Annotated in this window: 48 protein-coding genes and 5 tRNA genes (1 of these 53 running past the window's edge); 14 read left to right on the top strand and 39 right to left on the bottom strand. The window is 37.4% G+C overall.

Translation table 11 applies throughout. The features are described from left to right. The 9 genes from M23134_RS18975 to M23134_RS18935 all read right to left on the bottom strand — a co-directional run. A protein-coding gene (locus M23134_RS18975; protein WP_002698812.1) for an OmpH family outer membrane protein crosses the window boundary here: on the bottom strand, positions 1–68 show its beginning. The gene continues 457 nt to the left of window position 1, outside the view; 68 of the gene's 525 nt are visible here — the first part of the coding sequence; the start codon lies at positions 66–68; the stop codon falls past the left edge of the window. A gap of 28 nt (positions 69–96) precedes the next feature. Further along, entirely contained in the window at positions 97–2,604 is a 2,508-nt protein-coding gene (bamA, locus tag M23134_RS18970) for an outer membrane protein assembly factor BamA (protein WP_002698811.1), read from the bottom strand. Between the two features lie 3 nt (positions 2,605–2,607). Further along, positions 2,608–3,354 carry an isoprenyl transferase gene (locus M23134_RS18965; RefSeq protein ID WP_002698809.1) on the bottom strand — a complete coding sequence of 249 codons (747 nt, stop codon included), beginning with the start codon at positions 3,352–3,354 and terminating at the stop codon, positions 2,608–2,610. 154 nt (positions 3,355–3,508) lie between these two features. After that, positions 3,509–4,243: a type IX secretion system protein PorG gene (gene porG / locus M23134_RS18960; RefSeq protein WP_002698808.1), complete on the bottom strand. Its 735-nt coding sequence runs from the start codon at positions 4,241–4,243 to the stop codon at positions 3,509–3,511. A 38-nt stretch (positions 4,244–4,281) separates the two neighbouring features. Next, positions 4,282–5,286, bottom strand: coding sequence for a DUF6089 family protein (locus M23134_RS18955; protein ID WP_002698806.1), 1,005 nt, complete (start codon positions 5,284–5,286; stop codon positions 4,282–4,284). A 53-nt stretch (positions 5,287–5,339) separates the two neighbouring features. After that, positions 5,340–6,215, bottom strand: a complete 876-nt coding sequence (locus M23134_RS18950; protein WP_045113881.1) for an NAD kinase — start codon at positions 6,213–6,215, stop codon at positions 5,340–5,342. 343 nt (positions 6,216–6,558) lie between these two features. Further along, complete coding sequence (locus M23134_RS18945) at positions 6,559–7,224, bottom strand: CBS domain-containing protein (RefSeq protein WP_002698803.1); 666 nt, start codon at positions 7,222–7,224, stop codon at positions 6,559–6,561. A 633-nt stretch (positions 7,225–7,857) separates the two neighbouring features. Further along, positions 7,858–8,373 (bottom strand): CvpA family protein, encoded by a 516-nt coding sequence (locus M23134_RS18940; RefSeq protein WP_002698801.1) that lies wholly within the window; start codon positions 8,371–8,373, stop codon positions 7,858–7,860. 3 nt (positions 8,374–8,376) lie between these two features. Then, positions 8,377–8,829 carry a GatB/YqeY domain-containing protein gene (locus M23134_RS18935; protein ID WP_002698799.1) on the bottom strand — a complete coding sequence of 151 codons (453 nt, stop codon included), beginning with the start codon at positions 8,827–8,829 and terminating at the stop codon, positions 8,377–8,379. A gap of 105 nt (positions 8,830–8,934) precedes the next feature. On the opposite strand from M23134_RS18935, the gene M23134_RS18930 reads away from it, so the two are divergent. After that, positions 8,935–9,648 carry a pyridoxine 5'-phosphate synthase gene (locus tag M23134_RS18930; protein ID WP_002698796.1) on the top strand — a complete coding sequence of 238 codons (714 nt, stop codon included), beginning with the start codon at positions 8,935–8,937 and terminating at the stop codon, positions 9,646–9,648. A 167-nt stretch (positions 9,649–9,815) separates the two neighbouring features. Here the strand turns inward: M23134_RS18930 and M23134_RS18925 are convergent, their stop codons facing one another. The 5 genes from M23134_RS18925 to M23134_RS38485 form a co-directional block, all read right to left on the bottom strand. Continuing rightward, positions 9,816–10,229: a hypothetical protein gene (locus M23134_RS18925; RefSeq protein WP_002698794.1), complete on the bottom strand. Its 414-nt coding sequence runs from the start codon at positions 10,227–10,229 to the stop codon at positions 9,816–9,818. 185 nt (positions 10,230–10,414) lie between these two features. Beyond that, a complete protein-coding gene (locus tag M23134_RS18920; protein ID WP_002698792.1) occupies positions 10,415–11,641 on the bottom strand; it encodes a vWA domain-containing protein in 1,227 nt (408 codons plus the stop codon). 234 nt (positions 11,642–11,875) lie between these two features. Beyond that, on the bottom strand, positions 11,876–13,867 hold the full coding sequence (locus tag M23134_RS18915) for an FG-GAP-like repeat-containing protein (RefSeq protein ID WP_002698789.1): 1,992 nt from the start codon (positions 13,865–13,867) through the stop codon (positions 11,876–11,878). 160 nt (positions 13,868–14,027) lie between these two features. Beyond that, positions 14,028–14,819, bottom strand: a complete 792-nt coding sequence (locus M23134_RS18910) for a LytR/AlgR family response regulator transcription factor (RefSeq protein WP_002698787.1) — start codon at positions 14,817–14,819, stop codon at positions 14,028–14,030. Next, positions 14,791–15,948 (bottom strand): sensor histidine kinase, encoded by a 1,158-nt coding sequence (locus M23134_RS38485; protein WP_002698785.1) that lies wholly within the window; start codon positions 15,946–15,948, stop codon positions 14,791–14,793. Before M23134_RS38485 ends, M23134_RS18910 begins: the two co-directional genes overlap by 29 nt. A gap of 199 nt (positions 15,949–16,147) precedes the next feature. Between M23134_RS38485 and M23134_RS18900 the strand changes: the two genes are divergently transcribed. Both M23134_RS18900 and M23134_RS18895 read left to right on the top strand, forming a co-directional pair. Beyond that, complete coding sequence (locus M23134_RS18900) at positions 16,148–16,570, top strand: hypothetical protein (protein ID WP_157558545.1); 423 nt, start codon at positions 16,148–16,150, stop codon at positions 16,568–16,570. Between the two features lie 214 nt (positions 16,571–16,784). After that, a complete protein-coding gene (locus tag M23134_RS18895; RefSeq protein WP_002698779.1) occupies positions 16,785–17,225 on the top strand; it encodes a hypothetical protein in 441 nt (146 codons plus the stop codon). 12 nt (positions 17,226–17,237) lie between these two features. Here M23134_RS18895 and M23134_RS18890 read toward each other — a convergent pair whose 3' ends face one another. Next, positions 17,238–19,199 carry a pentapeptide repeat-containing protein gene (locus M23134_RS18890; protein ID WP_002698777.1) on the bottom strand — a complete coding sequence of 654 codons (1,962 nt, stop codon included), beginning with the start codon at positions 19,197–19,199 and terminating at the stop codon, positions 17,238–17,240. A gap of 72 nt (positions 19,200–19,271) precedes the next feature. Here M23134_RS18890 and M23134_RS18885 point away from each other — a divergent pair, with 72 nt between their 5' ends. The 6 genes from M23134_RS18885 to M23134_RS18855 all read left to right on the top strand — a co-directional run bounded on the left by M23134_RS18885 (position 19,272) and on the right by M23134_RS18855 (position 26,842). Beyond that, positions 19,272–19,949: an START domain-containing protein gene (locus tag M23134_RS18885; protein ID WP_002698775.1), complete on the top strand. Its 678-nt coding sequence runs from the start codon at positions 19,272–19,274 to the stop codon at positions 19,947–19,949. A 413-nt stretch (positions 19,950–20,362) separates the two neighbouring features. Beyond that, positions 20,363–20,644 (top strand): hypothetical protein, encoded by a 282-nt coding sequence (locus M23134_RS18880; RefSeq protein ID WP_002698773.1) that lies wholly within the window; start codon positions 20,363–20,365, stop codon positions 20,642–20,644. A 69-nt stretch (positions 20,645–20,713) separates the two neighbouring features. Continuing rightward, positions 20,714–21,217, top strand: coding sequence for a hypothetical protein (locus M23134_RS18875; protein WP_002698770.1), 504 nt, complete (start codon positions 20,714–20,716; stop codon positions 21,215–21,217). Positions 21,218–21,748: 531 nt separating this feature from the next. Next, complete coding sequence (locus tag M23134_RS18865; protein ID WP_002698766.1) at positions 21,749–22,069, top strand: hypothetical protein; 321 nt, start codon at positions 21,749–21,751, stop codon at positions 22,067–22,069. Positions 22,070–22,955: 886 nt separating this feature from the next. After that, a complete protein-coding gene (locus tag M23134_RS18860) occupies positions 22,956–26,381 on the top strand; it encodes a two-component regulator propeller domain-containing protein (RefSeq protein ID WP_002698764.1) in 3,426 nt (1,141 codons plus the stop codon). Between the two features lie 8 nt (positions 26,382–26,389). Continuing rightward, positions 26,390–26,842: a hypothetical protein gene (locus M23134_RS18855; protein WP_002698762.1), complete on the top strand. Its 453-nt coding sequence runs from the start codon at positions 26,390–26,392 to the stop codon at positions 26,840–26,842. A 56-nt stretch (positions 26,843–26,898) separates the two neighbouring features. Here M23134_RS18855 and M23134_RS18850 read toward each other — a convergent pair whose 3' ends face one another. From M23134_RS18850 to M23134_RS18820, 7 genes are all read right to left on the bottom strand, one after another. Further along, positions 26,899–27,864: a M23 family metallopeptidase gene (locus M23134_RS18850; RefSeq protein WP_198145054.1), complete on the bottom strand. Its 966-nt coding sequence runs from the start codon at positions 27,862–27,864 to the stop codon at positions 26,899–26,901. Positions 27,865–27,986: 122 nt separating this feature from the next. Then, positions 27,987–28,943: a thioredoxin-disulfide reductase gene (trxB, locus tag M23134_RS18845; protein WP_002698758.1), complete on the bottom strand. Its 957-nt coding sequence runs from the start codon at positions 28,941–28,943 to the stop codon at positions 27,987–27,989. Between the two features lie 164 nt (positions 28,944–29,107). Beyond that, positions 29,108–29,971: a sigma-70 family RNA polymerase sigma factor gene (locus M23134_RS18840; protein WP_002698756.1), complete on the bottom strand. Its 864-nt coding sequence runs from the start codon at positions 29,969–29,971 to the stop codon at positions 29,108–29,110. 403 nt (positions 29,972–30,374) lie between these two features. After that, positions 30,375–32,513, bottom strand: coding sequence for a polyribonucleotide nucleotidyltransferase (gene pnp, locus M23134_RS18835; protein ID WP_002698754.1), 2,139 nt, complete (start codon positions 32,511–32,513; stop codon positions 30,375–30,377). Between the two features lie 89 nt (positions 32,514–32,602). Continuing rightward, complete coding sequence (gene rpsO / locus M23134_RS18830) at positions 32,603–32,878, bottom strand: 30S ribosomal protein S15 (RefSeq protein ID WP_002698752.1); 276 nt, start codon at positions 32,876–32,878, stop codon at positions 32,603–32,605. A 244-nt stretch (positions 32,879–33,122) separates the two neighbouring features. Further along, the gene (locus M23134_RS18825; protein ID WP_002698750.1) at positions 33,123–34,598 is read right to left on the bottom strand and encodes an LptF/LptG family permease; all 1,476 of its coding nucleotides are present in this window, start codon (positions 34,596–34,598) and stop codon (positions 33,123–33,125) included. A gap of 17 nt (positions 34,599–34,615) precedes the next feature. Beyond that, complete coding sequence (locus M23134_RS18820) at positions 34,616–35,005, bottom strand: START-like domain-containing protein (protein ID WP_002698749.1); 390 nt, start codon at positions 35,003–35,005, stop codon at positions 34,616–34,618. A 429-nt stretch (positions 35,006–35,434) separates the two neighbouring features. Here M23134_RS18820 and M23134_RS18815 point away from each other — a divergent pair. Continuing rightward, positions 35,435–35,508 (top strand) — tRNA-Met (locus M23134_RS18815). A 452-nt stretch (positions 35,509–35,960) separates the two neighbouring features. On the opposite strand, the gene M23134_RS18810 is transcribed toward M23134_RS18815, so the two are convergent. The 8 genes from M23134_RS18810 to M23134_RS18770 all read right to left on the bottom strand — a co-directional run bounded on the left by M23134_RS18810 (position 35,961) and on the right by M23134_RS18770 (position 46,880). Then, positions 35,961–36,530, bottom strand: coding sequence for a hypothetical protein (locus M23134_RS18810; protein ID WP_157558544.1), 570 nt, complete (start codon positions 36,528–36,530; stop codon positions 35,961–35,963). A gap of 1,556 nt (positions 36,531–38,086) precedes the next feature. Continuing rightward, entirely contained in the window at positions 38,087–39,361 is a 1,275-nt protein-coding gene (locus tag M23134_RS18800) for a murein hydrolase activator EnvC family protein (RefSeq protein ID WP_002698746.1), read from the bottom strand. 154 nt (positions 39,362–39,515) lie between these two features. Then, a complete protein-coding gene (locus M23134_RS18795; RefSeq protein WP_002698744.1) occupies positions 39,516–40,295 on the bottom strand; it encodes a DUF4292 domain-containing protein in 780 nt (259 codons plus the stop codon). 86 nt (positions 40,296–40,381) lie between these two features. Next, positions 40,382–42,100 (bottom strand): tetratricopeptide repeat protein, encoded by a 1,719-nt coding sequence (locus M23134_RS18790; protein ID WP_002698743.1) that lies wholly within the window; start codon positions 42,098–42,100, stop codon positions 40,382–40,384. A gap of 16 nt (positions 42,101–42,116) precedes the next feature. Continuing rightward, positions 42,117–43,124: a sugar phosphate nucleotidyltransferase gene (locus M23134_RS18785; protein WP_002698741.1), complete on the bottom strand. Its 1,008-nt coding sequence runs from the start codon at positions 43,122–43,124 to the stop codon at positions 42,117–42,119. Between the two features lie 55 nt (positions 43,125–43,179). Further along, positions 43,180–44,232 (bottom strand): dUTP diphosphatase, encoded by a 1,053-nt coding sequence (locus M23134_RS18780; RefSeq protein WP_002698739.1) that lies wholly within the window; start codon positions 44,230–44,232, stop codon positions 43,180–43,182. 420 nt (positions 44,233–44,652) lie between these two features. Further along, entirely contained in the window at positions 44,653–45,855 is a 1,203-nt protein-coding gene (gene chrA / locus M23134_RS18775; RefSeq protein WP_002698737.1) for a chromate efflux transporter, read from the bottom strand. A 53-nt stretch (positions 45,856–45,908) separates the two neighbouring features. Continuing rightward, positions 45,909–46,880, bottom strand: a complete 972-nt coding sequence (locus M23134_RS18770) for an isopenicillin N synthase family dioxygenase (RefSeq protein WP_002698734.1) — start codon at positions 46,878–46,880, stop codon at positions 45,909–45,911. A gap of 213 nt (positions 46,881–47,093) precedes the next feature. Here M23134_RS18770 and M23134_RS18765 point away from each other — a divergent pair, with 213 nt between their 5' ends. Both M23134_RS18765 and M23134_RS18755 read left to right on the top strand, forming a co-directional pair. Continuing rightward, entirely contained in the window at positions 47,094–47,591 is a 498-nt protein-coding gene (locus M23134_RS18765) for a DinB family protein (protein ID WP_045113877.1), read from the top strand. A gap of 733 nt (positions 47,592–48,324) precedes the next feature. Further along, positions 48,325–49,752, top strand: a complete 1,428-nt coding sequence (locus M23134_RS18755; RefSeq protein WP_002698731.1) for a GAF domain-containing SpoIIE family protein phosphatase — start codon at positions 48,325–48,327, stop codon at positions 49,750–49,752. Positions 49,753–49,758: 6 nt separating this feature from the next. On the opposite strand, the gene M23134_RS18750 is transcribed toward M23134_RS18755, so the two are convergent. Then, entirely contained in the window at positions 49,759–51,534 is a 1,776-nt protein-coding gene (locus tag M23134_RS18750; protein ID WP_045113875.1) for an SUMF1/EgtB/PvdO family nonheme iron enzyme, read from the bottom strand. 274 nt (positions 51,535–51,808) lie between these two features. On the opposite strand from M23134_RS18750, the gene M23134_RS18745 reads away from it, so the two are divergent. Both M23134_RS18745 and M23134_RS18740 read left to right on the top strand, forming a co-directional pair. Next, complete coding sequence (locus M23134_RS18745) at positions 51,809–53,005, top strand: sensor histidine kinase (RefSeq protein WP_002698727.1); 1,197 nt, start codon at positions 51,809–51,811, stop codon at positions 53,003–53,005. 67 nt (positions 53,006–53,072) lie between these two features. Continuing rightward, positions 53,073–53,822, top strand: a complete 750-nt coding sequence (locus M23134_RS18740; protein ID WP_002698726.1) for a LytR/AlgR family response regulator transcription factor — start codon at positions 53,073–53,075, stop codon at positions 53,820–53,822. A gap of 291 nt (positions 53,823–54,113) precedes the next feature. Here the strand turns inward: M23134_RS18740 and M23134_RS39935 are convergent, their stop codons facing one another. The 8 genes from M23134_RS39935 to M23134_RS18705 form a co-directional block, all read right to left on the bottom strand. Beyond that, the gene (locus M23134_RS39935) at positions 54,114–54,365 is read right to left on the bottom strand and encodes a GIY-YIG nuclease family protein (protein WP_075164042.1); all 252 of its coding nucleotides are present in this window, start codon (positions 54,363–54,365) and stop codon (positions 54,114–54,116) included. A 60-nt stretch (positions 54,366–54,425) separates the two neighbouring features. After that, a tRNA-Val gene (locus M23134_RS18735) sits at positions 54,426–54,500 on the bottom strand. A gap of 72 nt (positions 54,501–54,572) precedes the next feature. Beyond that, a tRNA-Val gene (locus M23134_RS18730) sits at positions 54,573–54,647 on the bottom strand. A 40-nt stretch (positions 54,648–54,687) separates the two neighbouring features. After that, a tRNA-Val gene (locus M23134_RS18725) sits at positions 54,688–54,762 on the bottom strand. Positions 54,763–54,802: 40 nt separating this feature from the next. After that, positions 54,803–54,880, bottom strand: a tRNA-Val gene (locus tag M23134_RS18720). Between the two features lie 187 nt (positions 54,881–55,067). After that, positions 55,068–56,570 carry a glycine--tRNA ligase gene (locus M23134_RS18715; protein WP_002698724.1) on the bottom strand — a complete coding sequence of 501 codons (1,503 nt, stop codon included), beginning with the start codon at positions 56,568–56,570 and terminating at the stop codon, positions 55,068–55,070. Between the two features lie 213 nt (positions 56,571–56,783). Beyond that, positions 56,784–56,990: a hypothetical protein gene (locus M23134_RS18710; protein ID WP_002698721.1), complete on the bottom strand. Its 207-nt coding sequence runs from the start codon at positions 56,988–56,990 to the stop codon at positions 56,784–56,786. A gap of 173 nt (positions 56,991–57,163) precedes the next feature. Continuing rightward, positions 57,164–57,475, bottom strand: a complete 312-nt coding sequence (locus M23134_RS18705; protein WP_198145053.1) for a hypothetical protein — start codon at positions 57,473–57,475, stop codon at positions 57,164–57,166. Positions 57,476–57,671: the final 196 nt, after the last annotated feature.

The raw sequence follows: 57,671 nt of genomic DNA, 5'->3' as shown, positions 1-57,671 counted from the left end.
TTCTGAGCACTTGCATAGGTAGCGCTCACAAGTATACACGCAAGAGAAAAAAATACACTTTTTAACATAGTTTCCGATTTTTATGTGACAAAATTTCTATCGTAAGATTTGTCCAATCGTAAAGTGAAACTGTCCTTTGTTTGCTCCAGGAGCCCCCCTAACCTCATCAAATCCATATCCCCAGTCTAAGCCAAGCATACCGAAAGCAGGCATAAAGATACGTGCTCCAATACCAGCAGACCTGTAAATATCGAAAGGATTAAAGTTAGCATAGCTACCCCAGTTATTTCCACCTTCAAGAAAACCTAAGATAAAGATGGTTGCTGAAGGATTCAGTGAAATAGGATAACGTAGCTCCATCACAAATTTATTAAAAGCAATACCTGCTTCCTGCCTTCCGTCTGTCAGGCGCACTGGCTGTATACTGTTATTATTATATCCTCGTAAACCAATAATATCGTTGCCTAAAAGAAAGTTTTGCCCTGATAAACCATCACCTCCTAATATAAATCTTTCGAAAGGTCCATACCCAACATCAGCATTATACAAACCTAAGAAACCAAAGTGTGCACGAGTATGGAAAACCAAATCGCCCACTATTGGAGTAAAGAATGATGCATCGAACATCCATTTATGGTATTCTATCAATGCAAACTTTTCCTGGTCAGATAATGTTGTGTAATCCTTGTTGTTAAACAAAGAGTAGGGAGGGGTTAAATTGATACTCAGAGACAAGCTAGACCCGTTACGTGAATAAGTAGGGTTATCAATGCTATTTCGTGAGATTACAGTATTAAATGTAAAACTTTGAGAAATGCCCGCAGATGTAAAAGCACTAAAATTATCATTGTTGTACACCTGATAACCAAGAGAGTTGATCACTGTAAAATAGTTATCTGGCCATTTCAACCTTCTACCTAAACTCAAGGTCACACTTGAAACTTGTAAAGAACCAAGCACCTGATCAAACTGAATATTACGCTGAATAGAATGACTAAGAGATACGGTAAATGAATTGGGTTTACGTCCACCTAACCACGGCTCAGTAAAGGTCAAAGAATAAGTCTGAAACCTTGTACCATTCGCCTGCATTCTCAAGGCAAGGCGTTGTCCATCGCCAGAAGGCAAAGGTCGCCAGTTGCTTAAGCGCCCCATTTTACGCACTGAAAAGTTGTTAAAAACAAGCCCTAGGGTACCAATGAAACCAAAGCCTCCACCCCAACCACCAGATAACTCTATTTGGTCACTGGGCTTTTCTTCTACTGTGTACTCAATGTCTACATTTCCATTTTCAGGATGTGGAACAGGCTTAATGTCTAGGTTTTCGGGGTTAAAATACTGTAAACCAATGATCTCTCGTTGGGTACGAATGATGTTACGTCGGCTAAACTTTTGACCGGGGGTAGTTCTCACTTCGCGTATTACTACGTGGTCACTTGTTTTGGTATTTCCTTTAAGTATTACCTTATTAATAGTGGCTTGAGGTCCTTCATAAATTTGCATTGCTACATCAATAGAGTCTCCTTCTATAGATACCTCCACAGGGGTTACTCTAAAAAACAAGTAGCCATCATCCATATATAGAGAGGTAATGTCTAAACTGGTTTGGCTAAAATTCAAGCGTTTATTTAAGTCTTCCAGGTTATAGACATCTCCTTTATTAATGCCTAAAACTTTTCCAAGTTGTTCATCACTATACAAGTAGTTACCTTGCCAGGTAATACTTCTAAAATAGTAACGACGTCCTTCTTCTATTTTTATATCAATGTATACTAGGCCATCTTTGCCTCTACTTACTTTATCTTCTATAATTCGGGCATCTCTAAACCCCTGTCTATTATAATAAGCAATCAGCTTGGCTTTATCTTCTTCAAAGTTGCTTTGTACATACTTTGATCTTTTGAATATTCTATACCACTTTTTTTGCTTAGTAGCTTTTAACTTTCGCCTTAGTTTTTTATCTGAAAAAACCTTGTTTCCTGTAAAGTTAATACGACGAACCTTGACCTTGCTTTTCTTTACAACTTTGATTTTCAGAATTACACCGTTTGCTACCAATTTATCAGGAATTTCTTCTAAAAAGACTTCAGCATCCAAAAATCCTTTACCTATAAAGTATTCTTTTGTTCTTTGTTTGATATTCTTTTTCTTGGAACTTGTCAAAATTCGCCCAAGCTTAATATTTTCTCCTACTTTATCTCTTTGCCCTCGGGTAAAATTCTCATACTGCACCCTTGTCAGTCGGGGTCTTTCTTTTACCTGAATATTGAAAAAGACTTTATCTCCTTCAACTTTCGCAATTGACAACTTTACATCTCCCAAAATCCCTTGCTTCCATAAGCGTTTTATAGCGCTACTTACTTTAGGTCCAGGAATCAAAATCTTGTCACCTGTTTTTAAACCAGAAATGGAGATTAACACATTGGGGGATAAGTATTTGGCTCCTGTAACGGTAACACCACCTATGATATATTGTTTTGGAGTTCTGTAGTCTATATCTACTACTTGTGCCTGGGTTTGTGTAATAGAAATTACTAATGAGCATAGTATTAGTCCTAAAACTGAAAATCCCCGAAAACGGGGCAATTTAACTTGCTTTTTCATCAATTAATCATTTAATAAATTCACTTGTTCACTAGTCTTACCAAATCGTCTTTCTCGTTTTTGGTAATCTATAATTGCTTCATACAAGTGTTCGCGCCTGAAATCCGGCCATAGAATAGGTGATATGTAAATTTCGGAGTAAGCCAATTGCCAGAGCAAAAAATTACTTACCCTCATTTCGCCACTTGTCCTGATCATTAGCTCAGGGTCAGGCATTTTATCGGTGCTGAGGTATTTAGAAAAGAGGTTTGTGTTAATATCATGAGGATCAACTTTACCATTTTTCACATCATGTGCGATGTCCTTCACTGCATTCACAATGTCCCAGCGTCCGCTATAACTCAAAGCCAATGTCAATGTAAGTCCTGTATGATCTTTGGTAAGCTCTATAGCTTCTGCCAACTCACGCTGACAACCCTTAGGTAGATCATCTCTATTGCCAATAGATTGCAGTTTTACATTGTTTTTGACAAGCGTCTTGACCTCCTTACGTATAGTAGAGACCAAAAGCTTCATCAAGGCTTCAACTTCGGCTTTAGGGCGAGACCAGTTTTCTGTCGAAAAAGCATATAATGTCAGGTATTTGATGCCTAACTCTGCTGATGCCTCTGTAACATCTCTTACAGCTTTTACAGCGTTTTTGTGTCCAAAAACACGACGAGCACCTTTTTTCTTTGCCCATCTACCGTTGCCGTCCATAATAACAGCAATGTGCTGTGGTAAATTTTCAGAATTTATATTATCTTTCATTCAAAGCGGAAAGCTTTAAAATAGTGTCAATTTATAGCAAATTGACACCATTTATTAATCGAGACGCAAGTTATAAAAATGGATTGGTTATTTAAATTCTTATAAAGAATAATTATAGTCTTATTCTTTATTTGTGTTTTTAAGGAGGGAGATATTAAAAAGTTTTAATTTTTATAGGGCAAAGTCTTTTGGGAATTGGCATTACATAGCTAAGCGTAAAACCAGTAAAGAAGTACATATCATTATCGGCAGTATTGCCAGTAAAGTAAAGGGGGTTGCGTGGAGTACCAGCTTGATCTACATTTACTCCAATATCATCAATAAAATCAGTAAAAGTTTTACGGGCGCCAAACTCCATCCCCAGGTTGAGTTTATCATTCAACATAAACTTCATGCCTATACCTATTGGGATAGTGATAGAGTATAAGTCATAAGTAGGTAGAAGATTATATCGGGGAGACATTTTCATACCACCCACACCAACAAAAAGATAAGGAGTCCAGGTTTCAGGAAACTTGAGGTTGCGTCTAAAATCTCTAAAGTTATATTCTATCTGTGCAGATAGCTCCAGCAAGTCGGTCTGAAAGAAATGTCCCCGCTGTTGAGATATAAAATCAGTACCATTAGCATCGGTACCATCAACTTTTCCGTAAGTAAAGTTTCCCCTGATACTAATAGATCGGCTAAAGTTTCCACGATAAAAAGCGCCAACCGCTATACGATTTGCAATATTATCTATCTGATGTAAGTTAGGAAAATATTGGGACATTTCACCTTTGTAGCTGGCAAGTCCAGCCATTATCCCTACCTCATGTATTTGTGCTTTTGCAGGAGAGTAAACCAATACAGAGGCTAAAATAGCTATGAATATATATTTGAGAGATTTCATTCTACACAATTTTCTAAAATGTATAAGTATTTGATTGATTATCTAATTTGAGGACACTTCAAACCCACATTAATGATATAGGATAGTCTGATACCAGCTACAAGATAAATATCATTGTTTCCAGCTTCCCCTCTTTTATCGCCTTTGCTTCCAAAGCCAGCAATCGTATTGTAAGGGTTGCCATCACTACCTACGTAAGTAACTCGAGGGCTTACTTGCTCTAGAATACGACTCAAGTCTGGCTCACGGCTTCTGCCTGTTACAGCATTGTTTGTTTCTAGTGTACGATTAGATAATGAACGAACCAAATCACTCTGTAAGTCACCCATATCGGGGTAAGTGCCACTTACATCATCTATCTGATCAAAGAATAAATAACGAAATGCCAATTCAAACGAAAGGTTAGTACGGTCGTTGAGTTTCCACTTTACCCCTGCACCAAAAATAAGTGCCGGTTGAATACGGGCATAAGGCTTGGCGTAACCTTCTACACCTGACTGTTGCCCTTCGGTACCTAGTGGCTGAAGAGCTACCCATTTGCCCCCAAACTCATCAGAAGTTTTGGCCTTGGGATTATGATGAAATACAGCAATTCCCCCTAGGATGTAAGGAGTAAAGTTAGCCCGACGGTAATATTTTCCGCTGCTTCCTATAATATTATACTCACCCACGAGCGATAATTCCTTAATATCGTTTCGAAAGTGAGTATTACGCATATAGCGATAACGGTGTCGTGCATTGTTTGGACTTGCAGAGATAAAATCGTCGCCACGTAAACGACCATAAGTAAATTCTAGGCGTACATGAAAATTACTACTAAGTTTTCGTTGTACATTGATGGCAATACTTGGACGCAAAAAACGCCATTCGGGAGCCACATATTGGGTCAAAGGGTTCATATCTCCAAAATAGTTGATCGTACCCACTTGTGCCCCAACTGTAATAAAACCTTCGGTAACTCTTCTGTTAAACCTTTGTGCTTCTACGTTGTAACCAGCTAATGATAATAAAGTGATAATTAGCAGTATCCTATATTTATTCATACCACATTTTTTTTACAAAAATACCTATTTAACATTATCATACATACAAAGTCTTAGTTACGAATATCTAACCCCCAACTAAGTTTTCTTCGCAATGTATTTAAAAAATTATCTTCATTCATTTTTAGCAGCTGTGTTCTAAATCGCTCTTTTTTCACTGCTATCTGTACTGATGCATCTATTACTTTAGAACGAGAATCTAACGAAACCAAGAAATTTTTACTTCTGCCTTCTATCTCGAATGATATAATGCTGTCATCTGAAATAATCAAAGGCCTTACGTTTAAGTTATGTGGGCTAATTGGCGCAATGATAAAGTTGTTTGATTCGGGTAGTACTACTGGTCCACCACAACTTAAAGAATAACCTGTAGAACCAGTGGGTGTTGAAACGATCAAACCATCTGCCCAGTAAGAGTTCAAGTATTCACCATTGATATATGTGTGTACCACAATCATTGACGAAGTGTCTCTTTTTGTAATTGCCAACTCATTCAAGCCAAAATTCAAGCCGTCAAAAATATCAGTGTCAGACTCTAGGCTTACCAAACTTCGCGAGTCTATACGGTAATACCCCTTGCATATACTACTGATGGCTGCCCCTATTTCTTCTGGCGCAGTAGTTGCCAAAAAACCTAAACGCCCTGTATTGATGCCCAAAATTGGTATTTCTTTATCTGCTACTTGGGTCACAGACTCAAGCAGAGTGCCGTCTCCCCCAAGACTAAATAAGAAATCTGCACCTTTAAGATCATCCTTATTGGTGTAAATAGAAGTACTCAAAGGATCAACACCTACCTCTTTCAGAAACTCATAAAATATTGATGACACTTGTACATCAATCCCTCTTTGTTTTAATTCTTTAAACATTCCTTGTACATAAGGCGTAGTTTCTGTGCGAAATGTTCTTCCATGTATGGCAATATTCATTCGTTCAAACTATTTGACTAACGAAGAAAAATGTATCATATTGAATAATTACCCTCATTGATAATATAAGAATAAATTATTGCTACATAACATACACTTTCCAGACTATGAATCAAGCAAATTCCAGATTTATAACTTGCTGGTATATTGTGTTTTATTGTTAATATTTTGAGCGCAAAGAACCGTCACCATCTGTATGGATAGTGAATGGTGATATATTAAAGAATGGTGATAATAGAATGATCTGTGTTATTTATATTATAACAAATACGACTCAGGTCTTGTTTAGTTGTACACTCAAACCTAACTTTTACAACTTTTTGAAAGAATACTAGTTTAACCGTTACAAATCTAAATATCTGAATAAAATATCCAGACGTTCTTTATCTATTTCCTGGTTTTCAGCGGCTTGAAATTTAGCTATAATTCTGTAGCTAAACCGTTCAAAAGTAGAAATGATACGAGCCAGGTCTGTTTTATCTACTTTTATAGTTACATTGATTTTTGATGGATCTTGATTGTCTGTGGCAATATAAGTACTTAAAATCTTGGCATTGTTAGATTCGACCAAACGGCTGATCTCTGTAAGTGAGTAGTCTCTCTGATCCATCCATAAAACAAAGATACTGCCGGGCTCTTTCATTGCAGTAGATTTTGCAAATGCGCTTAAGGTATCATTCATTGTAACAACTCCTAAAAAGTTATTTTCTTCCCCTAACACAGGTATTACATCTACCCCATAAGTATCAGCTACCTTCAATACGTCGTAAAAGTGCTGGTAATAAGATACAAATATGTCTTGACCAAATAACTGAAGGTCTTTGATCAAAGCATTTTGATTGTTGTATTTGTATATAATATCTTCACCGATTAAACCTATATATTCACCATTATCAACTACAGGAAGCTGATTAACACGTAATTCTTCCATCCAGGTCAACCCCTTGTTTATAGAGTCTGTCGGTTTTAATGGTGGAATCATGTGATTAATTAGCTCTTCGGCGATCATAATTTTCTTATTTAAGTTTATTTTAACAAGCTATGCCAAATAAGTATTTGGCATGACTGAATTATCTTTATTTGTCTTTTATGATAATTTTATTGTACTATTCGGCACTCAAAGTAACAACGCTAAAGTCAGAACTTTAGGTATCTGCTTAAATTTATTTATATAAGTTGCATCAACCCAATACATGCATTTTTTTGAACAATACTAACACTATTACTAAGCAATATTTATAACCAGTACTGAAGTAGGTGTTAATATAGAGCATTTTTTTCATCTATTATAACATCATTTTTACCCACTTATTTGTAAGGTTTGATAAGCGAAAGAAAACAGGCTATTATATTAATATTTCTTTTTAATAATGTTTCAATGGCTTGCTTCCAAAACACATCTACTAGCTAAGACGTAAAATAAACATAAACCCCTGATAATTCAAAACAAGTGCTTTTGGCAAAGCGTAAGTTTTAAGTAAAAAACAGAGAGAATTCTTTAGAGGTTCATCTAATGAAAAGAAAATGTTTGAATGGTACAGTGAAAATATAGGCAGTTCTCACGTTAAAACCTTGAAAATTATAGAATGATTTATTTGATTTCAAGGCTTTTCTGTATTGAATCTACACTTGGTAAAACAGATTATATAGAGTTTCGAATCATATCTGAGATATTGTTTTTGTTTTTCTTCCCTGCTAATTCTTTCCCTATCTTTTTGATAGTGCTATACAAAATAGATTTTTTCTCCATTTTGGCCTTAAAACTTCCAGTTCCTTCTAGAGTCCAAATTAAAAATGTCATGATAATGGCATATTTGAACAAACCAATGACTGCTCCAATAATATTATCCCAGCTTCCAGGAAAGTCGTAGTCTATTTCTGTTTTAAAGTGATCGCCAATCTTATCTAAAAGGACTATGGCTAATAGCGCACCTAAAACAAATACAAGTCTGGGGTATGCTTCTACACTGAACTTAAAAGCGTGTTCGCGCAAAAGGCTTAATAATAAACCTACTACTTTGAAGCATATAATGAAGGCAATAGAATAGTGCAAGATGCTTACCACTTCTGACAGTAGCCCTTTTCTGAAGCCAATATAAGCTCCCCATGCCATAGGGAGCAATACCATTGCATCTAGTATTAATGCTGCTATTTGCATATTTTAGTTTGCCAATAAAGTTTTTACCATACTGGCAATTGCTTTGCCATCTGCCTGGCCAGCCAAAGCTTTAGAGGCAGATCCCATCACCTTGCCCATATCTTTAGGGCTTGATGCTCCTACTTGTTGAATAATTTCTTTGAGTTTTGCAGATAGTTCATCCTCTGATAATTGTTTGGGCAGGTACTTTTCAATGATGGCAATCTCATCTTCTTCGTTTTTTGCCAACTCAGCTCTACCTTGTTCATGGTATATCCGGGCAGATTCACGTCTTTGTTTAGCTGCTTTGCTTAAAAGCTGTATTTCATCCTCCTCGCTTAGCTCACCAGTTTTGCCCTCTTTGGTTTCTTCTAATAAAATTAATGATTTAATTGCACGCAACGCACGTAAAGACTCTTTGTCTTTTGCCCTCATAGCATCTTTAATATCAGCATCTATTTGGGTTTTTAAACTCATATCTTTTTAGTTTTAGGTTTTTTCTTGGATTATTTGTTTTATATACTGATTTATAGAGTGTTTTGATTTTGAATAATAAAGTAAATTTACATAAAAACTACTAAAATGACCAAACTTAGTGTAAATATCAACAAAGTCGCTACTTTAAGAAATGCCAGAGGTGGCAACAACCCTGATGTAATAAAGGTAGCACAAGATTGTGAACGATTTGGCGCACAGGGCATCACAGTTCACCCACGCCCTGACGAACGGCATATCCGCTATCAGGATGTAATGGATTTGCAAAAAGTGGTAACCACGGAGTTTAACATTGAGGGTAATCCAAATGGGCGTTTTCTGGAGTTGGTTAAGAAAATAAAACCAACCCAAGTAACACTGGTACCTGATGCAGAAGATGTATTAACCTCAGATACGGGCTGGGACACCATTAAGTATGAAGTTTTTTTGACTGAAACAATTGCAGAGTTAAAATCTTATGGTATGCGTACTTCTATTTTTATCAATCCAGCAAAGGATTTAATAACAGGAGCGGCTAAGGTAGGAGCTGACCGCATTGAGTTTTATACAGGCCCTTACGCCGAACAATACAGCAAAGACTGTGAACAAGCCATAGAAGCTTATGTCGAGTGTGCTAAACTTGCCAATAGTCTGGGGTTGGGAATCAATGCAGGGCACGATTTGGACTTAACAAACCTGCAATATCTTAAACACCAAATCCCTGCGTTGAAAGAGGTGTCTATTGGGCATGCATTGATTTGTGATGCCTTGTATTATGGTTTAGAAAATACTATCCAAATGTATTTGAGGGAGTTACAATAAAGGCATAATAAAACCCTCTTGTTGTTACTTTGGTCTAAGGTTAGACCTAACATCAAGAGGGCAGTTTTGTTTTTACAATGCCTGATATTCCAACATAAAGTTACATTGAAAGTTTTTATGGGTAAATAACAGCTATTATTTATGTCAAAGAATGTATAAAGTAAATTTTAAACACTGCTTAACCATCTTATAGCAGCCCCTTCATCTTCAAAGTTTTTATAAGTAATTCCGCCGTCAAAAGCCATCTCAGTTTGTTCTGCTGAAAGCGAAGCAAAAATGTTGCTCGATACAATAGTAGCGGCGTGCTTTAGTCCTAAACTAGCCGCTTTAGGCAACCACTCTTCAGCTATCCATTTGTCTATACCTACCGGGTAAGGACCTTTGATTGCGGTGTTATAGTTTAAAACTTTAGTTCTACCAGTAGCTTTAATTACTTCTAACTCTTTGAGCATTCCTGCTTTTGACCTTTCAATCTTCTGAAAGCCCTGCCAATGTACAGTAATCCAATCATTATCAGCTGCAGCTTCTATTTCAAAGTATACTTTGACATCTTTTAAACATTCTTTTGGGTAATGAGTCATATTGGTTAAAAATTACAAGTTAAGACATTACTTAAAAGCAAGAACAATTGATTAACATATAGCCATACAAGTTACTTACTTTTAAAGGATGGAATTATAATTAATTATTCTAAATTTATATAAAAACATTTTAGGGAGAACAAGTTCAGTAATTATGTTACCCATATCCATTTTATCAATGGTAATTATATCATTTTGACTTTTCTTCCAGGGAAGTCGCGTAAATATTCAAGGTCAGATCCTTCTTTACTGATGAGCCACAACAAAGGACAAACAGCCCTTACTGTAGGGTTTGAAGCATAACCATCTGTAAAGTAAATTAATGCATCGGGGCGGTATACATCATTGGCATACTGCAATGGTGGTTCAAAGGCAGTTCCTCCTCCTCCACTTACTGTTTTAGGGGTTTTACCACTATAATAATACTCTGAGTGAATAGCAGTGTCACACTCTATTACAAACACTTCTGTTCCTTGTTTCCATATATGGTATACTTCATTAAAAAAATCTTTAAGTTCTTCCATATTGATACTTCCAGAGGTATCTATAGCAATTAAGAGTTTTTGTTTCTTTTTTACTTTAATGCCAGGGTTTGTGCCATACCTTTTAGACGGTCGTCGCAGTGTATTTCTGATTTCGGTGCGACTACTGCTATTGGCAAAAAGCTTTAATACCCTTTTCCAATTTACTATTGGCACCATAGACTTTTCAAATTCTTCGAGGTATTGCTGTAAACCTGCTGGTAATTTGCCAAAATCTTTAGACTTTACCCTCTTCAACGTATTTTCTAATGCTTGGTTAACCGCAGCTTCGGCAATATCTTTTTCAGCACTTGATAGTTTATCTATTTCTTTCCAAAAAGAGTGGCGTTTTTGGTTTTCAGCATCCTGATCCAAAAAATTCTTCAGGTTTTTCCAAGCCTCATTGCCTTCTGCTTCCTCCTCATTTTTGCCGTCAGCAAATTTATTGTACAAATCAAGCAGTGCATTATAATAATGGTTGACGTGTTGATGGGGCTCTAGGTTTAGCTCAGGAAAATTACTTAGCAGTACAGCTCCTTCAATCAGTTGGTTAGCAGCCACATACTGATTTACAACTATATCAGCAGCTACATTAAAGATGGTTTTTTGGCTAAAGCTTTTGTAACGGAATATATGTTTGAAAACGATGTGTAAGATTTCGTGTTTGATTCCTCCATACTTAAAATCTTCGTTGGTAAGCGAATCTGTCCAAAACTTAGAGTTAATATACAAAGTAATCAAGCTATTGTGATACCCCACAGCCAGTGTATCAATTTCTTTACTTACTTTTTTTATCAAACCTGTAAAAAAGTGTCCATAAAAAGGCTCTTGTAAAAGTAATTGAATACTTACTTTTGACACGTCCTCTAATATTTGTTCGTCGTTTTGCATTCTTTTCTCCTAGTATAAACAATAACTCCAATTTAATACGGTAAAAAGTTTGTGTTAGCTATTGTTCGTGGTTGTTTTTATCAAAAAAATAAAAATTGCTCTCTTCACAAATATACAAAATTTAAAAGAATGCCTATTACTGCCTGACTATAGTACTTAAACAAAAAAAACTGACCCTGAACGTATTGTACAAACACGCTCAGAGTCAGCTAAATAAATAATTTACTTACAATATTACATTTTCAATACCCTAAAGCTTTTAGACGCTCCATTACTTAACAGTAAAGTTATAGAGTAGGTGCCTTTGGGCAAGTGTTGGCTTTGCCATATTGTATTTGATTGCCCCTCTTTAAACTCCTGACACCCTATTTGCCGCCCTTTCACATCATATAAAATCAGTTTTTTTAATTGAGATTTATCAGTGTAAACTCTAAGATAATCAACAAATGGGTTAGGATAAATGGCTACTTCGGGTAAAAAACCTCTATCTACCCCGTTAGGGTCAAGTACTTGAATGTAATTTGGGCGGATAATTGAATGACTACCTAACGCATTGATAATGGTCAATTTTACGGCATACGTTCCTGCCTGATCATATATGTGGTTTGGGTTTTCATCCATTGCATCTTCTGTTCCATCACCGTCAAAATCCCAGCTATAAGCAACACTTTCGCTGGTGTCAGTTAGGCTTGTATTTACAAAACTTACTGTTTCTTGAATATTATATTGAAGTTTGGCTGTTTTGAAATTTACTCTCAAAAAGCCTTTGGTTACAGGCTCTTGAAAAGACATAAATTTCTTTGTTTGTACATTAACAAAGTGTTCTTTGATGCCTAAAGGCCACTCTATCACCAAAGAGTCTACTTTTTGGGCATCACCCAACCCAAAGTGCACTCTTAGGCTATTTTGACAGTTATACCCTGACTGAGCAGAAATTTCACGCATTTGCCATATGCTTTTACCTCGCATAGTGGCTTTTACTCTCACTTTTGCACCTATTGCCGAGGCATTAGATACGACACCCTTCAACGAAATATTAAGCCAGTGGTGGTTGTTTCCCTTGTTACGATATAAACCATTAGCCTCTGCTTCTTTGTAGGTATTGGCAGTTAATAAATCCAAGTCACCATCGTTGTCATAATCTCCTAAAGCAGCCCCAAAGGTAGCTCCCTGATAGGTAGTCACTGGGTCATTGGTTACTTTGGTAAAGGTTCCATTGCCATTATTCAAGTAGAGAAAGTTTTTCACTTTGGTGTCAGTAAATGTAGCATTCGCTACAAACAAGTCGAGGTCACCGTCGTTGTCTATGTCACCCCATATAGACCCAAAAGAATAAGCCGTTTCCTGTACTCCTGAGTTAGTAGCCTGAACAAACCCACCCTTCCCATCATTTTGAAACAATTTGTTTTTTCCTTTAAAATTTGCTACAAACAAATCAAGGTCACCATCATTGTCATAATCGCCCCAAGCACTGCTCATAGACGATGCCCGTGAAGTGACCACTGCATGATTGGTAGATGCACTAAAACCTTTGTCTCCATTGTTGATGTATAATTCATTGGTAGCATTTCCTTCATTAGATACAAAAAGATCTAAGTCATTGTCATTGTCAAAGTCCACCCAGTTAACGCTTCTGGAGCTTTTGGTGGCCTTAGACACTATTTGGCTGTTATCTACAGTAAAACGCCCATCTCCGTTGTTTTTAATCAGCACATTGCGTTCTCCTTCCGAATTGGTTACATACAAATCCAAATCACCATCTTTGTCATAATCTGCCCAGCAAGCTGTTTCTGAGAATTTGCCCGCAATAATGTTACTATTTTTTATTTGGGTAAAATTTCCTTTACCATCATTAAGGTAGAACAAATTGGCTTTACCATACCAGTTCACTACATACACATCTAAGTCTCCATCATTGTCTACATCACCCCAAGTGGCACCATCAGAGGGCATCTTATCCTGCACCAAAGGGTCGTTTGTTTTTTTTGTAAAAGAACCGTCTTGTTGGTTGATGTATAGGCTATTATTTTCTCCTCCTTTTCGTCCATTAGACACAAAAGCATCTAAAAATCCATCTCCATTTACATCAACCCAAGCAACAGAACGCGAAGCAGCAATATCAGAAGCAATGGTTGAGCTGGTAATCTTTTCAAACTGTTGAGCCACTGCTATATAAGGCAGTACACAACATAAAAAAGCAATTAGGTATTGGTTAAGTGTTTTCATTGGGTTATATGATTTGCAAACCTTGGTAAAGTTTTCACTACTACGAAGATTAGGTGCTATTACCTTTATTTGAAAAGCAATTAAACATATAACTTGCTATTTGTCAGGGATCAATCGGCTAACTGAGTGTTTTTCTCGGCCAACTGTTAGGGGCTTATCTTTATTGAAATAGTTGTTGTACTTGAGTCTTGTAAGTACGCCCTGACTTGTATTTTTGCCCATTTTTCATCACAAAAAAATACTCTCCGTTAAAGTGTGGCACTACTTCTTTGATTTGTCTGATAGGTAAAATATAAGACCGATGAATCCGGAGAAAATCTTCTGGGTTCAGGCGAGCCGCAGTTTCCTGAAGGGTAGTATTCACCAAGCTTTTATTGCCTGCATGGTGTACTTCTATGTAGTCGCTTGCTCCTACTATAGCTTCTACTTCTACAATATCTATAAATACTATTTTATTAGCTTGACGTGCCACAAACCTACTCAGGTAAGTATCATTACTGTCAATAAGTGTAGGCTGAACTTGTGCTTTAAGTTGACTATAGTCTTGAGCCAGTTGAAGTAATTTATCTTCCACACGATTCAGTGAAGCTTGTTGAAACTTACTTTGCACTTTTTCAATCGTTTGATGAAAGCGCTTTTTGGTAAACGGTTTCAGCAAATAATCAATGGCGTTAAGTTCAAACGCGGCAAGTGCATATTCATCGTAGGCAGTTACAAACACCAAATGTCCGTAAAAACCCGCAAACTTTTGCGCCAGGCTAATACCTGTCATTCCTGGCATTTGAATATCAAGAAACAGTAAGTCGGGTGTTTGAGTATCTATTAGTTTAAGCGCTTCCTCCCCATTACTGGCTTCGCCTACCACTTGCAGACCAGTATGTTCTGCCAATAAAATGTTTATCATTTCACGGGCAATGGGTTCATCATCTACTATCAATACTTTGATGTTCATTTTGGGGACTTGTTTTAAGTTCTTTGTCCTGATACGGGAAATATAACACAGTAGAGAACCCTCCTTCATTTTTGACTTCAAGGTCTAAACCATGTTTTTGCTTGTATAAACTATCTAACCTTTTACGGCAATTTTGTATACCTATACCTTCTTTCAATGCTTCTCCATCTTTTAACCCAACTCCATTATCTGCTATTTCTATATAAAGCGTCTCATTTTCGCACCTTACCGACAAAGAGATGCACCCCTTGTTCATATTAGGCACTACCCCGTGTGTAATAGCATTTTCGGCAATAGGTTGAAGTATAAATGAGGGAACCAAAGCACTTTCGTAGCATTGGGGCACATTAATGTTTAACTGACAATCGTCTCCGAATCTTATTTGATGAATTTCAAGATATAAACGCATCAGTTTTATCTCTTCTCTAAGGGGGATCAGCTGTTGATCGTTGTAATGCAATGTAAGTCTCAGTAAATCACTAAGTTTAGCAATCATTTCTAACGATTGGTCATAGGCTTCTTTAATGATTAATCCAGAAATGGTATGCAAAGTGTTGAATAGAAAATGAGGTTTTAGCTGGCGCCTGAGCAACTCTAGCTTTGATTCGGTTAGCTGCTGTTGCAACTGGCTAAGTCTGACTTGTTGTTGTTCACGCTCTAGCTGCAAATGTTTGGCGTTTTGCCAGTGTCTAATAGCCGTTGTAATACCCGCTAGGGCAAATACAATCAATATATTAATGTGGGTTTTATAGGTAAGTACGTTGAGGAGTATAGCAGTAAAAGGCTTGGCTTGGTCAAATATGGGATATAAAAAGTAAGCCAGTAGGGTTTCAAACAATACTTGAGCGACAGATATTAAAAAAGCGAATAGTATAACATTGGTAATGACACGCCAAGTTTGTTGAACTTGCCCCAAAAAATACTGCAATGCCTGTAGCACATAAGGGGTCATCAATAGCCACATAACCCAACTAATATCCCATATTAATATGCGCCCCATGGGTACTGGTCGGTTATTTACTTTATAAAAAAATACACTCTCGCTAATGCTTACACTAGCCACTATTAACCATAGAATAATACTGGTCACTACTACATATTTACGCTTTATAATCTCTGTTTTATCCATTGATTTTATTCATTGTAACCAGTGCAATGTATCACTAAAATGCAGAAGGCATTGCATATATTTTGAGTTTTCTACCTTGATAAAATATATTTTTACGATTTTAGCTTCAAAATCGTTTGTACAGTAATGTACTGTTAACCCTTTTTGATTTCTTAGTCTTATGGTAATAAACTACAGCTTTTTTATAATTTTTTATACAATGACCAACCTCGTTCCTGCCGATGTCCAGCATTTTCAGATGGCGTGGCAAAGCTCTACGGTGCGTACGATGCGTATTAACTTTGAAAAAACCGATGGTCGTTGGAAAATGACTCCCAGCCGGGCAGAGGATGACTATGTGATTTTGTGGACAGATAAAAAAAACAACCTATGTATACAAATGAAAGAGAGTGAAGAACAGGTACATAAAGTATCTTTGGATGAACACATAGGCAAAAAAGAGCACAAAAAGTGGCATAAGTTGACATACTTTGAGCTCAAAAACCTGGATAATAAAGGCGGACCTGTAAGGCTTGATATAACCGAACGAGGTAAAAACTTTGTACAATTAAAAGTGAAAGGCCAAAAAGGTGAATTGCAAAAATTTCAAGGTATTAAACTTACCTGGAAGTCAAAAAAATAATTTTAATTACAAACTCGTCTCTATTTTTTGAATGTTTGCGAAAACTATTGCTTTTGTTGAGTGAAGAGAAGGTTTTCCCTGGCAGACTGGGATTTAGCAAGAAGAAGCATAGCAATGCTAGGGTAATGATAAACCTTGAAGTATGGACAAGGTAAATAATTTGCCGCTGATGATTAAGAGGCGAGATGAGTTCTACCACTAAAGCCGTTATACTATGTTTAGTTTTGGATTTTTTGTGATGTTTTATGCTATGACCAACCTGGTACCTGCTGAGGTACAAAAGTTTAAAATGAGTTGGCAGACTTCGGGAGACCGTGTACTGGAAATGCACTTTGAAAAGGAAGATAAACGCTGGAAAATATCTGATGGCAAAAGCACTGATGATAATGTATACCTTTCGCTCAAAGATGCTCACACATTGCTAGTAGACATTCAATCAGAACAAAAGTTTCCTTTGGACTTAAAAAAATTCCTAAAAAAGGAGCCCAACAAAAATTGGAAAAACCTGAATTATTTCTACGTGATGGATGATGAAGCAGGCAAAACCCAACTAAAGGTGCATAGGGGTAAAAAATTAATCAGAATAACTAAGGCAAATGAGGGTAGCGAAGATTTTGATAAAAACTTCATTCGTATCAGGGTTACCTGGAAGTAAAAACTAACAATGTTAATTAATTTTCACTTTGCCTCTCTTCACTATTTTTTCATAAATACGAGCGCAATTATTCCTCAAATAATCACTTAACTGTTGATAAATGCGCTCGTTTTCCTCAATGCTTGTCAGTGGTGTTTGCGATAAAACACCCTCTGCAATGTATATGTTCTGGCAGGCAATTTTCTTTCGTTCCTGTACAAAGTTATCTCCATTGTTTGTTCCAAAATACTCCTGTATATCTGTGGTGTCCGATTTGCTCAGGCGTTGTTTGGCCAACGCAATGCGTTCTTCTATGATGTCTTTTACCCCACGGGTGTGCAATTCTAAATGTCTACTCACATTGTATTTTTTTAGTTGTTTGTGCAGTGGCCTCCAGTATGGTTTTTGGTCACGGTTTACTGCATAATAATAATTATGGGTACTCCCTTTGATTTTGGAAAGGATGGAGCCCTTGATGCGGGCTTGTACCAAACAATTGCCCGAAAAAACTTGGGCCTCAATCACTGCTCCCTGCAGATGGGCATTACGTAGATTAACGCCTTGTATTGAGTCTCTTTGCCACATAGCACCTTCTAATGCAACATTGCTCATATCTGCCCCTTGCAAACTTACCCCGTTTAAATATGCGGCTTTCATTTGTGCATTTTGCATACGAGCTCCATCCATTTTGTTGGCTTGTTCAAAAGTTACTCCATTCAACACTGCTCTTTGCATTTGCACTCCTTTCATAAAACAATGTTTAAACACTGCTCCAGTAAACTCAACATCGCTCAAGTCTGCACTTTTAAAATCTACATTGGTACACACAGCTCCTTTAAATATATAGTTTTTCAGGTTTAAGTTGCTCAAATCCAGTGCACTCAGCTGAGCATGCCTCAAGTCTAATGCCTTGTGGAGAGTCTTACGAAAAGCGATTTTATGAAGCTTTGTATAGTGCATTTTGGTTTTAAAAAATACCGCACCAAGTACTATAGATTTAGTAAGGTTGCTACCGTGTAAGTTGGCAGAAGAAAAGTTGGCTCCCCTTATATCAGCTTTTTCTAAGTTGGCATTGACCAAATAAGCTCCCGAAAAATCGCAAAACCGTAAATCGCGTCCCCTCAAATCAAGCCCTCTGGCATATTCACAATAGGCTTCTTCTTTTGACTTGCCCAAGGCAATAAACCTTTGAATAATTTGATCGCTGGGTGGAGCTTTGATCAACGTTTGATGTTGCACCTTGAGGTGAGGCATCAGGTGTTGCACACTTTGCCCATTAGTGCTTTTAAATATGAGCAAAACGGTTAGATTAAATAGTGCAAAAACCACAAATACAGCCACTTGCCAAGATAACTTTACGTCTTGAAAAGCTTTTTTTGCTTTTACAGAAGGCTTGGTCACATCATTACTGTTCGACGCCGTTGTTTTTGTGGTCAAAGAGGGATGGAAGATTTTATGCCAGGCAAAGCTTAAAACTAAAGCATCGAGCATTACAACAAAGCAGTGCCAAAGGGTCATCGTACTACTGTGGTAAGCTGAAAACTGCCATTGAATGGCACATAGTAACCCTAAAGGAAAGGCAAAAATGAGCAGCCAAAGAACAAAACGTAACCACCAGAAGTTATTTGTTTTTTGGCTGGTAATTACAAAATTCACTATGAAAGGGTATGTTGTAAGATGATCAGCGTCTTTCTCTACCTGTTGATATGCATAGGCTTTTTTACTGTGCTGAATAAGGTTATACAAAAGATTGAAGTGTAATATTACCACCAACAAAGGCATACAGAGGTAAAACTCCCACAATGGTAAAGGAATATTCAACACCGGTAGCATTACCTGGCTGGAAGGTATCAGTATCATTGCGTCAGAAGTAGATACCACAATCAGCAACAAGTAAAACATAAACACTAAGTAATAAAGAATTGATTTAGCGTTTTCTACCGATGAATTATTGAATGCCCAAAAATGAGCAATGTGATTTTTTAATGTTGACATAAGGCAACCTTTTGGTAATGTTGGGGTATATCGTTGACTAAAATAAGCACTCAAATAAATCTATTGCAATTTATGACTAAACTATTGGCAGTTCTACTGGTTTTTACTAATCACTTTGCAGGCATGCCCTCCTACCCTTTTCACGGCAATAACTCTGCTACTACTTTTAAAGCCTGGAAATTAATAAAAAATAAAGAAGGCATATCAGTATATGCACGCAAATATAAAAACACCAATCACCGTGAGCTAAAAGCCATTGCTGTATTCAAAGCCTCACTTAGCAGTTTGGTTGCTATTATAAAAGATGATGCGTCTGTGCCTCAATGGATTAACCGTATGAAACTTTTTCAAAACATTCATACTGTTTCTAACCAACAGTGGTATACTTATGCCGAAATTTCACTTCCTTTTCCTTATTATAATCGTGACCTGATTAGCCTCAATACGCTCGAACAAAATAGTGATAACCATATTGTGGTGATTGATATTGAAAGTAAACCTAACTATCTACCCAAAAAACGTAAAAAGGTACGAATGAAAAATGCTGAAGGACAATGGAGGTTTAAACCATTAGGTAACGGCAAAATACTTGTCTCTTATCAGTTTTACGCTGAACCTAACCTTGGGCTACCTGCCTGGATCATCAACCCACTTGCGACTAAAGGTGTTTGGAATACCCTTAAAAAATTTCGTGAAATGGCTAAAAAGCCCAAATACCAACAAACAAAACTGCCTTACATCAGTCAATAGTCAGCTTATCATCTATAGCCTATTAAAGATGAATGAGTCAGTGCTTTTTCATCTCTGGTTTTGCTCCCAACAATATAATAGCCAACAAGTAAATACAAGAGCTAACCAACCCTTGCCACACCCTTACTTTTAGCCAGCTTTCCCACCTTTTTACTCAACATAATTATTTGGAAACCCACTTATATTCTCATTTTTTGAGCATAAAATATTTTAGCTCATTTATTTAACATTCTGGTTACCAGAGTCATATACAAAGCTTTTTCTTGGGCAATTAATTTGTTAAAAAAAATAGCAATTTTTATGTTTAAAAATTTGGCATTATTTCTAAATCACTCTATATTTGCTTAACAATAAAGATTAAATGCTCAATTAATTAACAAACCTCTTTTTTAAAACAACAAATATTGGATATCATGGAAAATAATTCAACCAATACCCCTACACGAGAATTTGTTTGGAAAATTAACAAAGCACCCAAAATGAAGTCAAAAACTGCTACAACTGACCAAAAAAATATCAGGGAATTAGTAGAGAAACAGTTTCAAAATATGTCAATGGTTTTGTTTGATAAAATCAATACACTTGAAAACGAAATCAAGACTATCAAAAATAGAAATACACAACTTGAGCAGCAAATAAGTAATGCCACTCTTCAGGATACCAACCAGTCAATATATGATCCTTGGTATTTGTAACAGGTAGAGTCCTCTACCCAATATTAGTTGACAAACATTTCATACAAAATCAAAATATATAAATACACTATGGCAACTGTATCATTTATCTCCCCTAAAGTAATGTTCAACAAATTAGCTGACGTGCTTTATAATACTCCAGAAAAACCTCAAAAACGCGCTGCTCTAGATAATAGGGCAGTAAATAACAGAGCAGCCTCTAAAACACCTGCCTCTGGTAAGAATAATAAATTAAGTGTGAGTAAAGATGATGTGAAAATTATTTCGGCAGCGCTTATTCATTACAAAAAGTTTTTGGCGCGTAAAAAACAATTGGATAAAGCCGAAGAAGTAGGTGATGTAGACAAAAAGTTTATGGCGTTTATTCAAGCATTGGAAGGTACTACAACTCAAACTACAAAAACAGTCGCCCCACTGGTAGATAATACTGCCCAAAAAACATTGAAACGTACAGTCACCACTCAAGATATTGACCTTAACAAAGAATATAAAACACCGAAACTACCGCAAGAGACTTTGCAAACAGAGTGGGTGGTAAAAAAACCCAAGATTAAAAAAAGATCTGCTTCTTAGTAAAGGTGTTAACCTCGCTATTATGTGTAGCCTATTATTTTACCCATGACATCGTACACTAAAGAAACCTCCTAATGGGGGTTTCTTTGTTTTATACCACTATATTCCTGCTTTATTGCCTACAAAATATAACCATAACACAAAACAAATATTATTAGGTATACTAATAAACTTCTAACAAGAGTTATAAGTTATATGATTCAAAGTAATTTTGCCAGATGACTGTGTGGTTTTTAAGCAACACATATCCCCTTTTATATTTGGGACTTATCAATGCAAGACTGATCAACAAGTACAGTTGTTAATTGTATATTTGCTGATTATCAAAGTAAAACATACTGAAGACAAGACACTGCTCATTTATATAGTCGCTATTGGTTTACATTTTTTAGAAAGCAGCTCAACCATCAGTAGCATTTAGTAGCCTAGGTCTCCCTACATCTGAACAAAAATAATTGAACACCTGCTTGGTTATACGAGCAATACACTTTAATTTACATAAACTTGTTGAGAAGATATTTATTTATAACTATGTCATTTCCAACTGGAGGTTTTTTTATTATAGAAGAGGTAACTGAAGCGCCTCATAATATTGAATATGGAGGTTTTCGTCGTCTTATCCTTTCTGGATATGTCGATTTTGGCACCATCAAAATGGGCGATATTATATGTATACCACTTGCTTCAGGAATGCATTACCACCAAAGAGTGCACAGTATACAGTTACTTAGAAATCAACTGACAGAAGTAAACACATCTGAAGGTAAGGTTTCACTTATCCTGAAGGCTCCAGAAATAAAACCAACTGATATAAAGCTAGACTTGGCGTATGTTATGCCACTGGCTTACTAAAAAGGCTCGGCTCATTATCTATCATAACTAATGATGGCCTTTGTTGAAGTGTTAGTTCTACTAAACAGACTTTCCCCCTTAGTTTTCTAAATGACTCAAAGTTAGTTTTTGATTACAAACTTCGTTGAGTCTGTTCTTTATACACCTTACCTATAATCACAGTTCTGAAAGGCATGAGCCTTAAAATATTTTGTAATAATATTGTCGGATCAAAAGCCCTACCCAAGACGTCTAAAAAGGCACTATTCGCAGCATCTGTATTGCTTTCAGTTTTTAACATCAAGCGTTTAACAAAAAATCAACTCCCCAAATAGTAAGCAGTTGTATAAGTATTGTTTGTATGATCACTCTGCTTATTTAGCAGTTTTGATGAGTACTCAATGCCACCTATCTATAAATAAAGTTGCTATAACTCAATAGTCTACTTATTCTAATTTTATATGAAAAACAAAAGGTTCAGAAAGCGTTTCTATCAGGAAAACAACCAAAAAATATTTTTAAAATAACCATTTTATACAGTATTGTCACATCACATTGTTTCTGCAAGTTTTTATTAAATAAAACAGGTAAACAATTGTCATGTTGTAATCGTTACAAACTGTACTGGGCACAAAGTACAACTCTGATTTTGCTTTTTTGTTTGGCTAATGAACACTCACTAAAGATATAGCGAACCTAAAAACAAGATACAATCACCTGTTCTTAACCCTGAAATAATTACCATAAAAACATACAAGGCAAATAAAGTAGTAGTAGCTTTTATTTTATCTAAAAAATCTAATGTAAAGGCGTAATTATTGCCTTTGATAATTAAATTCTTGTTTTAATACAAATACAATCCTACCTAACTATGAGCAGATAATTCACCAACAATCTATCATTACTTATGAAAAAACTAATGCTTGTGTTTTACTTATTTGGCTGGGTAAACTATGTAAGCCAGGCTCAACAAGTGCCACCTGACATGCTACACAAGTTTGACATAACTAAATTTACGACTAAATCTGGACTATCTCAAAATACTATCTGGTACACCATACAAGATAAGCAGGGCTTTATGTGGTTTGCTACTGGTGACGGACTGGACAGGTATGACGGCAAAGGTTTTAAATATTATACCCCTCAAACTTCTGGTTTAAGTAGTAGTTATATACGTGAAATATATCAAGCAAAAAACGGTATTATTTGGTTGGGTTCATCTGATACGGGACTAGACCGTTTTGATCCTAAAACCAATAAATTTACTAACTACCCCGCAAAAAGTACCCTTGCTGGCACAAATGTTCAAAGTATTACAGAAGATCAATTAGGAAACTTATGGGTAGGAACAAAGAACGGCCTAAACCGACTTACACCTGCTCCTAATCAACCAGACTCAATGCTTGTACAGCAATACCTGCCTGATTCAAATAAAGTAAACGCCCTTAGTCAAAAAGATGTGCTAAGTTTATGTACAAGAAAAGATGGTAGTGTATGGGCAGGAACAACTAATGGACTGAACCAAATCATCATGAAACCCAATGGTTCAGTAGAGTTCAAACATTACTTTACTCAAAAAAACAAGCGACTAGGCTTTGTAGAAGCCATTTACGAAGATAACCAACAAAGACTTTGGATAGGCACTTCTCATGATATAGGTATCTTTGACCCTGCTTCTCGCAAGTTTACCTCATACACCAAAGGGCTAAAAAATAATTATCTCCGTTGTATTATACAAGACAGCAAGGGCATTATATGGATAGGCACAGACTCAGGAATATATTGGTTTGATGATCAACGTCAAGCGTTTATTCATTTTGAAGATCATATCAAAGGCTCACAAGCATTGTATGACACAGGGGTTATGAGTATTTGGGAAGATCACGCAGGAAATTTATGGGTAGGCACTATAGGTAATGGTGCTTATATGCTCAACAGAACTACTCAAAAATTTGCATTGTATACGCTTTTTTTACCAAATAAAACCGGAAAAAAAACTCAGGTTTCTTGTTGGCATATGGTACCTGGAGACTCTAGCACCATTTGGCTACGCACACTTAGTGATCGACTGGTAAACTTCAATCCTAAAACTGACAGTGTTATTGAATACAAACATCGCAAGAACGCTCCTAACAGCTTAAGCCACCCCAGGGTACGGAGTATTTATAAGGATAAAGATGGCAGATTATGGGTAGGCACAGTGAATGGACTTGACTTATTTATTCCCTCAAAAAATCACTTCAAACACTATAGGCTCTCTAACGACCGACTCAATATTATTCATCACATTATTGAAGGTCCACAAGGAAGACTTTTGGTAAATGTAAACTCTAAGTGGCTGTATCAATATAATCCAGTCACCGATTCGTTTTCAAAATACCTTCAACTTCCAAGAAAAAAAACCCGCAGAAGACAAATTAACACTATTACTGTCACACAAGATGGTACTGTATGGTTAGGCACTCTAACAGGGTTGGTGAGGTTAGATTCCAAAAACCAAACACACACACTTTACACCGAGTCATCAGGGCTAAAAAACAATAGCGTATTGGACATTTACCAGAGTACAGATCAACAGATATGGTTTACCAGCTATGGAGGGGGGCTTAGTAAGGTTGTACAAAAAACAGAAGAACAAGTAGAGTTTCGTCATTATGGCAAAGCTCAAGGTTTAATGAATGAGTTTGTATATGGTATACAAGAAGATGCCCAAGGTAATCTTTGGATGAGCCACGAAAAAGGGATTTCGAGGTTCAACCTAAAGACAGAGAAATTTACTAACTATACAATCACAGATGGTATTCAAGATGGAGAGTTTAATCAAGACTCTTTTGGTAAACGCAATAATGGGCAATTATTTTTTGGTGGTACTAAGGGTATCAATGCTTTTCACCCAAAAAACATCAAACCCAATCCATATATTCCCCCTGTTGTACTTACGAGTTTTCAGCTCTCAAACGATTCAGATGAGGCTGCCCAAGCCTTTGATACAAACATTGGCTACAGAAAAAAAATTGTGCTTAATCACGAGCAAGCTAAAGGTTTTTCTTTTGAGTTTGCAGCTTTAAGTTATGCCAATGCTAGTAACAACCAGTACAAAGTAAAGCTAGAAGGGTATGATAAAGCCTGGCATAACCTCAATACCCGAAATTTTGCCAGCTATACCAATATTCCCCCAGGTCGCTATGTGTTCAGGGTACAGGGATCAAATAATGATGGTGTATGGAATACCAAAGGGTTAGCCATAGAAATAGTAATTTTACCTGCCTGGTGGCAAACCTGGTGGTTTAAGGTTGGGTGGATATCTACAGTAATTTTATTATCATTGGGTTTTTACCGTTACAGAATTAATAGTATTAAAGCGCAAAAAAGAATCCTGGAAGAGAAGGTAGTGAAACGCACTAAAGAGGTGGTAGCACAAAAAGAAGAAATACATCAACAAAAAGAAGAGATCATTTCCCGCAATGCCGCAATTACCGCTCAAAATGAAGAACTTTATCAACAACAAGAAGAGATTATGGCACAAAGGGATGCTATAGAACAACAAAATAATGCCCTCAGTACCCAAAATCGCCATATTAGACAAAGCATCAAATCGGCTAAAACAATTCAAGAAGCTATTCTCCCTTTTGATGTACGAATGCAACAGGTATTGGGTGAACATTTTGTAATTTACCGACCACGTGATGTAGTCTCAGGAGATTTTTACTGGTTAGGTGAAGTAAATAATAAAAAAGTACTTGCCGCTATTGATTGTACAGGGCATGGGGTTCCTGGTGCATTTATGAGTATGATTGGTTTTACTATTCTTAACGAAATAATTAACGCTAAGCAAATAACTGACCCAGGAACCATACTGGAGAAACTTCGCTATTATGTTCGTTATGCTCTACGACAAGACGAAACAGGTGGACGTAATGGTATGGATGTAGCACTCATTACCCTTGAAGATGTAGACGATCAACATACTAAGGTTGCTTTTGCTGGTGCCAAACGACCATTATGGTATATAAGCCAAGGGGATACAGAGTTACAAAAGATCAAAGGTAGTTCTATATCTATTGGTATTATATACGATGAAGAAAGATGTATTAATACAAAGGAATTGATGTTTAAAAAAGGGAGTTTACTTTATCTATGTAGTGATGGTTTTGCTGACCAAAACAACCAAGAAAGGAAAAAAATTGGCAACCAGCAACTGACTAAAATGCTATACCAAAACCATTCACTGCCTTTAAACACGCAAAAACAAATACTAGAGGAAACATTAGATCAACACATGGTAGGAACAGAGCAAAGAGATGATATATTGCTTATAGGATTAAAAACATAAAAACTACCATGATAAATACAAAAATACAGCTTTATGCACAATGTGAAAAATATGCCTCACAGAAAATAAGCCAAGCTCAAGCTGCTATCAGTGCTGCCCAACAAGCCGCCAACGAGGAAACTAAAAGTAGTGCAGGAGATAAATACGAAACCGGAAGGGCAATGATGCAATTAGAAAAAGAAAAGCACGCAACCCAAGTCAACGAGGGTTTAAAACTAAAAAAAGTATTGGCTCAGATCAACCCTAAGGTTCAATTATCTACAGTACAACTGGGTAGTTTAGTAATGACCCCTCAAGCCAACTACTATATTGCGATTAGTGTTGGTAAACTAACTCTTGAGGATAAAACTTACTTTACCATTTCACTTGCCTCACCCATCGGGCAAGCACTTAAGGGCTTAAAAGCAGGAGAAGAGATTTTTTTTCGACAGCAAAAAATAAAAATTTATGAAGTTTGGTAAAGCAAAAAAGCAGTTCTTTTAAACAAGAACTGCTTTTTTGTTTTAGATGGTCTCTATCATCTGATAATTAATCGTTGCCCTACTTTGAGACGGGATTTATAATGTAGTTTATTTTGCCTGGCCAGTGTCCATATCGGAATACGGTACTTACGACTAATGGAATACAACGTATCTCCATACTTTACCTGGTGATATATCCGTTTTCGGGTTTTATTGCCCAAATGCCAAAAGTGTTCAGGCTTTAAAGTAAATATATCTTTGAACACCTCTTTTCCTTTTTTAGAAAAATCAAATACCAACAAAGGATCAATCGAGTTGCCTTGGTAACGAACCTCAAAGTGTAAATGTGGTCCGGTACTCCATCCAGTGCTCCCTCCCAAGCCTATGAGTTGTCCGGCTTTTACTACTTGCCCGACTTCTACTTTACGGATACTCATGTGACCATACAATGTTTCTAACCCATTGTAGTGGCGCACTACTACATAGTTTCCAAAACCCATACCATAGGCAGAGATTCTAACGATGCCATCAAACACACTATAAATGGGTGTTCCAATAGAAAGGTTTAAATCTATTCCATGATGAAACCTCCCCCAACGATAACCAAAATTAGACGTTTTAAAATTGGTGGCTAGAGGAGCCGACCAGAGTTGCCCCCGACCAGCATCATACAACTTAATATCAATAGTATCGCGGAACCTTTTTGCATCTTTTCTGTAAGGGTTGATATAGGTTGAATTCCACACAGAGTAATATTCTACGGCTTTAATCCAAACACAATCTATTTTTATCTCTTCCGAAATTTTAACAATTTGATTGGTTCCTATATCAATACTACCAACAGAATCTTCTCGAACAATGGCTGCATTACGCTTAAAAAGGTTAAAGTTTCCTCTATTAGCTGTTTGTGTTTTTTTAGGCCCTGGCATAGCCGCTCCTGACTCATCCTGTTTTTTGGTAGAATCTACTTTTACCAAGGTATCTTTCTTTGTTTTTTTTGCAGGAGTAGGAACAATTTTCATGTTCCCTTTAGGGTTTTGGTTTTCTACCTGCGCCCAACTTGCTTGTAAACAAAAAATCAATAAAAATCCAAAAATATACTTAAACCCAAACATTCAATATTACCTTTTCTTTAAGCCTAACTTTATGCAAATGTACCTATTGCTTCTTGTTCAGCAAGATAACGCTCTGCATCTAACGCTGCCATACAGCCTGATCCTGCGGCAGTAATTGCTTGGCGATAATCTTTATCTTGCACATCGCCTGAGGCAAATACACCTTCTATATTAGTTCTACTGGTGCCTTTTTCAGTGAGAATGTATCCAGTATCGTCCATATCTATATACTCTTTAAAAATACCAGTATTTGGCTTATGACCAATTGCTACAAAGAAAGCACTTACTGAAAGATCTTTAGTTTCACCTGTTACGTTATTTTTAACTCTTACAGCCTCTACCTGCTCTTTCCCAAGCACTTCTTCTGTTACGGTATTCCAAAGTACTTCTACATTTTCTTTACTGGTAACACGTTGCTGCATAATTTTAGAAGCACGCATTTCATCACGACGCACCAACAAATAAACCTTGTGGCAGATTTTAGACAAATAGGATGCCTCTTCCGCAGCAGAATCTCCCCCTCCAACAACCACTACATCCTTATCTTTGAAAAAGAAACCGTCACATACTGCACAAGAAGATACTCCCCCTCCTATGTCACGTAAACGAAGCTCAGACTCAAGCCCCAACCATTTGGCAGATGCACCTGTAGAAATAATTACACTTTTGGCAGTGATTTCGTGTTTATTATCCACGATTACCTTGTGTAACTTTCCAGAGAAATCTACCGAAGTAGCCAACCCCATTCTGATGTCCGCACCAAAACGAGTTGCCTGTTTACGAAAATCTTCCATCATTTGTGGTCCCATAATGCCATCCGAATAACCAGGAAAGTTTTCAACATCACTCGTAAGCATCAATTGTCCACCAGGCTCTGGTCCGGTATATAATACAGGCTTTAGGCCTGCTCTAGATGCATAAATGGCCGCAGTATAACCTGCTGGCCCTGATCCTATAATCAAACAATCTACGTTTTCTGTAGTCATTTTCCGACGTTTTATAATATGATCAATACTCAAATTTGGGTAAACTCTAGGATTTATCCAAAAACCCTATACAACAAATTAGCCTAAGAATTTAATTTCTTAGGCTAATTGTAAAAAAACAAAATACTTTTGAACAACTGATGATGTTCTACCTTACAACAAAATTATCCCAAGTAAGGTTTCAATGCTTTGCTTCGGGAAGTATGTCGCAGTCGGCGGATAGCTTTTTCTTTGATCTGACGTACACGCTCACGGGTAAGATTAAACTTTTCTCCGATTTCTTCCAGAGTCATTGCGTGCTCTCCGTTCAGACCAAAGTATAGAGTAATTACATCGGCTTCGCGTTGGGTAAGCGTAGAAAGCGCCCGTTGTACCTCTTTACGTAACGAGTCGTTCATCAATTCTGAATCCGGCTTTACCTCGCTTTCGTTTTCGAGCACATCTAACAAGCTATTCTCTTCTCCTTGTACAAAAGGTGCATCCATAGATACATGTCGCCCTGAAATTTTAAGAGTATCTACCACTTCCGAAGTAGTAACATCTAATACTTCGGCTAATTCATCTGGGGAAGGCTCACGTTCATATTTTTGTTCGAGTTCTGAAAATGTCTTTGAAATCTTGTTCAATGAACCTACGCGGTTCAACGGTAATCGAACAATTCGTGACTGCTCCGCCAATGCTTGTAGAATAGATTGTCTTATCCACCAAACGGCATAAGAAATGAATTTAAAACCACGAGTTTCATCAAAACGCTGTGCAGCTTTAATAAGCCCAAGGTTACCTTCATTAATCAAATCTCCCAAAGATAAGCCTTGATTTTGGTATTGCTTTGCCACAGAAACCACGAATCTTAGGTTGGCTTTGGTTAGTTTTTCCAAAGCTACCTGATCGCCTTCTCTAATTCTTTTGGCAAGTTCTACCTCTTCATCAGGTGTTAGCAAATCTACTTTTCCGATTTCTTGTAAATACTTGTCAAGTGACTGACTTTCTCGGTTGGTAATCTGCTTGCTTATCTTCAGTTGTCTCATTGAAATAGTTGTGTTTTATGATATAACTAAAAATGAATATGTATAGTTTTGAAGTTTAATAGCAAATACTATTTGGTCAAACTAAAACATCATACTAGTTAAAAAAAATAGTAGTAAGCTCACTGTTTATGTGTTGACACACAACAGCACTATACTTACCAGCACCTTATATATACAGGTACTGGTTCATTGGTAACCCTTAAAAAATTTAAGAGTTCTATTATTATACATTATATAGCAAGTTGGTCGAACAACTTTTTGTTACAAAACCTCTTATATACAGTAAATATAATCCTCCTGCATTATTCCTTATAAAAATTATAAGTGAGGCTGTTAACAAGAGAACGCTTCAATAATTGTTTAATGTATATTGAAGCTATCTCAAGTAATTATAAAAAGTAAATTAGTCTTGCTTTTTGGCAGGTCTTGGTAATAACGCTTTGCGTGACAACCTGTATTTACCACTTCGTTTGTCTACATCTATCAACTTCACAGTTATTTCCTCTCCTGACTCAAGTACTCCATCCATTTTCTCTATGCGTTCCCACTTGATTTCAGAAATATGTAGCAAACCTTCTTTTCCAGGCAAGAACTCTACAAATGCACCAAATGGCATAATAGACTTCACTTTGCCCTCGTAAACTTCACCTACTGTTGGTACAGCTATGATTTGTTTTACCATTTCATGTGCTTTGTCCATTGACTCACGGTCGTTGGCAAAGATGTTTACGTGTCCATGCTCATCTTTTTCTTCGATAACCACAGTAGCACCAGACTCTTTTTGAATCAACTGAACGATTTTACCACCAGGACCGATGACAGCGCCAATCATGTCTTTTTCTATCACAACAGTGGTAGAACGAGGGGCATGAGGCTTCAAGTCACTATTGGTAGAAGGAATAATTTCCTCGATCTTATCAAGAATGTGTAGTCTTCCTTCACGTGCTTGTGCAAGGGCTTTAGTTAGAATATCATAAGATAATCCTTCCATTTTAATATCCATCTGACAAGCCGTAATTCCATCACGTGTTCCAGTTACTTTAAAGTCCATGTCTCCTAGGTGGTCTTCATCACCCAAAATATCTGACAATACAGCGTAGTTTTCAGGATCACTTTCATCAGAAATCAATCCCATAGCAATACCAGATACAGGTGCTTTGATAGATATACCGCCATCCATTAATGCCATTGTACCAGCACAAACAGTTGCCATAGAAGACGAGCCATTAGATTCCATAATGTCTGATACTATACGTATAGTATAAGGATTGTCTTCATCTTTTGGCAGCATTCCCTTCAATGCACGATAAGCAAGGTTTCCGTGTCCAATTTCACGACGGGAAGCACCTCGATTAGGCTTTACTTCTCCAGTAGAAAAACCTGGGAAATTGTAATGGAGCATAAACTTCTGGGTACCTTTAAATGTAGCATTGTCAATAAACAACTCATCTAGTTTAGTACCCAAAGTAAGGGTGGTCAATGACTGTGTTTCACCTCTGGTAAATAAAGCTGAACCGTGAGTAGCAGGCAAATAATTTACCTCCCCCCAAATAGGTCGGATTTCACTAAAATCACGTCCATCAATTCTTTTTCTATCCTTAAGCGCTAAATCGCGACAAGCCTTTTTCTTGATTTTGCCGTAATATTGCTTTACCAAGTATAAATCTACTTCGTGATCTTCAGGCAAACTATCAATGAACTCATCTTTGATCACATTGAAAGCTTCTGAACGCTCAGACTTATTGCTAATTTGCTGTTGGGCTACCTTGTAGGCTTTTTCGTATAACTCATCATACAGCCTTTGCTCTAACTCAGGATCGTGTTTTTCGTGATCATATTCACGTTTTTCAGTAGCTCCTGCCTCTGCTTCAAGCTCTTTTTGCGCTTGGCATAATGTCTTGATAACTTCATGCCCAAAACGGATCGCATCAAGCATATCTTGCTCAGACACTTCTTGCATTTCACCCTCTACCATTAATACACTGTCGAGTGTGGCAGCCAACATAATATCCAGGTCAGCTTCTTCAATTGCCTCTACTGATGGGTTAATTACAAACTCACCATTAACTCTAGCAACTCTTACTTCGGCAGTAGGGCCGTTGAAAGGAATATCAGATACAGATACCGCAGAAGACGCCGCCAATGCAGCTAGTGCATCTGCAGGTACTTCAGGATCAGAAGATATTAAAAAGATATTAATTTGCGTGTCTGCATGGTAATCACCCGGAAACAGTGGACGCATGGCACGATCAACCAAACGACATGTAAGAATTTCATAATTAGACAGTCTACCTTCTCGTTTCAAAAAGCCACCTGGAACTTTTCCAGCAGCCGCAAAACGTTCTTGAAAATCTACTGATAGCGGCAAAAAATCTACGTCATCTTTAGCTTCTTTTTGTGAAACTACAGTAGCCAACAACATGGTTTGGCCCATAGTAACTACAACAGAACCATTTGCCTGCCGGGCAAGTTTTCCCGTCTCAAGAGTGATTTTGCGTCCATCTGCTAAGACAATTTCCTTGGTAATAACTTTTGGTAACATATAATATCGCTAATGGATTGATTTTGATTGATATGAAAAAAAATTAAGAATGAATCGCTTCATTCTTAATTTACTGGTACAAAGAAAGATTACTTTCTGATACCAAGTTCTGCAATAATAGCACGATAACGATTGATTTCATTATCGTGAAGATAATCCAATAATCTTCTTCTCTTACCTACCAATTTTTTCAATCCCAGCTGAGTAGAATAATCTTTCTTATTGTTCTTAAGATGTTCAGTCAAGTGATTAATGCGGTACGTAAACAACGCAATTTGTGCTTCTGGAGAGCCCGTGTCGGTTTTTGCTTTTCCGTTTCCGTGCTGCTCAAATAATTCTTGTTTCTTTTCTTTCGTCAAATACATTTCTTCTCTTCAATAATATATGTAAATCACAATTATGATAACAAACCGCAAAATTGACGTTTTTGGCAACAATATCCAATTATATAGCCTTTTTTTTTGACTCTCAGGAAATGTGCCCCCTTGCAAAAGGCTTATCTATAAGGTTTGGAGAATCATATAATTCTCTAACTTACAGACTCACAGCAGGTTTTGTAATATTGCGTGATCACAGACTTGTGTTAATTAATTCTTGGTACAGTCTCACTTATGCCTTCACTTCAGACTTTTTCTTGCTTTTAGGTTTGAAGTTTCTGATAAATTTGTCCCAATAAATACGGTACATATCAGCCTCTAAAATCCGTGAATCGTTTTTTGCCTGGCGTAAGAAAAACAAGCCCACCCAAAACAATATGAAGTTTGCCCCCCACATTCCATAGGCTACCGGAACCATTGAGTCTTTTGCCCATTTTTCTCCTGTCATAGAGAGCAGGTAAAAAATAATAAAGAAAATAATAGAGATGATAATGGGCATACCAAGTCCTCCTTTTTTGATGATGGCTCCTAGTGGTGCCCCTATCAAAAACATAATAATACAAGCTACTGCATTGGTATATTTTCGATGTTTTTCAATGGCAAAAATATTACGGTCCTTGATTGTTTGTTGCCATTGTTTGGTACGATTCACTACTACAGTTTTCACATTACTAGCTCGGTTAAAAGCATCTTTGTAAATTACAGCCTGGCTTTTTTTATAGCGTGTTGTATCTAACTCTTTTTTCCAGGTTTTAAGTAAACTGACCACTTTTGTTCCTTCATTAAGCAAAGTATCAATTGTGCGGTCACGCATATGGTACAAATAATAAGGACTGATATATTTTAAAACTCTTGCTTCCAAATCTTTGCGTTTTCTTGTCAAAGAATCAATGTCTTTATTTAGCTCTGTGACATTACGCATGATTTTATTGCTTTTGAAAAGGTTTTTATCAGTGGTATCCATATTAAAAGACTCCAGACTAAAAATCATTTTACTATGCTTAAATTTACTTTTCAAAAACTCTTCGGAAGGGCGGGCACCTTCACGGGTGGGTAGTTCATGGTATCGTACTCCTTTAAACAATTCAAACGCCAAAAAATTTCCTTTATCAAAAGTATACATTTGCCCTGAGTCTGCTAAAATCACTTGTTTGTTGCCCCTACGTCCACTATGATCATAAATAATAACATCTTTAAGTGTACGACCATCAGGAAACTTGTGGTTTACCTTGATGCTGTAGTTAGGAATTCCTCCATAAAAAGCGCCTTCTTTGATATCAAGTGCGGGTTTGGTTTGGCGAATATCATACAATAAGCTGTAGGCATCGAGGTTGGCTTTAGGCACAATGCTATTGTTAAACCAAAAGGACACAACAGCAAAACAGACCACTACCATAAAAAGTGGGGTGAGTACCCTAATAAGTGATATGCCCGAACTTTTCATTGCGGTAAGCTCGTGATGCTCACCTAGGTTGCCAAAGGTAATAAGCGAAGCCAACAATGTTGCCAACGGCAAAACCATAGGAATGATATGAAGACTAAAGTAAAAAACCAGTTCGGCAAACACTAAATAGCTCAAGCCTTTGCCCATAAACTCGTCTAAATACTGTAGCAGCTGTTGTACTAAAAATATAAAGACAAGCACTGATAAGGTAAGTATAAAAGGGCCAAAAAATGATTGTAAAACCAGTTTATCTATTTTCTTCATCTAAATCTGTATTATTTCTAACCTCCTACCACTTCACGAAGGTCAGCCACCAGCCCGTCCCACAAACCATTCAAGTCGTCTTCATCTTCCATTTCTGAGTAGTCAGTTACTTTCAAAAAAGTAGAATCTGTCATCTCGTTGTGTTCTAGCCTAAACTCAATATAGTTGGATTTGCCTTCTTCGTCTGAAATAAATTCAAATTTAACCAATTTGTTGGTACGGTGTGCAACTATACGGGCAAAATGATCTTCGTTGTCCCATACAAAGTTAAAAACTTTCTCCTTGCCTTTCACTTCCACTTTTGTTGCAAACCATTGCTCCAATCCGTTTGCTGTATGGACATAAGAATAAATACGTTTGGGAGAGGCGTGTATTTCATATTCACTAGAAAACTTATACTTTGTCATAGAACATAATTTTGGTGATTGATTATGGGTAAAATGCTATTGAAATATTTGGGCTATTTGTACTTACAAAAGGCTTTTTATTTAGACATAACTCATTGACGATCAAAATATGTGATCACCATACAACGCTCATATTTTCAAAAATGTAGAACGCCTAATATATTGTACAATACACAAATATTTTTGAATTATTCCTAGTTATTTAATAATAAAGTGCGGTCAATCTGTGTATTTTTTTTTATTAAGACAAATTTTAAAGAATTAATTCAATAGGAAAGTTAGACCAAACAAAGTTAATTTACTGATAATAAATCAGTTAAAGCAGGAAATGGTTTGCAAATGCTTTGTTTATAATTAAAAAAAAACTTTTTTTTCATCATTATTTTTGCATTCAATAAAGTAGCTCTTATATTTGCACTCCAATTCAACGGCGAGGTAGCTCAGATGGTTAGAGCGTCGGATTCATAACCCGGAGGTCGGGGGTTCAATTCCCCCCCTCGCCACTATAACATACTAAAACCCTGTAAGTTAACTACTTACAGGGTTTTGTTTTTAGTGCATAAACCAAAATCTGTCACTTCTGTCATTCAGCCTTTTTTCATCCAATAAAGTTAGAGAAGGAGAGCCACTTTTCTGGGCATAAAAAAAGCCCGTTAGTTTCGACAACTAACAAGCTTTTACTACTCTATATTTTTCACAAAAAGCAAGTTGCTTTTTATGGACAAATTCCACTTTGTATTATTCTTGGTTTTCTCGCTTTCCAGATATTTAGAATAAGAAATTATAATCTTGAAAACCTAAAAACACTTACTACATTACCACATTCAGTATAACTATCTTAAAATCAAACAATTATAATTTGCAATAATTTATTGTGGTCTGCATTTTTCACTACATAAACAAAAATATAAACTGCAAAAGGTCAGTAATTAAATTACACTGAGGCTTTTTTATTTTATTCTCCTATTTTTATTAAGTCATCATATAATAGTTTTTTAGGCTCTTGTTTACCTTTTTGCTGGAAAAGACAATATTGATCATCTACCAGAGCAACCACTGTACCAGTAGCTTTTTGATAAAAGGCTTTGCAACCAACATAAAAACCTCTAATATTTCGACTTTTTCCTTGCACGCCATACACATCACCACTTGCCACAAAACTTACATCTTCAGAGCCTAACTTGCCACCTGTACTAACAAATATTTCTATGTTTTCCACATATACACCTCCTGGTACACTCTCGATTACATTATTGATTGCTTGCTCTACGTTATTGCCTTTAAGTTTTTCATAGCTTTCAAGAATATTTCTCTTGGTTTTCTGCTTTGTTCGAGGGTTTTCCAGCCCCTTTACCTGACTCTCATCAAACCCAGCCGATTTAGCAAGCATTTTGTATTTTTTGTTAAAACTAACATTTTTAGTGGACGCCAATGTAAGTCTACCTGTACTTTGTAAATGAACTCTTTCGAGCACACAGCTAGACAGTAATGCTGTAATCACTGCTAGAAAGTAAAATTTTCTCATTGTATTAAATTTTGTAGTTAAAAACTAGAAACTAAGTATTTTTACGGTTTGGTTTATTCTTATTTTGTTCTTTAAGGGAAATGGGAACGCCATTGTCGCAGGTGGTAGCGAGTTATGGCAACATCCTCCTTTTATCTTTATGGTCTGTTTACTGCTGACTTTACTTTAGCTGCAAAACCTTCTATCGATTTTTCTCTTTTACTTAAAGGTTCAAACATGATTTTTAAAAATTAATCTGTTATAATTATTATACCTTGGAGCTTGTTTAAAACTACCCAAAAGGCAGAATCATGGGTCAGGCTTGGCTCATAGCTCCAAACTTTACCCGAAGGATTCCACAATCATTACCTCAAAGTTTGACGCATTTAAGTTGAAAATTCATCATAAAATCTTTTGTAAACGACCGTTTTAAACAAGTTCCTAGCCTGTAGTCGTTAAGGAAGGCGATTAAGACGCAAAAGTGATCAAAAAAAATATTTTTATAGGATCAATAATGATTTGAATCAGCAATGGAATGACTTAACTAGGAACCGCTATATGCCACATTACAGTCAGCTTTCTAGTAAGGGAAAAACGAAGGCTAAACGGTATGATTTTGCTTGTTCACCTCCACTCGCTGGTAACAGGCTTACTACATCTTATTAGAACCAGGAATATTAACACATAATAGTCCAACATTAAAGTGGGCATGGAGGCTATCTAATATTCAAGGTTTTTGTTTTTCGTAAACAAAAGAGTGTTAACTGTTTCATTATAAGTGCTAACTAAGGTGAATTTTAATAAGTATATATACGATATACAATATTGAGATCACATTTTTTTAAAAACAGCGACTTTGTTTACCTCTCAAAACATTGATAATCAGATAAGTAAATTCCTTAGGTTTACTTTTAAGCAAATCTCAGGATTATTATACACGGTTTAAGGTGGTCTTACCGCTTTCAGTCGGTTGTGGCTAGGCTTAGAAGTCAATCACCAGAGAACAAGCCTATTCATTAAATGGCTTTTGAAGCAAGTAAAAGATGCCTCAATAGAAAAAGCAGCTCTTCTTCTTGAGACCAATGGCTTGTCAAGCTATGCAAGTCAATCTCTCAAGGTATTCCGAAGCAAAGAACTAGGAAAGGCTCGTCAAAAATGGCAAACAGGGTAAGATTTAGTAGTACTGTAAGTCATTAAAGGTTATAAAGGAAAACGCTTTGCATTTAGCGGTGCCAATAAAGTCAAACTAGCCACAGATACTTGGCAACAGCTGGTTAAGTATGTTCAAAAATTTATCAATACAGCTTATATTAAGCAACATAACGCTACCCTTAGAAGGCATTTGGCCTATTTGATGAGAGTAGCACAAAAACTTAAGACTAAACTAGGGTTGGTTGAATCTCTTCTGTGGTTGAAACTATCAGTGTACAATTATGCAACTTATCACCAAAATTTGGCCTATAAAAAAACAAAAGTGCCACCTGCTATAAAAGCAGATATCAGTGGTTGTAAATTTTACACTTTAATATTTTCGCTAAAAACATTACGTATTTTAACTTACCCGCTTAACTGATACACTACCTTCTCAACCAATGTATTGGGTTAAGCAATTTGCTGTTTTGCCATATTTGGAACTGTAGCTGAGATACACCTCCTTTACTGGTAAATACTTTTCCTATGACCTGCCCGGTTTTTACCACGTTTCCAGGTCTTACCCTTACATTTTTCATTTTAGCATATACAGTAAAGTAGTTACCATGTTGAATCATTACTACTTTGCCCACCATTCCTGGAATAGTAGCTACTGTAGATACTTTACCTTGGTATACAGTCCTCACCAATGCTCCCTTTTTGGCCTGAATGTCTACACCTCGGCTTTCTATTTTTACATCTTTAAACACAGGGTGTTTATGCGTACCAAATCCACGTACTATCACTCCTGATACGGGGTATTTTAAACGTCCTTTTTGTCGGGAAAAATTTTGGGCATTTTTTTTACCCGAAGCACTCAACTTTACTGTAGGGGCACTCTTACGACCAGTACCCACTCTGCCTTTGCGCCGAGTACCTGTGCTTGATCTACTTCTACCTCTCACTACATGGGTAATTAAGCGATTTAATTTACTCACACTACGACGGCTATAACGAATATCGCGACGTAATTTTTTTTCTTTGGTAACTAATTTTTTGATAAACGCCTTTTCTTTTTTTTCAAGGCTTCGTAGCGTATCTCCTTCTGAGAGTTTATTTGCCAACAATGTTTGTTTTTGTGACACAGTTTGCTTCAAAACATTTCGCTGATTCAACATACTGATTTTGAGCGCACGAATTTTATTCGCTTGTTTTTTACGCACCTTAGTGTATTGTTTTAAATACTGAATACGCCCATATAGTTGATTGATATTGCGAGAGGAAAACAACAGGCTGAGGTGGTTATAATTATAGTTAGCTTTGGCGTATACATGCAGCATACGTGCATAAGCGAACTTTAAACCATTTAGCTTTTTTTCTGAGACTTTAATTTTCTCCTCCAGTTTTGAGATATCAACCTCTGTTAGCTTTATTTCGGCCTTAAGTTCACTTACCAAGCTCTCTTGTGCTTTTATCTGTTCTCTTATAATTTTGAGCTGTCCTATGTGGTTACTCTTCTCTGAACTGACACTTTTTAAGCTCGATATTTTATTTTTCAGGTATTTTAATTTTTGCTTTTTTTGCCTGACTAATTGCGTTTTTCGGCGCTTGCCTTTTTGACTATAGCCTTGCCAATGGTTAGTAAATAACAAAACCAATGCAGCTGCTACTCCCAGGAATAGCAGGTATGCCTTTTTACGGAAAAAGTGTCTCAAAGCCATTATTCTCAAAATAGATTTTTACTCCAGGGTTTTCCTGGGTTTTATTCAAAGCAAGAGTTTGTAAAAACCCAATTTAGCACAAAATAAAAACCCTGACAAATGCCACTTGTTTCAAATCAGGGTTTTGTCAGGGCTTCTGTATAATAGTATGCTTTTATTCTCTTTTATATTTTTTAGATACTCTAAAAGGAAACTTTACTTCTTCATCGGTGAATTCTACTTTTAGGTATTTTATAGATACTGAGGTAATCAGGTTCTGCTTTTTTTGTTTTGACTTGTATTTTACAGTGATCGAGCTCTTTCCTGGAAAAACCTTGTCATTATAAGCGGCATAATCTTCATATACCATTCGCAACGAATTGTTGGTAATGATGTCAGTTAATAAGACTTGTTCGAGTTTACGGTTTCTGTTATTGACATAGTTTTCTATGTCTATATGCTTTCTTTTTTGCTTAATCAACCAATACTTCTCATTTTGTACTATCTTACTTTTAGTGGCTCCTCTGAAAGGCATATTACCTAATATCATGGATTGTAAAAGGTCGAAGTTTATATCAAAGTTAAAGTTTTTGCTCAATGTCGTAAAATCTGACACCTGGTAAACCTTTTTCATTCTATCCAATACATAAATAGAGTCACGGGTAATCATTCCTCTGAGTCCTTCAAAACCTGTTTTACTCACAGACACCCATATTAAGCTGTCTTTTTTCAAACGCAAACGAACTTTAGCTTTTACGTCACGTTCGGCATCATGAAAGTGTAATTTAAACTTAGATTTGAGGTAAGTAAACTTGGTTTCTTTTGCTAAAACACTGTCTATAGGCGTGTTTTTATGGCGGGTGGTTAAAGCTGTTTTATTGCTTTTGCATGAAAATAATATACAACTAAATAACGCAATAAACCCTAATGAATAGTTTTTTTTAGTGATATACATGGTATTCTTTAATGATGAAAAATAAGGCAGGGCTGCACTGTCTTTCAGTAAGTATCAAGCAAAAACCCTCACGCTGCTTTATCTAATTACTCATATAGTTTTTTATCGGCGATCTTCTTATCTATAAACTGTGATGTGCCTCCCAACTCTTTTGCTTTCTGCCACTGTTCGATAGCCTTAGCAGTGTTGCCCAACTTGAACAAAACATCGCCATAATGCTCATAAGTGGTCCCTTCTGGTGATTTTTCTAGTGATTTCTCTAAATACTTTTGCGCGTTTTTATAGTCTTTAGCTACATATAACACCCATCCATAAGTATCTAAATAGGTGGCATCATTGGGGTTGTTTTTTACCAGTCTTGCTGCCATTTTTTTAGCCTTATCAAGGTTTTGTTTTCTTAACGCCAGGAAATAACTATAGTTGTTTAGTGTATAAGCGTGATTAGCATTTTGCTTCAGCACCTCTTCATAATAACCAAAAGATTTTTCATATTGTTTAAGCCCATTATAGGCATCTCCTAAACGAGCATTAAATTCATTTAATAAATCTTTGTTATTAAAGCTTAGTCTTTTCCCCTCTTCCAGTGCTCCGGAGGCCTCTTCAAACTGATTAGTGCTTAATAATGCAGTACCATTGTATAGCCAAAACAAGGCATAGTTTGGGAAAGTTTCCAGGGCTTCTTCTGAGTGTACAACCAAACTATCCATCATGTTCAGGTCAGACTCAAGCACTAGTACTTGGGTCCACACCTGCAACACAGAATTATCTTTGCGAGCAGCTTTGATATAATACTTTAATGCTTCTTTCTTCTTTCCCTGTACTGCCAACATATCAGCATATATGGTGTTTGCCTGCGCTTGTTCGGGGTGCATTTCTACTACAGTTTTTGCCAACAACACCAACTCGTTTGACACTTTTATCTTATCCCCTTGTTGTGCATACTGAACCAACAATTTCACTTTTTCATCGCCATTGATTTCAGGGTCGGCAAATGCTCTTTTGAGTTGGTTAATGGCTTTTGCTTCTTCTCCTTTGCTTTTATAAATACTGGCAAGCAACAAATACACTCTTGGGTCAGTGTCTTTTTTCTGTTTTTCTATTTCTTCCAACAATGGAAGTGCTTCATTCAGTTTGTTGTTAGTCACCAACAGCTCGGCAAGTGCTACTACATAGCGGGTTTCTTCTGGCGCAAAGCTTACCAGTTTTTTTCCCTCTTCTATGGCTTTGTTAAATTTGCCTTGCTGGAGATATATCTTTTGTTTGGCATAGATCACATCCTCTGATAGCCCAAAAGATTTTTCGAGCGTTTCATACGCTTCAATGGCCTCATCATAATCTTTTTGTAAAAGGTGCAACTCTGCCAAATGATAGTTGTAAGACGCTGCCCCTTTTATATTGTTCATCAGCTTTTTATATACTTTAGTAGCCGCCTTGTACTTAAACTGGGCTTTGTATATTTCTGCCAGCAACTCATAATGATATTTATTGTTTTCATCAAATTTCAACGCACTTTGAGCGTGATTTTCGGCTTTACCGAGTTGCTTTAGTTTAAAGTGACAAGTAGCTATTTTGTATTGAATACCCGCATTTTTGGTTTTGATGTCAGCTGCCTTTTCAAAGTTTTCTAATGCAGTATCGTACTTGCCTAAGATATAAAACTTCATACCTTCGGTAAAGTAAAAATCGGTTTCTACATCTTTGCGTCCTACTGATGATTTGCCCCCTTGTGCACTTACCTGGCACAAGCTCAGGAGCACGAGTGCCATACCCAATACAATAAGTTTATAAAAAGCTTGAATGTTCATAGTTATATTATGGTTATTATTCTTTTAATTGATTATAGTCGCCAATACTCGCATCGGCTGCTTTACCTTTATAAGATACATGACTGCCAATCATTGAATTGGCCATGTTGGCATCTACAATTTCAGAAGCATCCTGAACAATAGAGTTCTTAATAACAGTATTTAACACTTTAGAGTTGCCACCTATAGAAACGTGTGGGCCAAGTACACTGTTATGAATTTCAACATTTTGTCCTATATATACGGGAGGAATGATCACAGAATTGACAATTTTGGCCGACTCATCTACCAGTTGTTGGTCTTGGATATACTCCAGGTAACGTTGGTTGGTATGCACTGTAGCATCTTTGTTTCCACAATCGAGCCATTCACTTACTTGTCCAGGCTGAAACTTCACTCCTTTCGACTTCATGTTTTCCAGCGCATCAGTAATTTGATACTCTCCCCGGTCTTTGATGTCATTATCGATCAAATATTGCATTTCGTCTCTAAGAACAGCTCCATCTTTGAAATAATAAATACCAATGATTGCCAGATCAGAAACAAAGGTTTTTGGTTTTTCTACAAAGTCGGTAATATAACCATTTCCATCTATTTTTACCACTCCAAATGCTGATGGGTCTTCTACCTTTTGTGTCCATATAATGGCTTCAGCGTTGCTATCAAGCGTAAAGTCTGCTTTAAATAATGTATCAGCAAAAGCTACTACAACATTGCCATTAAAATAGTCTTTGGCGCACAATAAAGCGTGTGCTGTCCCCAGTTTTTCGGTTTGGTAACAAATGGCTCCTTTAGCACCTACTGAGTCAGCTATTTGCAGCAATTGTTTTTCTACTGCCTCGCCAAAATCAGCTCCAATAATAAAGGCGATTTCGGTTACTTTTTGCCCACAAACCTTTACTATGTCTTCCACCAGACGGTGAACAATGGGTTTTCCTGCGATAGGGATCAAAGGTTTGGGTACTGTAAGGGTATGAGGGCGCAAGCGAGTGCCACGGCCAGCCATTGGAATAATAATTTTCATAATTTAATGTCTCGTTTAATTTCTGTCTGTTTTTAATGTATTTGTTATGAGGGCATTACGTGTTGGTACTCCCAAAGCCACCTTCACCTCTGGCGGTTTCGTCAAAATCTTCTACCTGTTGCCACTGTACATGTACAATAGGTCGGGGAATAATTTGCACTATACGGGCAGGTAAGTCTAAATCAGGCATTTTAACATCTACTTTTCGTAAAGGTACAAGGACATTCCCAGTATAAGTTCGGTCAATCACACCTACACTGTTTGCCAGCATGTAGCCAGTTTTAGAAATAGAACTACGGGGCACCAAGTCAAAATACCAACCATAGCCAGGTTGTACTTTGATACCAGTATCAAAAAACGTAACATCCCCTACCTCTTTTACCTTTTTTACCAACGTAAGGTCATATCCACTATCCGAAACCCGCTCTTTGAACGGAGGTACCGCGTCAGCAAGTGCTTTTACCCACTTAAAGGGATATTTTTCACTTATTTTAGCAGTAAACCCAGGCACCAAAGCACAAAGCCTGGCATATATTTCCTGGTTGGCTTCCAGCCCATAAGAGGCATGGTCATATAGGTTGCCTAAAAAATCGAGGGCATTGTTTCTTTGCAAATTAAGCGTAAATAGTTCTCCTGTATTGGTTACTTCGGCGGGTATTTTACAAAAAGCTTTGATGTCATATAGCAGATTTTCAGAACGAGTAGTAAGTGTAAACTCTATAGTATCCAGGTTAATATTGCCGTAAGCATCAAACACCCCACGAATAAAACTCCACTGCAAGAACTTATGTTCGATAGCAGGTAATTTAGCTGTGGTCAGGTACTGATCTTCAACTGATACTTGTAGCCACTGGCAAACGCTCTGTGCTATTTTGTCTGACTCAAGTTTAAGATATGCCTGGCGACCCGTGTTAGCATCTTCTATTTCGCCTATGGGCAACTCCTTGTCTATAATACTACGCAACACTTCCAGCATACGTACTTGCTGATAAGCTACTCTTAACTCTACCTGGTGTTGATCAACTATTCCATTCGCAGCGATCCACCCCAAACAATACGCTTTCCCTTCAGTATCTATATCGCTAAAAAAGTTGTTAGCTAAACTCATAAATTATATTGGTTGTTATTTGCTTTCAAGTATTCAAACTGTTGTTTTGGTTAAAAAACGAGGCAATTTAGTAAGTATAGAAATAAAAACACAAAGCATTGAGAGGGTTCTCCTCTAAACAACCCAGAAAGCCTACACAATAGTCCATAGTATTTAGTCGATAGTCCATAGCCGATTCGAGTAAATGTTCACCTTGTTAAATACTGTAAACCAGTATCTTACTTTAAGATTGCGTACTCACTTTATTTTTGAAAGTGTTTCGGTTTTACGCCTAAACACCCAATTAAATAGTTTTTAAATTCATAAATAACTGATAACCAACAACCAACTTTGACTAAAATCACTGCAGAGCATTGCTACAGTAACCCCACTTAAATATGGGTCATCACTGCTCAAAATAAGTGGTCACATCGCACTATATCAGAAAATAAACCCGGCAAGCAAGCCACATAAAATAATCCAGGGTGGTTTTACTTTAGTAAAAGTAAGTATAAGAAAAGCAGCAACTACCAAAGTCATGTTAAGGTAATTGTGGGCTCCGGTGACCACAGGGGTAAGCAATAATAAGGCTGCTGCTATTACCAAACCAGAGCTTGCCGCATGAATACCTTCTAATGAAGCCTTGACAATGCGGAACTTTTTGAGCTGTTCCCAAAAACGAATGACAAAAAAGATAAGGAAAGTACCAGGTAAAAATATGCCTGCTGCTGCAATAAATGCCCCCCAGATTTCACCGCCAACTCCGGCTCCTGCTTCTCGCATAGACAAGGCACCTATAAACGACACAAACGAAAATACAGGGCCAGGCACACACTGAGCCAAACCAAAACCAGATAAAAACTCTTGTTCGCTAAGGTAAGCTTTAAACTCTACAAACTCAGTAAACAGCACTGGAATAAGCACTTGCCCACCTCCAAAGATAAAGCTACCGTTACGGTAAAAGTTTTCAAACAGTCTCACCCATAAAGGAGTATTATTAATACCTACTACCAAAATACCTAAACCTACAATGAGCATTACTCCAAGGTACAGTAAAAAATTTGCCCATTCAATTTTAAGTGGTTCGGGTTGTTCTTTGGGCTGGTGCTTGAACTTACGAAGCGCGGTAACCATCCCCCCTACTACCACTACTACAGGAAATACAAATGGAGATTTGAATGTATAAGCACAAGCAGCTGATACGATTAATAGCACTACCCCGGTTTTGGTATTGACTACCATGCGGGTAATGCGATAGGCAGCATAACAAACCAGCCCTACTGCTAAGGGTTGGACAAACCGGAGAAAGTCCAGAGAAAAACTCTGGTGATGAAAGTAGGATATGGTAATGCCCAATACAGTCATAATGATCATAGCAGGTAACGACCAGATCAACAAAGTAAGATAAGCCAGACTGGGTCCTCCTATTTTGAACCCTAGAGCTACTATAGTTTGTGTAGAGGTAGGCCCTGGCAAAATCTGACATAAAGCGTTGAGTTCTAAAAACTCTTTCTCTTTGAGATATCCTCTTTTTTTGACAAACATGTCAATGAACAGGGCTATGTGCACTTGTGGACCTCCAAACGCAGCAATGGAGAGCCAGGCAACATCTCGTAAAAATATGTAATACCTGATTCTTTTCATTCTAAAATGTAGAAACCACTGCTTTTGATGCAGTGGTTTCGTTCCCCATTTGTTTATTTTTTCAAACCTATTTCTCGTAAACGTTCTTCTAAGAACTGCCCCGCAGTCATGTCTTCATACTGTTTGGGGTTGTTCTCGTTTATACAACTTTCCAGACAAGTTAAATCCATATCGGAACGAGGATGCATAAAAAACGGAATAGAATAACGTGATGTATGCAATAGTTCTTTGGGTGGATTTACTACCCGGTGAACAGTTGACTTAAGCCTATTGTTTGTCAAGCGCTCAAGCATATCCCCTACATTTACCACAATCTGATCGGGCAATGCAGTTACCGAAATCCATTGATTATCTTTTCGCAAAATCTGAAGACCATCAGCGCTTGCTCCCATCAATAAAGTAATGAGGTTAATATCGCCGTGTGCAGCTGCTCTTACTGCATCATCAGGCACTTCGTCGGTATTGGTAATAGGATAATAGTGAATAGCACGTAAAATACTATTGCCGTTATGTACTCTACTCTCAAAGTAATCTTCCTTTAAATCAAGGTAAATCGCCAATGCTCTCAACATTTGTCTTCCTGCTGCTTCCAGTGTTTGGTAGGCAGTAAGAGTGTTCTCTTTAAAAATAGGAATCTCCTTAGGAAAAACGTTGTCAGGGTACTCGCTTTTGATAGGGTCTCCATCGGTTACCTCCTGACCTACATGATAAAACTCCTTCAGGTCACCTGTACTTCGCCCTTTAGCATGCTCTTTGCCTTTGCCTACATAACCGCGCTGCCCTGACAAACCTTCAATTTCATACTGTTGCTTTACCTCTTGTGGTTGAGCAAAAAACTCCTTCACACTGGCATAAAGCTGTTCAGTGAGTTCATCTGTAAGCCCATGGTTTTTTATAGCTACAAAGCCTATATTGTTATAAGCTTCCCCCAAATCTTTTACAAACTGAGCCTTTTTAGATGCATCGCCTGATGTAAAATCGGCTAAATCTAAAGAAGGGATTTCGTCATAAAGCTTTTCGCTCATATACAGTAAGTTTATGTTTTTTATATGTAACTTCTATTGTTAAACAAAATTAAGACTTTGTAGGGAATAATGGCAATTATGTAGAATTATTGAATAAAATGGAAAGGTTCTGTGTTAAAAAATAACATACAATTAATCATTGCCTTATTTTTTAGTCTAAAAATGAATTTTATATACTGATACAAACTATTTTTTATACAAACTACAGTGGCAATGAAACAAAGCACCGCAGCTAAATTACTTCAAGATAAAATACTTGACAAAATACTTGCTCAATTGTTGAATCTACCTAACCAGGTTCAAAGTCAAGCACTTGCACCAGGCAAATGGTCGCCTATACAAATTATGGGTCACCTGATAGATTCTGCAACTTATAACAGCCAAAGGTTTATCAAAGCACAATGGAGAGATGACCTTATTTTTGAAGCATACCCTCAAAAGGCTTTAGTTGACACACAACGTTTTCAGGAAAGTAACTGGAGAGATGTAATCGAACTATGGTATTGGTATAATATACACATTTGCCATATCATTCGACATATTCCAAATAATGCCTGGAACAAAGACCGAGAACCACATAGTATGGCTACAGAAAAGGCTGAAGTTAGCTTAAGTGACTTAGTGTTAGATTATGTAGTGCACCTGGAGCATCACCTTCAACAAATTTTCCCTGACTATGTACGCCAAATCAACCCTGAACAAACCCAGTAGATCAGGTTTACAAAACGAGAATTAAGTAGACTTACTTAAATACAATTCTCATTAACTTCTTATTTGATTGATTACTCTAATTGTTTAAGTTATAGGCACGACTCATTCAGCTTCTCCTGATACTTAATTAGATGCACTGATGTTTTTTCAATCTATCCCAAACTTTGGTAGTCATTAAACTATCACTTAGAGTTAAGGAACGTGATCGCAATAACTGTCCGGTTTAGAACATATTAGCTTCGCAGAGCTTGAACTTCGTTCTGCGGTTCTCTTTACTGACTTTCGTTACCCCGGCAGTTCCGCCGGGACTATGAGCTTTTATTGTCCGTGGTACCGTCCCACGGTCTGGCTCAACATCCCCCGGATGTTGCCTTGCCCGCAAACCGATAGCTGCAGCTTTGCTGCGCTGAGCTCTGCCAAAGGCTAAAAGTGCCTCAGTCAGCCTTGAGTTTATGACCTCAATCTCGACACTTATTTTGAACATGTTCCTAAGCTATTGGAAGAGTTACACAAAAGCATTCTTAAATTATTGCATATTAAAGTAAGATACTTATAGTCACAAACAATAGGTTAGTGTAAACGATTATAAAATAACTTATAGTTTTATTTTCATAAGAATAATTATTGCGTATCAACCATAAAAACGAACTGTAATGAACATTACTGACAAAAATCAGTTTGCAAACAGTAAACAAAGCACTACTTCATTCAGACCAAAACTTTAGATAGTTCTATGCAAATATTAACCAACCAACCTACCGATGAAATTTCGGCTAATGACTTGTTTTTCTATAAAAACTGGGCTCGTTTTGCTCGTATTATGCAGATACAAAGTGGGCAGGACAGCGAAAACTGGGCTAATCATGTTTTACAACACCTTATACCCTTTGTAGAAGGTTTTCAAGCGACCTTTTATCTCAAAAACATTGAAGATGAAGAGGTTCAACTAGAAAGCTTTCGTTTTATAGGTGGTTATGCCATAGAGACTGACCAGGTGAAGGACATCATATATTTAGGCGAAGATACTATAGGGTTGGTAGCCAAAAGTAAAGAGAAATCGTACATTACCTCTCAGGAAAAGGAACCCGTTTTTAAAGCTGTCAACACTACGCTATTAATTCCTCTATATAGCATACTTACTTTACCTATTATTTATCAAAAAGAAGTGTATGGGGTGTTAGAAATATTGTTTCATAAACCCCCAATGCAACAATTTCTCGATTTTTTGGATAAAATCAATAACAATATCGGGGCGAACCTTTGCTTATTGCTCAAAGATGAAAAAATTAGGCTGCAAAATAAAGATCTCAACCATCAACTCAGGCAAACTCGTAATCACCTGATCATTTCGGAGGAGTTTCGTAAACTACACGGCAGCCTGACGGAAAGCGTGGAGTACGCACAAAATATCCAAAATGCGATTTTGCCTGGTAAATCAAGCTTTGGCAAATTGTTCCAAGACTACTTTATCATTTATAAACCCAAAGACATTGTTTCAGGAGATTTCTACTGGATGGTACAAACAATTAATCGTGATAAAGAAAACGAAAAACTCTCAAAAACAATTTTTCTGGCAGTGGTAGATTGTACAGGGCATGGGGTGCCAGGTGCTTTTATGAGCATGATTGGTACTATGCTGCTCAATGAGATCGTCAGTAGAAAAGGCATAGATAGCCCAGCCCGTATCTTAAAAATGATGCACATTGGTGTAAGGGCTGCCCTTAAGCAGTCTGAGGGGCAAAACAAAGACGGAATGGATATTTGCTTTTGCAAAATAAAGCCCCAGGATGATGGCCAACAGGAAGTAACTTTTGCTGGGGCAAAGCGCCCTTTGTACTATTCAGAAGATAATCAATTATTTAAAAAACCTGGTACCCGTAGAAGCATTGGTGGTGACTCACAAACAAGGAGTGAACCATTTGTAAATCATACGATTATGCTTTCTACAGGAGATAAACTATTTTTATCCACTGATGGTTTCAAAGATGTGGCAAGTCCCAAACGCCGAAATTTTGGCCAGCAACGCCTTGAGCTATTGCTACAACAAGGCTTGGAGGATACCCTGCAAGCACACCGTGAATTGTTGTTAACTCGCCTCAAACAACACCAACAAGATGCTCAGCAAAGAGATGATATAACTCTTATAGGGGTTCAACTATAACTTTTACTACCTTCCACGCCATATCCACACATCGGTGTAAGTAGTTTTAAGTTTTTGTTTGGCTATTACTGCCAACTGCCTGGTTTGGTAGCCTGCATCAAAAGCTACTCTGAGGCGTCGTTGGCTTTGCAACAGACGGGCATTCGCAAAACCAGCTTGCCTTAGGTGCTGTAGCTTTTGTTGTGCACTGGCAAGGTGGGTATAGCTTCCTGCAATAAGATAGTACCTGCCCGATATAGTTTTGGTAGAGGTTTGCGGGGGGCTGGTATGCCTTGTTTTGTCATACTGGTGCAATGAGGTTGGCTTGGGCGCTTTAATACGTTGTTTTATTTGCTCCCAATCGTGGTAAATCATTGCACCAGCATTTTGCATGGGTTCATCTGCTTCAAACCTTATGCCTGCTACATCTTTAAAGACTCTGGCAATGGTATATAGCCACACATCGCTCTCGTAGCCCACATACACCATATGAAAGTCGTATAGGTTTTCGCGGGCAGCCGCATAGTAAATATTGCGTCTAATGCCATAACAAAATGCTTGAAAAGCTGCCTTGAGGTTACGGTATTTGCGGTTTAGCTTACCTGGCATAGCCTGATAGGTAGGTAAACCGTTAACCATCAACCTGTTTTGCCAATGAAAAGCCATAGGGTTGTTATACCAACGCGGAAACGAGCAACTTCCCAACCCGCTCTCACTTACCATAATCGCCGTTAGAAATAAGGGATTTATGTTGTGTTGCCGGGTCACTGACACTATAGCCTTCGCCATTTGTAAAGGAGTTATTTTAGGCTGAGCATCTACTTGCTCTAGAAAGTACAAAGATTGAGGGAAGTAATCGCCTAAAAAAGTTGCCAAACGCTGGGTAAACTTTGTACCATAGTAATCTATTCGTAATGGTTGATTATAGTGCGAGGTTTGGTATTGATAAAATTTACGCTGGGTTGTTTTTTGAGCAGTACTGTCTCGTTTCGATATGCCATAGGCTGGACGAACACAACGAAAACCAATATCAAAATTATAGTTGCTGGGCGCCGAAAAAGACCTATAGTTTATTTGCAGGTACTTTGGGTTTATACTTCCCCAACTTCCTCCTTTGAGCACTTTAGTTCGGTTGGTGGTGTGCCAGTCATTGCACCAATGCCAAACATTGCCACTCATTCCTCCAATTCCAAAATCATTTTTAGGCAACTCGTTTACTTTAGCCAAGCGCCACCACTTACCGGTTTTCACCCCTCGTTCGTTGTCATAATTTGCCTTTGTTGGGTCAAAACGACTGCCCCACGGGTAGGCTCTTTTACCTTTACCCCCTTGGGCAGCTGTCATAAACTCTGACTCAAAAGGCAAACGATAGCCTTCAGATTCCTTGTTGAGCCTCCAACCTGGGTACCCCCACACATCTAACTTACCAGAAGGCACATAGGCAGGAGGTAGCCCCTCCATCTTACTACGCCAATTGCAGTAGTCTATAGCGTGGTACCAATTAATCCCAGTGACAGGCTGCAGGCTTTTGTTATAGGTGGCTTCATCCCAATAGGCAGCAATGGTTCCTCCAGCTTGTACATACTTCCTAAAATCCTGATAAGTTACTGGAGTAACATCTATATAAAACTCATGACCGGCAACTTCGGTGGGCACAAGCACCATTTTTTTGAGTCCTGTATATTCTTTGGGTAAATCTTCAAACGATTTTGCTTTTTTACTAACCGACGAACAAGCTCCAAGTATTGCCAACAAGCAACACCAGCTGATGGTGTTTTTGATATATAGCCAAGTTAACCTCATTATGCAAAACTAAAAGGTTTTAGCAAAAGTACAACTCCTGAGGCTTTGATTATCACTAGATTAAGGCAAGGTGCCAAGGTATTTTATGTACCACTGTTCAGGTAGGGTAACTCCCGAATGCATTTGGTGGGGTAGTTATACCACTGAGGGGTTTTAAAAGGTTAAAGAGAACTCATTTTGAGCGGTTGGTCTAAAAACTGGCTGGTAACAAAACCTTTTTCTTAAAAAACGATTAGTTTTGTTATAACAATATTCGGTATACTGCATCTAAACTATGACATTTAATCTATTACCAAAGTATAAATCTAACCATCAACGGTTATTACTGCATGTACTGTTCTGGGTAAGCTATGTCTTATTCTTTACCATACTTTGGGGCAGTTATGATGACCACTATTACCGCGAACTAAAAGTGCAAATTTTGCTGTTACCAGGCAGAATGTTAATTGTCTATTTCAACTTATACTTTCTACTACCTCGTTTTTTACTAAAAAAACGCTACCTCAGTTATGTTCTTTGGCTTATTCCTACCTCCATGCTGATAGGTATGCTTAGTCGTTCCTTAATTTTTTACTTTTACTACCCTATTTATAACCCTGGGTTTATTAAAACAACATATTTGACTACTGAAGTAATTGTTCAGTATATGATACCAGCACATATAAGCAACCTATGGTCGGTATTCAAAGTGATTAAATATGCTGTGGGGTTCAACACAGTACTATTGCTTACTACCGGGGTTAAAATCCTCAAGTTTTGGTACAAAGATAAACAAGCAGCAAAATTGCTGGAAAAGGAAAAGTTAGAAGCTGAGCTCAAGTTTTTGAAAGGACAAATTCACCCACATTTTTTGTTTAACACGCTCAATAACTTGTATGCGCTTACGCTAAAAAAAGACGAACATGCCCCCGAAATAGTGCTTAAGCTGTCAGACTTGATGAATTATATGCTATATGACACCAACACACAATATATAGACATAGAGAAGGAAATTAACTACATAAAAAACTACATCGCGCTTGAAAAAATCCGCTATGGCAATCGGGTAGATATTTCTTTTAATATAGCTGGGCAAGTGGCAGGCAACAAGATAGCCCCTATGCTGATACTGCCTTTTGTAGAAAACAGCTTTAAACATGGGGTAAGTGGAGAGATTGATCATGCCTGGATTACGATAGATTTACTATTACAGGGCAATCAAATGACACTGAAAGTGGAAAACAGCAAAAGTACTGAATACATAAAACGCTCGCAAAGAGAATACGCCAGTGGTATAGGTTTGGTAAATGTAAAGCGCCGTCTGGATTTATTGTATACTGATCAATACGAACTGAAGGTGTTTGATGAAGAACCATCTACTTACCTGGTTGTACTTAAACTTACACTAGAGTCGTCATTTGTGGCATTTGATTCGGTAAAACCTCAAGGTGATCAGGAACAAATATCCCCTCAAAAACCAGTGAAAAACTAAGACTATTTCTATCTATAAAACACCACTCACACCCCGTATTGGTGGCAAATAACCCAAAAGAAAAGATATGGCTAACTTAAAATGTTTGATTGTAGACGATGAACCGCTTGCCTTGGATATTCTGGAAACATACATTCAGCGTATAGACAGTCTTGAACTGGTGGCACGATGTAACAATGCTATAGAGGCATTTAACCTGATTCAACAAAAAGAGATAGATTTGCTTTTTTTGGATATACAAATGCCTAAACTTACTGGCATCGATTTCTTAAAAAATATCAATAACCCACCTAAAGTAGTTTTCACTACTGCTTACCGTGATTATGCATTGGAAGGCTACGAATTAGACGCCGTTGACTACTTGTTGAAACCTATTTCGTTTGAACGCTTTTTGAGGGCAGTAAACAAAGTTTCACAAATGAACAACCCTACGCCAACAGTTGCCACAATACCCACAACGAGTACCATAGATAATTCAGGGTATGACCAGGCTTTTATTTACCTGAAGGCAGATAAGAAAATGATTAAGTTTTTACTAAAAGATATTTTGTATATCGAAAGCCTGAAGGATTATGTAAGAGTAAAAACTGCTCACAAAGAAGTAGTGGCGTATCAAAAAATAAGTTATTTGGAAGAGAAACTGCCCGAAAACAAGTTTTTAAGGGTACATCGTTCTTTTATTGTGGCAATAGACAAGGTAGAGGCTTTTTCGGCTACAACCATAGAGATTAATGGTAAAGAGATTCCTATTGGACGAAATTATAAAAATGTAGTGCTCAAGGTACTTAATCAGAATAACTTACTGGGAGAAAGTTAACACAAGTGCACTCAATGTTTTATTTGTTCTTTTATCAGTAAATATAAAACTTGTAGCATAGAATAGGGTAAAAAAGGGGCATTCTATCCTACTTATCCATCTCATACTACCAGACATACCGCGTATCACGATGGCACATAAAAAAGCCACTTCATATATATGAAGTGGCTTTTTTAGTGAACCCTGTTCCGATAACGCATCAGAACGAACTTTGGTTGTATGGTGGACCCTGTTCCGATAGCGTATCGGAACTACTTCTGCTTGTAAGACAGGCGCTCCGAACCAACTGAGTTAAGACTGACCTAATATTAAATGATCTAAATACTTTCTTGATTTCTTTGCTTTGATAGCACGTTCACGCACCATTGCCTCGCTACGAGTCTCATACACTTCTGAGTATTTCAATTCCCAAGGAATGCCAGGTTTAGTTGCACGACTACCGCCAGAATTATGGCGAGCCAAACGTGAGGATAGATTTTGGGTAAAACCAACATAATACCTGTCTAAAGAAGGAGAGTAAAGGATATATACATAAAAATTCATCGCATCAAATCTTAAGCATAAAAAAAGCTACTTCATATATGAAGTAGCTTGTGTTTTTTGTGGACCCTGCTGGATTCGAACCAGCGACCCTCTGCTTGTAAGGCAGATGCTCTGAACCAACTGAGCTAAGGATCCAATATCCTTTTGTTTGCATTGTTGTTTGAGCCCTATTCCAATATAGAATCAGAACGAACTCTATTTGTATTGTGGACCCTGCTGGATTCGAACCAGCGACCCTCTGCTTGTAAGGCAGATGCTCTGAACCAACTGAGCTAAGGATCCATTATTCCTTGTGTTTGTGTTGCTGTTTGAAGTTTTTATGTGGACCCTGCTGGATTCGAACCAGCGACCCTCTGCTTGTAAGGCAGATGCTCTGAACCAACTGAGCTAAGGATCCAATATCCTTTTGTTTGCGTTGCTGTTTGAAGTTTTTTATGTGGAGCCTGTTCCGATAGCACATCGGAACGACTTCTGCTTGTAAGGCAGATGCTCTGAACCAAATGAGCTAAGGATCCAATATCCTTTTAATTTAAAGAAATAATCTTTTTATAAATTCCCACATTTAACTATTCTTTATTCATTAATTGGGAGTGCAAAGGTACATTCTTTTTTATAATCTGCAAAAAAAATATCGCTTTTTTGAAAAAAAATGCAGGCAGTTAAAATGAAGGGTAACTGCCTGCAAACAAGAAGTTTTGAAGCTTATATAAGCTTGTCAAAAATATTTCTCAATGAGACCTCTTTGTTGATCATTGCGTGCAAATCTTCAATTTTCACTCGCTTCTGTTCGGTAGTATCACGCTCACGTACTGTAACTGTATTGTCTTCTTTGGTTTGATGATCTACAGTAATACAGAATGGTGTTCCAATCATGTCTTGACGGGTATATAATTTACCAATGGCTCCGCGTTCTTCATAGATTGTTTTGAAGTCGTGACGCAAGTCATTGAAAATACCTTTGGCTATTTCTGGCAAACCATCTTTGCGTAATAATGGAAAAACAGCCACCTTGTTTGGAGCCAGTGCTGGGTGTATTTTTAAGAAAGTGCGTGTTTTGGCATTTCCTTTAGCATCTATCCCTTCAGCGGTGGTGAGCGAGTTAGACAATACTGCCAAAAACAAACGATCTAAACCAATAGAGGTTTCTACTACATAAGGAATGTATTTACGTTTGTCTTTGTCTTCTATGGTGTCGTCTACGTACTGGATTTTAGTTTTTGAGAACTCTGCGTGTTTGCTCAGGTCAAAGTCGGTACGTGAATGGATGCCTTCCAGTTCTTTGAAACCGATCGGAAACTCAAACTCAATATCAGCTGCTGCATTGGCATAATGTGCCAACTTAATATGGTCATGGTAACGTAGTTTTTCGGCAGGTAAACCAATTGCCTGTAAAAACTTCATACGAGTTTCTTTCCAGTGGTCATACCACTGCATTTCTTCACCAGGGCGTACAAAGTATTGCATTTCCATTTGCTCAAATTCGCGCATACGAAATACAAATTGGCGCGCTACAATCTCGTTTCTGAAAGCTTTTCCTATTTGGGCTATACCAAAAGGGATTTGCTGGCGACTGGTTTTTTGTACATTCATAAAGTTTACAAAAATACCTTGTGCCGTTTCAGGACGTAAATATATCTTATTAGACTCGTCTGCCACTGACCCTATTTCGGTAGAAAACATGAGGTTAAACTGGCGTACTTCTGTCCAGTTGTCAGTACCAGAGATGGCACATTTGATACCTTCACTAATGAGTAGCTCACGTAAGCCATCCATATCTTCCACATCCATTAGCCTGCCCAACTCCTGCTCTAGGGCACCAGCTTTGGCAGTATCGCCCGCCTTGCGGTACTCATTGGCTTTGTCTTCCAGCAACACATCTACCCTGTAGCGTTTGTTAGAGTCTTTGTTGTCAACCATAGGGTCGCTGAAACTGTCAACGTGCCCTGACGCTTTCCAGGTAGTAGGATGCATAAAAATGGCCGCATCTATTCCTACCACATTCTGATTAAACTGGGTCATGGCTTTCCACCAGACCTCTTTTAAGTTTTTCTTTAGCTCTGCTCCGTTCGACCCATAGTCATATACGGCTTGCAAGCCTCCGTAAATCTCACTGGAGGGAAAAATAAACCCATACTCTTTTGCGTGAGAAATAATAGGTTGTAATGGGTTATCTAAACCCTTGTTTTTTTTATTTTTCTGTGCCATAACGCGGCAAAGGTAAAAACCTGTTTGAAAACTATAAAGATTTGTGACTGAAAGTTTTAGGTTTTTATTTTAAAAACAGTGAATGCCTTGAAAAATTAAGGAGGGAAGGCAAGAAGCTTTATCATAAGTTTCTTTTTTAGAAAAAAAATCCCTGGCGGATCATATTTGCCAGGGATTTATCTTCACTACATTTTTTGCAAGCAAACAGCTTATTTATAGTCCCGAATATCCACAAAGTTTGCGAATGATTCTCTTTATTATTGCTACCATTTCCACATCACCATTTGCAATAGCTTGCTCCAAATCGGCTTGCAGTAGCTCGCATCTGGCTGGACCAAACCCACCTAAAATATTCCCAGCTTGTTTGATTGAGATTTTTGCATCCTGAAAGGTTACAAATTGTTGTTTTTTAGTTGGCATATTTTGTCTTCTTAAAGGTTGTTCTTTGATAAATTATCCATTTTAATTGGCATCATTTGAAAGGCTACTTTACGTCGCGAACATCACTTAGCCCCAAAATCAACGCATTTAAGATTGGTCACGAAATTTCCAGGTTTCATAAAACCCCTGCAGTAGGTTTTATTCGGGTGAACCTATAGACGTCCTGGATGCCCACAAATACGACGAATAGCACCCATGAGCGTTCTAGCTCTCTCCATATCACCTGCTGCAATTGCAGCTTCCAAGTCATCTTCCAACCTTTGGCAGTGGCCATCAGAACCAGTACCAGCCCCTCCTAAGATATGCTGTGCTGCTTTATTTGAAACTTTTACTTCTTGAAACTTTACGAATGTTTGTTTTTTACTAAACATGTTTTGTGTATTTATATTTGGTGAATGATTCATTATCCACTGTTGTTTGCAGTGATTAACTTCGTTGCAATGATAGGCTATATTATCCAGCAAAATTTATAAAATAGATAAGTAACATTATAACAAGGTTATAAGTCAAGTTTGGGCTGACGTACTCCACTGATCAAGCAAGAACTGTAGAATACCTGATAAAAACAGCATTTAGGCTATATGAGCCTACCCGTACAAAGCATCTGATACTAAGAAAAAGTAAACTTTTAGATTCTTTCAATGACTGATCAAAATATCT

The sequence above is a fragment of the Microscilla marina ATCC 23134 genome, assembly GCF_000169175.1.
Lineage (GTDB): Bacteria > Bacteroidota > Bacteroidia > Cytophagales > Microscillaceae > Microscilla > Microscilla marina.
This window is presented reverse-complemented; position numbering and strand designations above follow the sequence as displayed.

What these genes read in the sequence shown, in the direction of transcription:
- M23134_RS18915 (WP_002698789.1), bottom strand. Translation starts at nt 13,867, where the DNA reads ATGAAAACACTTAACCAATACCTAATTGCTTTTTTATGTTGTGTACTG.
- M23134_RS18750 (WP_045113875.1), bottom strand. Translation starts at nt 51,534, where the DNA reads ATGAGGTTAACTTGGCTATATATCAAAAACACCATCAGCTGGTGTTGC.
- M23134_RS18800 (WP_002698746.1), bottom strand. Translation starts at nt 39,361, where the DNA reads ATGGCTTTGAGACACTTTTTCCGTAAAAAGGCATACCTGCTATTCCTG.
- M23134_RS18745 (WP_002698727.1), top strand. Translation starts at nt 51,809, where the DNA reads ATGACATTTAATCTATTACCAAAGTATAAATCTAACCATCAACGGTTA.
- M23134_RS39935 (WP_075164042.1), bottom strand. Translation starts at nt 54,365, where the DNA reads ATGAATTTTTATGTATATATCCTTTACTCTCCTTCTTTAGACAGGTAT.
- M23134_RS18920 (WP_002698792.1), bottom strand. Translation starts at nt 11,641, where the DNA reads ATGCAAAACGACGAACAAATATTAGAGGACGTGTCAAAAGTAAGTATT.
- M23134_RS18795 (WP_002698744.1), bottom strand. Translation starts at nt 40,295, where the DNA reads ATGTATATCACTAAAAAAAACTATTCATTAGGGTTTATTGCGTTATTT.
- M23134_RS18740 (WP_002698726.1), top strand. Translation starts at nt 53,073, where the DNA reads ATGGCTAACTTAAAATGTTTGATTGTAGACGATGAACCGCTTGCCTTG.
- M23134_RS18875 (WP_002698770.1), top strand. Translation starts at nt 20,714, where the DNA reads ATGGCAACTGTATCATTTATCTCCCCTAAAGTAATGTTCAACAAATTA.
- M23134_RS18765 (WP_045113877.1), top strand. Translation starts at nt 47,094, where the DNA reads ATGAAACAAAGCACCGCAGCTAAATTACTTCAAGATAAAATACTTGAC.
- M23134_RS38485 (WP_002698785.1), bottom strand. Translation starts at nt 15,948, where the DNA reads ATGGATAAAACAGAGATTATAAAGCGTAAATATGTAGTAGTGACCAGT.
- M23134_RS18790 (WP_002698743.1), bottom strand. Translation starts at nt 42,100, where the DNA reads ATGAACATTCAAGCTTTTTATAAACTTATTGTATTGGGTATGGCACTC.
- M23134_RS18900 (WP_157558545.1), top strand. Translation starts at nt 16,148, where the DNA reads ATGACCAACCTCGTTCCTGCCGATGTCCAGCATTTTCAGATGGCGTGG.
- M23134_RS18895 (WP_002698779.1), top strand. Translation starts at nt 16,785, where the DNA reads ATGTTTAGTTTTGGATTTTTTGTGATGTTTTATGCTATGACCAACCTG.
- M23134_RS18850 (WP_198145054.1), bottom strand. Translation starts at nt 27,864, where the DNA reads ATGAAAATTGTTCCTACTCCTGCAAAAAAAACAAAGAAAGATACCTTG.
- trxB (WP_002698758.1), bottom strand. Translation starts at nt 28,943, where the DNA reads ATGACTACAGAAAACGTAGATTGTTTGATTATAGGATCAGGGCCAGCA.
- M23134_RS18770 (WP_002698734.1), bottom strand. Translation starts at nt 46,880, where the DNA reads ATGAGCGAAAAGCTTTATGACGAAATCCCTTCTTTAGATTTAGCCGAT.
- M23134_RS18820 (WP_002698749.1), bottom strand. Translation starts at nt 35,005, where the DNA reads ATGACAAAGTATAAGTTTTCTAGTGAATATGAAATACACGCCTCTCCC.
- M23134_RS18930 (WP_002698796.1), top strand. Translation starts at nt 8,935, where the DNA reads ATGACCAAACTTAGTGTAAATATCAACAAAGTCGCTACTTTAAGAAAT.
- M23134_RS18935 (WP_002698799.1), bottom strand. Translation starts at nt 8,829, where the DNA reads ATGAGTTTAAAAACCCAAATAGATGCTGATATTAAAGATGCTATGAGG.
- M23134_RS18940 (WP_002698801.1), bottom strand. Translation starts at nt 8,373, where the DNA reads ATGCAAATAGCAGCATTAATACTAGATGCAATGGTATTGCTCCCTATG.
- M23134_RS18810 (WP_157558544.1), bottom strand. Translation starts at nt 36,530, where the DNA reads ATGAGAAAATTTTACTTTCTAGCAGTGATTACAGCATTACTGTCTAGC.
- M23134_RS18885 (WP_002698775.1), top strand. Translation starts at nt 19,272, where the DNA reads ATGACTAAACTATTGGCAGTTCTACTGGTTTTTACTAATCACTTTGCA.
- M23134_RS18890 (WP_002698777.1), bottom strand. Translation starts at nt 19,199, where the DNA reads ATGTCAACATTAAAAAATCACATTGCTCATTTTTGGGCATTCAATAAT.
- M23134_RS18860 (WP_002698764.1), top strand. Translation starts at nt 22,956, where the DNA reads ATGAAAAAACTAATGCTTGTGTTTTACTTATTTGGCTGGGTAAACTAT.
- porG (WP_002698808.1), bottom strand. Translation starts at nt 4,243, where the DNA reads ATGAAATCTCTCAAATATATATTCATAGCTATTTTAGCCTCTGTATTG.
- M23134_RS18710 (WP_002698721.1), bottom strand. Translation starts at nt 56,990, where the DNA reads ATGCCAACTAAAAAACAACAATTTGTAACCTTTCAGGATGCAAAAATC.
- M23134_RS18780 (WP_002698739.1), bottom strand. Translation starts at nt 44,232, where the DNA reads ATGAGTTTAGCTAACAACTTTTTTAGCGATATAGATACTGAAGGGAAA.
- M23134_RS18715 (WP_002698724.1), bottom strand. Translation starts at nt 56,570, where the DNA reads ATGGCACAGAAAAATAAAAAAAACAAGGGTTTAGATAACCCATTACAA.
- M23134_RS18950 (WP_045113881.1), bottom strand. Translation starts at nt 6,215, where the DNA reads ATGAATATTGCCATACATGGAAGAACATTTCGCACAGAAACTACGCCT.
- M23134_RS18945 (WP_002698803.1), bottom strand. Translation starts at nt 7,224, where the DNA reads ATGATCGCCGAAGAGCTAATTAATCACATGATTCCACCATTAAAACCG.
- M23134_RS18955 (WP_002698806.1), bottom strand. Translation starts at nt 5,286, where the DNA reads ATGAATAAATATAGGATACTGCTAATTATCACTTTATTATCATTAGCT.
- M23134_RS18785 (WP_002698741.1), bottom strand. Translation starts at nt 43,124, where the DNA reads ATGAAAATTATTATTCCAATGGCTGGCCGTGGCACTCGCTTGCGCCCT.
- M23134_RS18880 (WP_002698773.1), top strand. Translation starts at nt 20,363, where the DNA reads ATGGAAAATAATTCAACCAATACCCCTACACGAGAATTTGTTTGGAAA.
- M23134_RS18855 (WP_002698762.1), top strand. Translation starts at nt 26,390, where the DNA reads ATGATAAATACAAAAATACAGCTTTATGCACAATGTGAAAAATATGCC.
- M23134_RS18925 (WP_002698794.1), bottom strand. Translation starts at nt 10,229, where the DNA reads ATGACTCATTACCCAAAAGAATGTTTAAAAGATGTCAAAGTATACTTT.
- M23134_RS18825 (WP_002698750.1), bottom strand. Translation starts at nt 34,598, where the DNA reads ATGAAGAAAATAGATAAACTGGTTTTACAATCATTTTTTGGCCCTTTT.
- chrA (WP_002698737.1), bottom strand. Translation starts at nt 45,855, where the DNA reads ATGAAAAGAATCAGGTATTACATATTTTTACGAGATGTTGCCTGGCTC.
- bamA (WP_002698811.1), bottom strand. Translation starts at nt 2,604, where the DNA reads ATGAAAAAGCAAGTTAAATTGCCCCGTTTTCGGGGATTTTCAGTTTTA.
- M23134_RS18965 (WP_002698809.1), bottom strand. Translation starts at nt 3,354, where the DNA reads ATGAAAGATAATATAAATTCTGAAAATTTACCACAGCACATTGCTGTT.
- M23134_RS18840 (WP_002698756.1), bottom strand. Translation starts at nt 29,971, where the DNA reads ATGAGACAACTGAAGATAAGCAAGCAGATTACCAACCGAGAAAGTCAG.
- M23134_RS18865 (WP_002698766.1), top strand. Translation starts at nt 21,749, where the DNA reads ATGTCATTTCCAACTGGAGGTTTTTTTATTATAGAAGAGGTAACTGAA.
- rpsO (WP_002698752.1), bottom strand. Translation starts at nt 32,878, where the DNA reads ATGTATTTGACGAAAGAAAAGAAACAAGAATTATTTGAGCAGCACGGA.
- M23134_RS18910 (WP_002698787.1), bottom strand. Translation starts at nt 14,819, where the DNA reads ATGAACATCAAAGTATTGATAGTAGATGATGAACCCATTGCCCGTGAA.
- M23134_RS18755 (WP_002698731.1), top strand. Translation starts at nt 48,325, where the DNA reads ATGCAAATATTAACCAACCAACCTACCGATGAAATTTCGGCTAATGAC.
- pnp (WP_002698754.1), bottom strand. Translation starts at nt 32,513, where the DNA reads ATGTTACCAAAAGTTATTACCAAGGAAATTGTCTTAGCAGATGGACGC.